The 57,671-nt window shown below is 63.8% G+C and carries 44 protein-coding genes (2 of these 44 cut by a window edge); 23 read left to right on the top strand and 21 right to left on the bottom strand.

Annotated elements, in window-relative coordinates; translation table 11 throughout:
* The 3 genes from E3N86_RS05050 to E3N86_RS05040 form a co-directional block, all read right to left on the bottom strand.
* On the bottom strand, positions 1-280 hold the 5' end (the start) of the coding sequence (locus tag E3N86_RS05050) for a branched-chain amino acid ABC transporter permease (RefSeq protein ID WP_166785018.1). It extends 593 nt beyond the left edge of the window; 280 of the gene's 873 nt are visible here — the first part of the coding sequence; it begins with the start codon at positions 278-280; its stop codon lies off the left edge, out of view.
* 2 nt (positions 281-282) lie between these two features.
* Positions 283-1,467 carry an ABC transporter substrate-binding protein gene (locus E3N86_RS05045; RefSeq protein ID WP_134372792.1) on the bottom strand — a complete coding sequence of 395 codons (1,185 nt, stop codon included), beginning with the start codon at positions 1,465-1,467 and terminating at the stop codon, positions 283-285.
* 175 nt (positions 1,468-1,642) lie between these two features.
* Positions 1,643-2,563, bottom strand: coding sequence for an EamA family transporter (locus E3N86_RS05040; RefSeq protein ID WP_134511483.1), 921 nt, complete (start codon positions 2,561-2,563; stop codon positions 1,643-1,645).
* Between the two features lie 70 nt (positions 2,564-2,633).
* Between E3N86_RS05040 and E3N86_RS05035 the strand changes: the two genes are divergently transcribed.
* The 10 genes from E3N86_RS05035 to E3N86_RS04990 all read left to right on the top strand — a co-directional run bounded on the left by E3N86_RS05035 (position 2,634) and on the right by E3N86_RS04990 (position 15,725).
* Positions 2,634-3,302, top strand: a complete 669-nt coding sequence (locus tag E3N86_RS05035) for a copper resistance CopC family protein (RefSeq protein WP_166785017.1) — start codon at positions 2,634-2,636, stop codon at positions 3,300-3,302.
* 39 nt (positions 3,303-3,341) lie between these two features.
* On the top strand, positions 3,342-5,369 hold the full coding sequence (gene recQ / locus E3N86_RS05030; RefSeq protein ID WP_166785016.1) for a DNA helicase RecQ: 2,028 nt from the start codon (positions 3,342-3,344) through the stop codon (positions 5,367-5,369).
* Positions 5,370-5,426: 57 nt separating this feature from the next.
* Entirely contained in the window at positions 5,427-6,071 is a 645-nt protein-coding gene (locus tag E3N86_RS05025; RefSeq protein ID WP_134372783.1) for a trans-aconitate 2-methyltransferase, read from the top strand.
* A gap of 267 nt (positions 6,072-6,338) precedes the next feature.
* The gene (locus tag E3N86_RS05020) at positions 6,339-8,495 is read left to right on the top strand and encodes an acyl-CoA dehydrogenase (protein ID WP_134511481.1); all 2,157 of its coding nucleotides are present in this window, start codon (positions 6,339-6,341) and stop codon (positions 8,493-8,495) included.
* A gap of 200 nt (positions 8,496-8,695) precedes the next feature.
* Positions 8,696-9,622 (top strand): ATP-binding cassette domain-containing protein, encoded by a 927-nt coding sequence (locus E3N86_RS05015; protein ID WP_134511480.1) that lies wholly within the window; start codon positions 8,696-8,698, stop codon positions 9,620-9,622.
* A 2-nt stretch (positions 9,623-9,624) separates the two neighbouring features.
* Positions 9,625-10,506, top strand: a complete 882-nt coding sequence (locus tag E3N86_RS05010; protein WP_166785015.1) for an ABC transporter permease subunit — start codon at positions 9,625-9,627, stop codon at positions 10,504-10,506.
* A gap of 10 nt (positions 10,507-10,516) precedes the next feature.
* Entirely contained in the window at positions 10,517-11,794 is a 1,278-nt protein-coding gene (locus E3N86_RS05005) for a sensor histidine kinase (RefSeq protein WP_241985953.1), read from the top strand.
* Positions 11,791-12,462: a response regulator transcription factor gene (locus E3N86_RS05000; protein ID WP_134511479.1), complete on the top strand. Its 672-nt coding sequence runs from the start codon at positions 11,791-11,793 to the stop codon at positions 12,460-12,462. Before E3N86_RS05005 ends, E3N86_RS05000 begins: the two co-directional genes overlap by 4 nt.
* Positions 12,463-12,472: 10 nt before the next feature.
* Positions 12,473-13,429: a prolyl aminopeptidase gene (pip, locus tag E3N86_RS04995; protein ID WP_134511478.1), complete on the top strand. Its 957-nt coding sequence runs from the start codon at positions 12,473-12,475 to the stop codon at positions 13,427-13,429.
* A gap of 235 nt (positions 13,430-13,664) precedes the next feature.
* On the top strand, positions 13,665-15,725 hold the full coding sequence (locus E3N86_RS04990; protein WP_134511477.1) for an endo-1,3-alpha-glucanase family glycosylhydrolase: 2,061 nt from the start codon (positions 13,665-13,667) through the stop codon (positions 15,723-15,725).
* 87 nt (positions 15,726-15,812) lie between these two features.
* Here the strand turns inward: E3N86_RS04990 and E3N86_RS04985 are convergent, their stop codons facing one another.
* A complete protein-coding gene (locus E3N86_RS04985) occupies positions 15,813-17,300 on the bottom strand; it encodes a polysaccharide biosynthesis tyrosine autokinase (protein ID WP_166785014.1) in 1,488 nt (495 codons plus the stop codon).
* A 421-nt stretch (positions 17,301-17,721) separates the two neighbouring features.
* On the opposite strand from E3N86_RS04985, the gene E3N86_RS04980 reads away from it, so the two are divergent.
* Positions 17,722-18,084, top strand: coding sequence for a hypothetical protein (locus tag E3N86_RS04980; protein WP_104102512.1), 363 nt, complete (start codon positions 17,722-17,724; stop codon positions 18,082-18,084).
* Between the two features lie 101 nt (positions 18,085-18,185).
* Positions 18,186-19,595: a hypothetical protein gene (locus tag E3N86_RS04975; protein WP_134511476.1), complete on the top strand. Its 1,410-nt coding sequence runs from the start codon at positions 18,186-18,188 to the stop codon at positions 19,593-19,595.
* On the opposite strand, the gene E3N86_RS04970 is transcribed toward E3N86_RS04975, so the two are convergent.
* Both E3N86_RS04970 and E3N86_RS04965 read right to left on the bottom strand, forming a co-directional pair.
* A complete protein-coding gene (locus E3N86_RS04970) occupies positions 19,534-20,640 on the bottom strand; it encodes a glycosyltransferase (RefSeq protein ID WP_134372759.1) in 1,107 nt (368 codons plus the stop codon). The genes E3N86_RS04975 and E3N86_RS04970 overlap by 62 nt on opposite strands.
* Complete coding sequence (locus E3N86_RS04965; RefSeq protein ID WP_241977410.1) at positions 20,641-21,066, bottom strand: DapH/DapD/GlmU-related protein; 426 nt, start codon at positions 21,064-21,066, stop codon at positions 20,641-20,643.
* A gap of 348 nt (positions 21,067-21,414) precedes the next feature.
* Between E3N86_RS04965 and E3N86_RS04960 the strand changes: the two genes are divergently transcribed.
* Both E3N86_RS04960 and E3N86_RS04955 read left to right on the top strand, forming a co-directional pair.
* A complete protein-coding gene (locus E3N86_RS04960; RefSeq protein WP_134420393.1) occupies positions 21,415-22,668 on the top strand; it encodes a hypothetical protein in 1,254 nt (417 codons plus the stop codon).
* Complete coding sequence (locus E3N86_RS04955; protein ID WP_104102499.1) at positions 22,665-23,369, top strand: DapH/DapD/GlmU-related protein; 705 nt, start codon at positions 22,665-22,667, stop codon at positions 23,367-23,369. The genes E3N86_RS04960 and E3N86_RS04955 overlap by 4 nt, the downstream gene beginning before the upstream one ends.
* On the opposite strand, the gene E3N86_RS04950 is transcribed toward E3N86_RS04955, so the two are convergent.
* Complete coding sequence (locus E3N86_RS04950; RefSeq protein WP_241976903.1) at positions 23,366-23,968, bottom strand: CDP-alcohol phosphatidyltransferase family protein; 603 nt, start codon at positions 23,966-23,968, stop codon at positions 23,366-23,368. The two genes, E3N86_RS04955 and E3N86_RS04950, sit on opposite strands and share 4 nt — an antisense overlap.
* A 397-nt stretch (positions 23,969-24,365) precedes the next feature.
* Here E3N86_RS04950 and E3N86_RS04945 point away from each other — a divergent pair, with 397 nt between their 5' ends.
* Both E3N86_RS04945 and E3N86_RS04940 read left to right on the top strand, forming a co-directional pair.
* Positions 24,366-28,439, top strand: coding sequence for a LamG-like jellyroll fold domain-containing protein (locus E3N86_RS04945; RefSeq protein WP_134511475.1), 4,074 nt, complete (start codon positions 24,366-24,368; stop codon positions 28,437-28,439).
* Positions 28,440-29,930, top strand: coding sequence for a glycerophosphodiester phosphodiesterase family protein (locus tag E3N86_RS04940; protein ID WP_134372750.1), 1,491 nt, complete (start codon positions 28,440-28,442; stop codon positions 29,928-29,930). It abuts the gene before it with no gap.
* Between the two features lie 32 nt (positions 29,931-29,962).
* Here E3N86_RS04940 and E3N86_RS04935 read toward each other — a convergent pair whose 3' ends face one another.
* The 5 genes from E3N86_RS04935 to E3N86_RS04915 are packed head-to-tail and all read right to left on the bottom strand — an operon-like array spanning position 29,963 to position 35,428.
* Positions 29,963-31,264: a glycosyltransferase gene (locus E3N86_RS04935; protein ID WP_134343213.1), complete on the bottom strand. Its 1,302-nt coding sequence runs from the start codon at positions 31,262-31,264 to the stop codon at positions 29,963-29,965.
* Between the two features lie 8 nt (positions 31,265-31,272).
* Entirely contained in the window at positions 31,273-32,250 is a 978-nt protein-coding gene (locus tag E3N86_RS04930; RefSeq protein ID WP_104102488.1) for a GDP-L-fucose synthase, read from the bottom strand.
* On the bottom strand, positions 32,247-33,371 hold the full coding sequence (gene gmd / locus E3N86_RS04925; protein ID WP_241976914.1) for a GDP-mannose 4,6-dehydratase: 1,125 nt from the start codon (positions 33,369-33,371) through the stop codon (positions 32,247-32,249). The genes E3N86_RS04930 and gmd overlap by 4 nt, the downstream gene beginning before the upstream one ends.
* A 10-nt stretch (positions 33,372-33,381) precedes the next feature.
* A complete protein-coding gene (locus tag E3N86_RS04920; RefSeq protein WP_104102482.1) occupies positions 33,382-33,852 on the bottom strand; it encodes an adenylyltransferase/cytidyltransferase family protein in 471 nt (156 codons plus the stop codon).
* Between the two features lie 37 nt (positions 33,853-33,889).
* Complete coding sequence (locus tag E3N86_RS04915; RefSeq protein ID WP_233191492.1) at positions 33,890-35,428, bottom strand: sugar transferase; 1,539 nt, start codon at positions 35,426-35,428, stop codon at positions 33,890-33,892.
* Positions 35,429-35,833: 405 nt separating this feature from the next.
* On the opposite strand from E3N86_RS04915, the gene E3N86_RS04910 reads away from it, so the two are divergent.
* A complete protein-coding gene (locus E3N86_RS04910) occupies positions 35,834-36,712 on the top strand; it encodes a neutral zinc metallopeptidase (protein ID WP_134372747.1) in 879 nt (292 codons plus the stop codon).
* Between the two features lie 10 nt (positions 36,713-36,722).
* On the opposite strand, the gene E3N86_RS04905 is transcribed toward E3N86_RS04910, so the two are convergent.
* On the bottom strand, positions 36,723-37,307 hold the full coding sequence (locus tag E3N86_RS04905; RefSeq protein ID WP_104102715.1) for an acyltransferase: 585 nt from the start codon (positions 37,305-37,307) through the stop codon (positions 36,723-36,725).
* A 672-nt stretch (positions 37,308-37,979) separates the two neighbouring features.
* On the opposite strand from E3N86_RS04905, the gene E3N86_RS17785 reads away from it, so the two are divergent.
* The 4 genes from E3N86_RS17785 to E3N86_RS04885 all read left to right on the top strand — a co-directional run bounded on the left by E3N86_RS17785 (position 37,980) and on the right by E3N86_RS04885 (position 42,010).
* Complete coding sequence (locus E3N86_RS17785; RefSeq protein WP_134511474.1) at positions 37,980-38,315, top strand: helix-turn-helix transcriptional regulator; 336 nt, start codon at positions 37,980-37,982, stop codon at positions 38,313-38,315.
* Positions 38,315-39,397 carry a protein kinase gene (locus E3N86_RS04895; protein WP_134511473.1) on the top strand — a complete coding sequence of 361 codons (1,083 nt, stop codon included), beginning with the start codon at positions 38,315-38,317 and terminating at the stop codon, positions 39,395-39,397. The genes E3N86_RS17785 and E3N86_RS04895 overlap by 1 nt, the downstream gene beginning before the upstream one ends.
* Positions 39,394-41,163: a hypothetical protein gene (locus E3N86_RS04890; RefSeq protein WP_134511472.1), complete on the top strand. Its 1,770-nt coding sequence runs from the start codon at positions 39,394-39,396 to the stop codon at positions 41,161-41,163. The genes E3N86_RS04895 and E3N86_RS04890 overlap by 4 nt, the downstream gene beginning before the upstream one ends.
* Before the next feature lie 325 nt (positions 41,164-41,488).
* The gene (locus E3N86_RS04885) at positions 41,489-42,010 is read left to right on the top strand and encodes an SOS response-associated peptidase (RefSeq protein ID WP_134511471.1); all 522 of its coding nucleotides are present in this window, start codon (positions 41,489-41,491) and stop codon (positions 42,008-42,010) included.
* A gap of 161 nt (positions 42,011-42,171) precedes the next feature.
* On the opposite strand, the gene E3N86_RS04880 is transcribed toward E3N86_RS04885, so the two are convergent.
* From E3N86_RS04880 to E3N86_RS04845, 8 genes are all read right to left on the bottom strand, one after another.
* A complete protein-coding gene (locus tag E3N86_RS04880) occupies positions 42,172-43,827 on the bottom strand; it encodes an ABC transporter ATP-binding protein (RefSeq protein ID WP_198412879.1) in 1,656 nt (551 codons plus the stop codon).
* Between the two features lie 141 nt (positions 43,828-43,968).
* Positions 43,969-44,925, bottom strand: a complete 957-nt coding sequence (locus E3N86_RS04875; protein ID WP_134511470.1) for an ROK family protein — start codon at positions 44,923-44,925, stop codon at positions 43,969-43,971.
* A gap of 85 nt (positions 44,926-45,010) precedes the next feature.
* Positions 45,011-47,491 carry a glycoside hydrolase family 2 protein gene (locus E3N86_RS04870; RefSeq protein ID WP_241985952.1) on the bottom strand — a complete coding sequence of 827 codons (2,481 nt, stop codon included), beginning with the start codon at positions 47,489-47,491 and terminating at the stop codon, positions 45,011-45,013.
* On the bottom strand, positions 47,488-48,423 hold the full coding sequence (locus E3N86_RS04865) for a carbohydrate ABC transporter permease (protein ID WP_134511468.1): 936 nt from the start codon (positions 48,421-48,423) through the stop codon (positions 47,488-47,490). Before E3N86_RS04865 ends, E3N86_RS04870 begins: the two co-directional genes overlap by 4 nt.
* Positions 48,420-49,355: a carbohydrate ABC transporter permease gene (locus E3N86_RS04860; protein WP_134511467.1), complete on the bottom strand. Its 936-nt coding sequence runs from the start codon at positions 49,353-49,355 to the stop codon at positions 48,420-48,422. Before E3N86_RS04860 ends, E3N86_RS04865 begins: the two co-directional genes overlap by 4 nt.
* An 88-nt stretch (positions 49,356-49,443) precedes the next feature.
* Entirely contained in the window at positions 49,444-50,763 is a 1,320-nt protein-coding gene (locus tag E3N86_RS04855) for an ABC transporter substrate-binding protein (RefSeq protein ID WP_241985951.1), read from the bottom strand.
* Positions 50,764-50,843: 80 nt separating this feature from the next.
* Positions 50,844-53,828 carry a carbohydrate binding domain-containing protein gene (locus tag E3N86_RS04850; protein ID WP_134511466.1) on the bottom strand — a complete coding sequence of 995 codons (2,985 nt, stop codon included), beginning with the start codon at positions 53,826-53,828 and terminating at the stop codon, positions 50,844-50,846.
* A gap of 174 nt (positions 53,829-54,002) precedes the next feature.
* Positions 54,003-54,866, bottom strand: a complete 864-nt coding sequence (locus E3N86_RS04845) for a LacI family DNA-binding transcriptional regulator (protein ID WP_198412878.1) — start codon at positions 54,864-54,866, stop codon at positions 54,003-54,005.
* A 154-nt stretch (positions 54,867-55,020) separates the two neighbouring features.
* Between E3N86_RS04845 and E3N86_RS04840 the strand changes: the two genes are divergently transcribed.
* Both E3N86_RS04840 and E3N86_RS04835 read left to right on the top strand, forming a co-directional pair.
* On the top strand, positions 55,021-56,259 hold the full coding sequence (locus E3N86_RS04840; RefSeq protein WP_134511465.1) for an ROK family transcriptional regulator: 1,239 nt from the start codon (positions 55,021-55,023) through the stop codon (positions 56,257-56,259).
* Positions 56,252-57,671, top strand: the 5' portion of a protein-coding gene (locus E3N86_RS04835; protein WP_166785012.1) for a carboxylesterase/lipase family protein. 152 nt of this gene lie beyond the right edge of the window; the window shows 1,420 of its 1,572 coding nt (coding positions 1-1,420); its start codon is at positions 56,252-56,254; its stop codon lies beyond the right edge, outside the window. The genes E3N86_RS04840 and E3N86_RS04835 overlap by 8 nt, the downstream gene beginning before the upstream one ends.

Here is a 57,671-nt window from a genome sequence, read left to right as displayed (position 1 = left end):
TGAGCGGGGTCAGCTTCTTCACCCGTGCGATGATCAGCCGTTCCATCGCAATGGCCACCAGGGTCACCGAGAGGATGGCGACCAGGATCGCGAGAAGGAGCGGCATCCCGGCCGCGGCGAGCCAGGCACTCCCCAGTCCGGCCAGCATCGCGAACTCGCCCTGGGCGATGTTGATGACGTGGCGAACCGTGTAGACGGCGATCAGGCCGACGGCGAGCAGGGCGTACACAGAGCCCTGTGAAAGCCCTGCCACCGTCAACTGCAGGAAATCAGTGAGCACGATCAGTCCTTGAGGAGGTTCCAGCGACCATCCTCGGCCTCAGCCAGGATGAGGGCGGTGGCGTCGAGGCCGGAGTGGTTCTTCGCGGTCATCTGGAAGACTCCGGAGATCCCAGTCCACTGGGCGCTCTCGAGTTCGTCGCGCAGGGCATCCGCGTCGGTGCCGGCGGCCTCGATCGCGTTGACGGCGATGTGCCAGGCGTCGAACGCGTGGCCCGCGAAACCGGACGGCTGCTCGCCGTAGGCCGCGTTGTAGTCCGCCTGGAACTGCTCGATGACCTCGCGCTGGGTGTTGTCGGCCGCCAGCTGGTCGGCGACGAGCAGGCGGCCCATCGGGGCGATGACGCCGTTGGCGGCGTCACCGGCGGCGTCGAAGAATGCCTGGTTCGAGATGCCGTGCGAGTGGTAGACCGGCTTGTTCACGCTGAGCTGCACATAGGCCTTCTGGGCCAGGCCGGCCGAGGGGTTGATGCCCCAGATGATGACGGCGTCGGAGTCCGAGCCGCGCACGTTGGTCATCTGCGGGGTGAAGTCGGTCGCGCTCGGCTCGAAGGCCTCCGTCATGACCAGGGTGATGCCGCGCTCGGCGCCGAGGTCTGTGATGTACTCCGCGACCCCTTCGCCGAAACCGCTCGCGTCGCGCACGAGGGCCAGCTTGGTATATCCCTTCGCCTCGGCGTCGTCGAGGATGCGCTCGAGCACGACCACGTCGTTCTGTGCGGTCTTGAAGACCCACTTCGAGCCCTCGACGATGGCCACGTTGGCCGCGACGGAGATCATCGGGATCTTCGCGGCTTCCGCGATGGGGCGCATGGCCAGGCTGGGCCCGGTGCGTGAGGCACCGATGATGATGTCGACCTTGTCGCTCTCGATCAGCTTGCTCGTGGCCTTGGCCGCGCCGTCCTCGGTCGACTGATTGTCGATGATGGTGAGCTCGACGTCGCGGCCGTCGATGCCGCCGTCGTCGTTGAGCTGCTTGGCCAGCATTGTGAGCGTGTTCTGCTCCGGCACGCCGAGGCTGGCGCCGACGCCGGTGACGTCGAGAACCGCGCCGATCTTGATCGGGCCGGCCTCCGCTGCAGGGTCGTCCTTGGCCGTTCCCCCCAGGTTCGAGGTGCTGCATCCGGCCAGCGCAAGGGCTGTGATAACGGCAATCGGCGCGATGAAACGCAGACGAGACTTCTTCATTGGAATCTCCTTCAGAGGAACAGATAATTAGTGACCGACCAGTCGTTCACTAATTCAGGTGTGGGCCTGACAGTACCGTGGCATCGCCGCGCGCGGCAAGGGTCCCGAGGCAGTCGTTCGTAACGAGTGGGTGACGGTGTCGGCGGTGAAAGGATGCCAGTCGGCGCCGGGTCCGTTAGGCCAGCGCGAGCATCCCAGCCGCGCCGAGGGCCAGCGCGAGGCCCAACCACTGCACCGGCGCGATCCGTTCCCGGAGCACCACGGCGGCGAGCAGGATCGTGCCGGCCGGGTACATTGCCGTGAGTACGCTCATCACGCTGAGGTCCCCGGCGCGCATGCCGAGCAGCAGCAACACATTGGCCACGACGTCGATCACGCCGCAGGCCACGGCCAGCCGCAGCCCGATGGTGAGCGTCGAGCGGGGCTGCGGCGCGGCATCCGTCACCGGTCTGAACGAGCCCGTCATCGGCGCGGTCGTCACCAGTGAACGTCGCCGCCGCAACGCGAGCAGGGCGAGCAGCCCGACCACGGAGAACATGATCGCCGCATTCACCGCGCGGTTCATCACCAGCGGTACGAGCCCGCTGTCCGCCGGGGTCAGGTCGATCATCACCATGAAGGCGCCGATCATCGTGCCGGAGCCGAGGGCCATCAGCACGCCGAGCAGGCTCGGCCGCACGGCGCCGCGCTCGGGCACGAAACCCACGAGCACCACCGCCACGAGCGCCAGGCCGAGCGCCCAGTAGCCGATCGGGGCGAGGCGGTCGCCGCCGGCCAGCCCCACCGTCATCGGCACGACCGCCGACACCACGGCCGTGAGCGGCGAGAGGATGCTCATCGGCCCGATCGCGAGGCAGGCGTAGAGCAGCGAGATCGCGATTGCGCCGCTGACTCCGGACAATCCGCCCCACAGCACGGCCGACGGCGACCAGACCCCCACCACAAACGGTAGGGCGAGCAGCAGGGCCACGAGCCCGGATGCCGCGGCGACGGCCGTCACGAGCAGGGAACTCATGCGCTTGGCGGCGAGCCCGCCAAGGAAGTCGGCACTCCCGAAGATGAGTGCGCCGGTGAGGCCGAGGACCGCGATAAGCATAGAAAACGAGCTTAGCGAGTGGCCGGTATCCTAAAACCCACAACTGTGTGAGGCGGGGAGACAGGTCGCTGTGAAACGAGGGAACAGGGCGCGGCAGTGGGCAGCGCTCGCGCTGGGCGCCGCCGTGGTGGTCGCGCCGCCGTGGTGGTCCGCCGCCCCGGCGTCGGCCCACGACTCCGTGGGCGGGTCCTCCCCGGCAGCGGGGGCCGTCGTGACTGAACAGCCTTCGCTGTTCACCGTGACGACGAACGACGCCCTGCTTGACCTCGGCGGCGGGGGAGCGGGCAGCGGGATGCTCATCAGCGGGCCCGCGCGTGTGGCCACGCCTCTCTACTACGGTGACGGCTGTATCAGCCTGCTCGGCCCGACCGTCGAGACCAAGGCCCAGCTGGGCCAGCCGGGCGAGTACACGGTGACCTGGCAGGTGGTCTCGACCGACGGGCATCCGGTGTCCGACGACTTCACCTTCACCTGGCAACCGGCCGCCGACCAGGAATTGGCTGAAGGGTCCCCGGCCAAACCGGTCTGCGCCGAGACCGCGGACGCCGCCGCGGATGCTGCTTCCCCGGATTCCACCGACACAAGCGCCGTCGCCCTCGCCGAAGCCCCCCTCGTCGCCGTCTGGATCGCCGCCGCCCTCGGTGCCGTCCTCCTCGCCGTGGCTGGAACCCTCCTCGCCATCCGCCGACGCGCGCCTCGCCCACCGAATCAGCCCGAGCAGCCCGACCAGCCCGCGTAGCCGACTCGCACCATCGGAGGGCGCAGGTAGAGTTGCCGGGTGAGTTGGAACGCCGAAATACCGTGGAATCCTGACGAGTTCGAACCACCCGACGAATTCGACGCCCCGCCACCGCCCGACGGCTATGCCGGCGGAGCCAGGGAGTGGGAACCGGCCCCGGACCTGGCGGGCCCGGCAGGCCGCGCCGGTGCCGGCGCATCCGCCCTGCGCGTACCCGCAACCCCGCCCCACCGCGCCACCGCGAAGTTCGCGACGGCCGGCGAGGCCCTGCGCACTGTCTTCGGCTACGACTCCTTCCGCGGCGAGCAGGCCGCCATCATCGACCAGGTCATCAACGGCAACGACGCCGTCGTGCTGATGCCCACCGGTGGGGGTAAGAGCCTGTGCTATCAGATCCCCTCGCTCGTGCGGGAGGGCACCGGCATCGTCATCTCGCCGCTGATCGCCCTCATGCAAGACCAGGTCGACGCGCTCACCGCCGTGGGCGTGCGCGCCGCGTTCCTCAACTCCAGCCAGGACTCCGCCGCTCGGGGCGCGGTCGAGCGCGACTACCTCGCCGGCAACCTCGACCTGCTCTACGTCGCCCCCGAGCGACTCTCCTCCGAGGCCACCAAGCGTTTCCTCGACCGCGGCACCATCGCCCTCTTCGCCATCGACGAGGCCCACTGCGTGTCGCAGTGGGGGCACGACTTCCGGCCCGACTACCTGGCCCTGTCCGACCTGGCCGACCGCTGGCCCGATGTTCCCCGCATCGCTCTCACCGCCACGGCCACCGACGCCACCCATAAAGAGATCACCACCCGGCTACAGATGGGCGATGCCCGGCACTTCGTCGCCAGCTTCGACCGGCCCAACATCCAATACCGCATCGTCGGCAAGGCCGAGCCGCGCAAGCAGCTCCTGGCCTTCATCAAGGCCGAGCACCCCTCGGATGCCGGCATCGTCTATGCCCTCAGTCGCAAGACCGTCGAGGCGACCGCCGAATTTCTGCGCCAGAACGGGCTCAACGCGCTGCCCTACCACGCGGGCCTCGACCAGGGGTTGCGCGCCCGCACCCAGTCCCGGTTCCTCCGTGAGGAGGGCGTCATCATCGTCGCCACGATCGCGTTCGGCATGGGCATCGACAAACCGGATGTGCGTTTCGTCGCCCACATCGACCTGCCCAAGTCCGTCGAGGGCTACTACCAGGAGACCGGCCGCGCGGGCCGCGACGGCCTGCCCTCCACCGGCTGGCTCACCTATGGCCTGCAAGACGTCGTGCAGCAGCGCCGCATGATCGACGAGTCGCCCGGCGACCTCGGCCACCGGCGCAAGCTCTCCGCCCACCTCGACGCCATGCTCGCGCTCTGCGAGACCGTCAGCTGCCGCCGGGTCAACCTGCTGCGCTACTTCGGCCAGTCCAGCGAGCCGTGCGGCAACTGCGACACCTGCCTCGAACCCCCCGTCGGCTGGGACGGCACCGTCCCTGCCCAGAAACTGCTCTCCACCGTGGTGCGCCTGCTGCGCGAGCGCAATCAGCGCTTCGGCGCCGGGCAGCTCATCGACATCCTGCGCGGCAAGGTGACCCCGCGCACCACTCAGCACAGCCACGACCAGCTGGCCACCTGGGGCATCGGTGCCGACCTCAGCGACCAGCAGTGGCGCGGCGTCGTGCGGCAGCTCCTCGCCCAGGGTTTCCTGGCCACCTCCGGCGAATACGGCACCCTGGTGCTGACGGATGCCGCCGCAGAGGTCCTCGCTGGCCGCCGCACAGTGGAGCTCCGCACCGAGCCCGAACGGGTCGCCCGCCCCGCGGCCGGGGCCCGCAAGAGCGCCGCGAAGGCGGCCGCGGCCGATCTCAGCCCCGAGCAGGAGACCCTGTTCGCGGCGCTGCGGGTCTGGCGCTCCGCCCAGTCCAAAGAGCAGGGCGTGCCGGCCTACATCATCTTCGGCGACGCAACCCTGCTGGCGATCGCCGCGACGAAGCCGGCCACCCTGGCCGACCTCGACGGCATCTCCGGCGTCGGTGCCAAGAAGCTCGACGCCTACGGCGCCGCCCTCCTCGAGGTCGTGTCCGCCGGAACCTGACGCCTCCCGTCCCGGACCCAACCCGCGGCATCCCGCAGGACCGGGTAGAACTGAGTCATGGACTGGACCGAGTACTTCAACGCTCAGGCCGCTCGCCCACCGCGTGCGGTGCTGCTCCGTGCCCTCGACCTCCGTGCCCTCGACCTCTGCGCCGACGCGCCACCCGCCCCACCCGGCACTGCGATCGACTTGGGCTGCGGTGCGGGCACCGAGACCCGGCACCTGCTCGCCGCCGGCTGGACTGTACACGCGTTCGACGCCGACCCGGGCTCTGAGGCCAGGGTCTGGACGGGCCTTCGCGCCGCGGAGCAGTCCCGCCTGGTCTTTCACCGGTCCCGCTTCGAGGATCTCCCCGAGTTGCCCGCCGCAGACCTCGTCTATGCGGGGTTTTCCCTGCCCTTCTGCGACCCCGCAGTGTTCCCCGACCTGTGGGCGGGCATCCGCGCGGCGCTGAAGCCCGGCGCCTGGTTCGCCGGAGAATTCTTCGGCCCCCACGATGAATGGGCCGGCCGCGCAGACATGAACTTCCATGATCGCGGCCAGGTCGAGGCGCTCCTGGCCGGTCTGCACGTCGTCGGCCTCGTCGAAGACGACCGCCCCGGTCAGTCCGCATTCGGCCCTCGCCACTGGCACCTCTTCCACGTCACCGCCCGCACCCCGACGACCTGTGCCCCAACGAATTCGACGGAGATTTTGAGCTAAAGCCACGTTTTGGGCTTGTTTTAGGGCTTCTAGGGCAAAATCTCCGTCGAATTCGTTAGGAGCGGCCGGGCCGTCGCTCCGGCAGAGGTGGTGCCCCGTTTGTGGGTAACGGTGCCGTCAGACCCTTTACCGCTGTGGAAACCTACAAGACGAATGCCGGGCGGAGCATCCTTCGTTGTAGGCCCGTCACGCACTATTTCCCCGCTTCGTGAGAGCCGCCTAACGTGTAAGAAAATTTCGAGTTCGCGCGAAGACGAAGGACCAATGATGGTTGACACTGCTCAGCGCTCCAACAGCACTACCCCCGCCAAGACGGACAAGAAGACGGACGCGACCCTGGCCACGACCGTCGCCGTCACGCCCCCCGTGGCGCCCGGCGTCGACACCGGCCCGGTCATGATCGCCGGCCAGGCCGGTGCCCCCACGGTCAACATCGAGTCGCTGCACCGGCAGCTGCTCGGCACCTGGGCCGACGTGCGCCTGCGGGCGCGCGAGCTCACGGCCAAGCCCGAACTGCAGCGCATCGAGGGTCAATCCATGGCCGAGCACCGCGAACGCGTGCTGGGCCAGCTCCTGATCCTGGCCGAGAACGGGCACGTGCACCGCGCGTTCCCGACGCACCTGGGCGGCGCCGACGACCACGGCGGAAACATCGCCGGGTTCGAGGAACTCGTCACCGCCGACCCCAGCCTGCAGATCAAGGCGGGCGTGCAGTGGGGTCTGTTCGGCGCGGCCGTGCTGCACCTAGGCACCAAGAAGCACCACGACGCCTACCTGCCGGGCATCATGACCATGCAGGTCCCGGGCGTCTTCGCGATGACCGAGACCGGACACGGCTCGGATGTCGCGGCCATCGGCACGACTTCGACCTACGACCCTGCGACGCAGGAATTCGTTATCGACACCCCGTTCCGCGCGGCGTGGAAGGACTACCTCGGAAACGCCGCGAAAGACGGCATCGCCGCCGTTCTCTTCGCCCAGCTGATCACGGCGGGCGTCAACCATGGGGTGCACGCATTCTGGGTGCCGATCCGCGACGAGTCCGGGGATTTCCTCCCCGGCATCGGTGGCGAGGACGACGGCCTCAAGGGCGGCCTCAACGGCATCGACAACGGGCGGCTCCACTTCGACGGGGTGCGCATTCCCCGCGAAAACCTGCTCAACCGCTACGGCGACGTCGCCGAGGACGGGACCTACACCAGCCCGATCTCCAGCCCCGGCCGCCGCTTTTTCACCATGCTCGGCACCCTCGTGCAGGGCCGCGTCTCGCTCGACGGCGCCGCCACCCAGGCTTCGGCGATGGCCCTCACGATCGCCATCACCTACGGCAGCCAGCGCCGCCAGTTCAACGCCGGTAGCGACACCGACGAGGAGGTCATCCTCGACTACCAGCGCCACCAGCGCCGTCTGCTGCCGCGCCTGGCCACGACCTACGCGCACACGTTCGCCCACGACGAGTTCCTGGTCAAGTTCGATCAGGTCTTCAGCGGCCAGGCCGACACGGATGCCGACCGGCAAGACCTCGAAACCCTCGCCGCCGCCCTCAAGCCGCTCTCGACCTGGCACGCTCTCGACACCCTGCAGGAGGCCCGCGAAGCCTGCGGCGGCGCCGGATTCCTGGCCGAGAACCGGCTGGTCGGCCTGCGCGCCGACCTGGACGTCTTCGCCACCTTCGAGGGCGACAACAACGTGCTCCTGCAGCTCGTCGCGAAGCGTCTGCTCACCGACTACAGCCGCAAGTTCGCCTCAGCCGGCCCGGGCGTGCTCGCCCGCTACGTCGTGCAGCAAGCTGCCGGCCGCGCCTACCACGGTACCGGGCTCCGCACCCTGGGCCAGGCGGTCTCCGACTTCGGCTCCACCGCTCGCTCCGTGGGCCACCTCCGCGACACCACGGTGCAGCGGGAGCTGCTCACCGACCGGGTCGAAACCATGATCGCCGAGATCGCGGGCAAGCTCCGCTCGGCCGGCAAGCTGGCACCGAAGGATGCCGCGGCCCTCTTCAACGCCAACCAGGACCAGCTGATCGAGGCGGCCCGTTCGCACGGCGAGCTGCTGCAGTGGGAGGCGTTCACCCGGGCGGTCGAGACCGCTGAAGACGCCGGCACGAAGCAGGTCCTGACCTGGCTGCGCGACCTGTTCGGCCTCGGACTGGTGGAGAAGCACCTGGCCTGGTACCTGATCCACGGGCGCCTGTCGGCCAAGCGGGCACAGTCGGTCACGGCCTACATCGACCGCATCATCGCCCGGCTCCGCCCCCACTCCGTCGACCTGGTCGACGCCTTCGGTTACAGCCAGGACCACCTCCGGTCGGCAATCGCCAGCGGTGCCGAGCAGGAGCGCCAGAACGAGGCCAGGGACTACTACCAAACCCAGCGTGCCAACGGCACCGCTCCCCGCGCCGAGAAGACTCCCGCCAAGAGGTAGCCCCGATCCGGTGGAGAGTGCCCGTTCCGCCGGCCGCTCTCTACCGGAACGGGCACCCTCGTGTCGTACCCAGGTACGAGGCCGGCGGGCGCACAAGCGTCCGCTGGGCCGATGCGTGCAGCATCCGTCCCCCGTAGCGTCGATGACGGGCCGATTTCACACGGTGAGACCGGCCCCACCGATGTACAACGAGGAGACGGATGATTCAGGCACAGTCCCTGACCAAACGGCACGGCGGCAAGACCGCGGTCGACGCGATCGACTTCACCGTGCAGCCCGGCAAGGTGACCGGCCTGCTGGGTCCGAACGGCGCCGGCAAGAGCACCATCATGCGCATGATCGTCGGACTGGACCGGCCGACCGCCGGATCGGTCACGGTCAACGGCAAGCATTACAGCGAGCACCGGGCGCCGCTGTGCGAGGTGGGCGTGCTGCTCGACGCGAGGGCCGTGCACACCGGCCGCTCGGCCCGCAACCACCTGCTGGCCCTGGCGGCCACCCACGGCATCCCGGCCGCCCGGGTCGACGAGGTGATCGAGCTCACCGGGATTGGAGCCGTCGCCCGCACGCGCGTCGGCGGCTTCTCCCTCGGCATGGGCCAGCGCCTCGGCATCGCGGCGGCGCTGCTCGGCGACCCTGCGGTGCTGATTCTCGACGAGCCCGTCAACGGGCTCGACCCCGAGGGCGTGCAGTGGGTGCGCCAGCTGATGCGGTACCTCGCCGCGGAGGGCCGAACCGTGCTGCTGTCCTCGCACATGATGAGCGAAATGGCTCTCACGGCCGACCACCTGATCATGCTGGGCCGGGGAAAGATGATCGTGAATGCCCCGGTCTCCGAGATTATCGGCATGGCCAGCACGCACCGGGTGCGCGTGCGCACCCCTCAGTCCGCCCAGCTTGCGGCCCTGCTCGCCCAGCCCGACGTCACCGTCACCACCGGAGAGCCGGACCTGCTCGAGGTAGCCGGTATTTCGGCCGGTGACATCGGCGAACAGGCCGCCGCCGCGGGCATCGTGCTGCACGAGCTGACCGGCGTGAGCGCGTCACTGGAAGAGGCTTACCTGGCCCTGACCCAAGACGAGGTGGAGTACCGCGCCAGCGGCTCCGCGCAACTGCAGGAGGCATGACGATGACCGAGACAACCGCGACCAAGACGCCCGCGCCCGCTGCTTCCTCCTCCCCGGCCGCGGACGGCACCGTGCCCGGCGCCGCATCCGCTGTGCACGGCCTGAGCGCGGCGGGCCTGCTGCGGTCGGAGTGGATCAAGCTGCGCAGCGTGCGCTCGACGGCCTGGTCGTACGCCCTGCTCGTACTGGTTTCGCTCGCCCTCGCGGCGGTCATGTCCTCGACGCTCGACCTGCAGGGTGCGGACGCCTCGATGATCCCCGCGGCCGACCAGGCGACTTTCATCGCCCAGACCGCGACATTCGGGGTGTTCTTCGGCCAACTCATCGTGGCCGTCCTCGGCGCACTGACCATCAGCGGCGAATACTCCACCGGCATGATTCGGTCCACGTTGACAGCGGTGCCGCGCCGGCTGCCCGCCCTTGCGGCGAAGGCCGCCGTGCTGTTCGTCACGACCTTCGTGGTTGGGCTGGCCGCCAACCTCGGTTCCTATCTGGTGGCGTCGCTGGTGCTTTCCCGGCAGGGCTTGGGCGTCAGCTTCGCGGATCCAGCCGTGTTCCTGCCGGTACTCGGCGGTGCGCTCTACCTGGCCCTGATCGCGGTCTTCGCCCTCGGCATCGGCACCATCGTGCGCAGCGGGGCCGGCGGCATCGCGGTCGTGCTCGGCATCGTGCTGTTGCTCCCGATGGTGTTCCAGGTGATCGCTGCCCCGTGGGCCGCCGCGGTGCTGCCGTATCTGGTGTCGAACGCGGGCATCAACATGTTCGGGTTGATGTCGTTCAGCCCGGTGCCGATCGAATGGTGGGTCAACCTGCTGGTGCTGCTCGGCTGGCTCGCGGTCAGCTTGGTCGGTGCCGCTGTGGTGTTGAAGCGGAGGGACGCGTAAAGTCCTCTGAATGACCGAATCACTCCTCGCCCTCGGTCGGCCGCTTGTGCCGACCGAGGGCGAACTGCGTCTGCCGACACCGCCGGGGGTGGCCGGGCGGTTCTGGGCGCGGCATCCGTGGCTCAGCGATGCGCTGGTCGCGAGCGCCTATTTCGTGCCGATGGCCGTCGTTTTCCTGATCGACCTGACACGGCAGGCCGGGCCCGGCCTGCCGCCGCAGGCCATCATCACCGCCGCGGTGGTGATGGTCATCACGGCCGCACTGCTGGTCCGGCGGCATGCCCCGCTTCTCGTGCTCGGGGTGACCTGCGCAGGACTGGTCGTCGCGTTCCCCGGCCAGGGCGACACCCTGCCCGTGCTGATCGCGCTCTACACTGCCGCGGTCTACCGTGGCGTGCGAAGCGCCTGGTTCGGCCTCGCCGTGGCGATCGGCATCGGCGCCCTAGGTGCTTTTCTGGGCGCGAGCAGCTACGCATCCTGGCTTGCGGTCGCCTCCCAATCCGCGGTCCTCATGCTCGCGGCCACCCTGATCGGTGTCACGGTCGGCGATCGCAAGCGTTATGTGGCCGCGCTGGTCGAACTGGCCGCACAGCTGGCCCGAGAGCGCGACCAGCAGGCCCAGCTCGCCCGCATCACCGAACGCGGGCGCATCGCCCGGGAAATGCACGACATCATCGCGCACAGCCTCTCGGTCATGGTCGCGCTCGCCGACGGCGCCGACGCGCTGCTCGTCAAAGACCCGGAACGTTCGCGCGCTGCGCTGCGCGAGGTGGCCCGGACCGGCCGCGGCTCGATGTCCGAGATGCGCCGGCTGCTCGGCGTGCTGAGTGAGGGTCCTCAGGAGCAGGGCGACCCCGAGGGGACGGATATCCCCCTCCGGCCCCAACCCGGCGCCGACCAGCTCGTCGACCTGGTCGAATCGTTCCACGCCGCCGGACTGCCCGCCCGGCTGGAACTCACCGGGCGCATTCCCGGGAGCCAGGGTCTGCAGTTGACGGTCTACCGGATCGTGCAGGAATCGCTGACCAACGCGCTGCGGTATTCGGCGCATCCGACCGCGGTGACCGTGCGACTGATCCGGGTACCGGGGCGGCTCGAGGTGGTCATCGCCGACGACGGCCGGAACGCGTCGGCCACATTGCCGTCGTCGGCTGCCGGGCGGGGCATCATCGGGCTGCGCGAGCGCGTCGCGCTCTACGACGGCACCCTCGTGGCCGGGTGCCGTCCCGGCGGCGGCTGGCAGGTGCGCGCGACGATGACGGTCGACGAGACGGGGGAACGGGCATGACGCCGATCCGGATTTTGCTCGTCGACGACCAGGCGCTGCTGCGCACGGGCTTCCGGATGGTGCTCGAGGCCGAGGACGATTTCACCGTGGTGGCCGAGGCCGGCGACGGCGCCGAGGCGATCGCACTCGCCACCGACCTGCATCCCGACGTCATCCTGATGGATGTGCGGATGCCCGGAATCGACGGCATCGACGCCACACGGCGGATCACCGCCGCGTGCCCCGACAGCCGGATCATCATTCTCACCACTTTCGACCTCGACGAGTACGCGTTCGGTGGCCTCCGCGCGGGCGCGCGCGGGTTCCTGCTGAAAGACGCCCAGCCCCCTGAACTCACCGCGGCAATCCGGGCCGTGGCCTCGGGCGACGCCTCCGTTTCGGCGCGGGTGACCCGGCGCATGCTGGACCTGTTCGGAGCGAAGCTTCCGGGAGCAGATCGGGAGGCCGACGGTACCGAAGCGGATGCCGACGCCGGCCGACTCGGCCTGCTCACCGAGCGGGAGCGAGAGGTCTTCTTCGCGGTCGCGGAGGGTCTGTCGAACCCGGAGCTCGCCGAACGTTTCTTCCTGTCCGAGTCCACCGTCAAGAGCCACGTCGGACGCATCCTGGCCAAGCTTGAGCTGCGTGACCGAGTGCAGGTCGTCATTCTGGCCCACCGGCTCGAATAGGCTCGGGGGTATGCGCACCTTCTACCCCGAGATCGAACCCTACGAAACCGGACTCCTCGAGGTCGGTGACGGGCAGACCATCTACTGGGAGGCATCCGGCAACCCCGACGGCAAGCCGGCCGTCTACCTGCACGGAGGGCCGGGCGGCGGATCGAGCCCGAAGCAACGCCGCGTCTTCGACCCGAAGAAGTACCGCATCATCCTTTTCGACCAGCGTGGCTGCGGTCAGAGCACGCCGCACGCGAGCGCGGCGGACGCCGACCTCACCACCAACACCACCTGGCACCTCGTGTCCGACCTCGAGAAACTGCGCGAGCACCTCGGGATCGAGCGTTGGCTGGTCTGCGGCGGGTCCTGGGGCAGCACCCTCAGCCTCGCGTACGCCGAGACACACCCGGACCGGGTCACCGAACTCGTGTTGCGGGGCATTTTCACGCTGCGCCCGATGGAACTCGACTGGTTCTACGAGGGCGGCGCGTCGGCGATCTACCCGGACCTCTGGGAGAGCTTCATCGCCCCGGTTCCGGTGGAGGAGCGCGGCCACCTGATCGAGGCCTATAAGCGCCTGCTGCACGACCCCGACCAGTACGTGCGCGAGCGGGCCGGCGTGGCCTGGTCCACCTGGGAGTCCTCGACCATCACGCTGCTGCAGCAACCCGACACGATCGCGCGTTTCACCGAGCCGGCGTTCGCGGTGGCCTTCGCCCGGATCGAGAACCATTACTTCACCAACTCGGGCTGGTTCGAGCCGAACCAGCTGATCCGCGACGCGGACCGGCTGAAAGACATTCCCGGCGTCATCGTGCAGGGCCGCTATGACATGTGCACCCCCGCGTTCACCGCCTGGGAGCTGCACCAGAACTGGCCGGAGGCCGATTTCAGGCTGATCCCGGATGCCGGTCACTCCTTCGACGAGCCGGGCAACCTGGACGCGATCATCGAGGCGACGGACCGCTTCGCGGCCTGAGGCCGGCCGGGAGAATCCCGGCGACAGCAGGCCCAGACCGGTCGGACGGCGGTCCTGAATATGTGCTCGCTCCCGTCGAAATAATCCCTGCCGGTGGTCTGTCCAGGCCCTTGACACTCTCGTCTTATTTGGTAATCGCACTACCCTTCGATAGCATTCGAATATTGCTCAGGTGGCCCCTCTTCGGGGGTCACATTCCTCGCGCTCTCGATCGCGCACAATCTTGAGATGTTGTATGTCTGCTCTTTATGCTGCCCAAAAATCCCCGATCAAATTCCTGAACCGGCACCCCAATGGCAAGCCACGTCTCGCCAAGCTATGGCAACTCACGGCCGTCCTTGCGGCGACAGTGCTGGCCCTATCGGCTTTCGTTCCGTTGCCCGCGTCGGCGGTGACCTCTCCCCAGGCTGTCGCCGCTGCCCCGATCGCAGTGAAAGCGGGGGAGGCCACCTGGACCACTATCCGCGAACCCAGCACACCCCAGAACGCCACGCCGTACGTCAGCGCCACGTCGCTGGCTGACAAGACCTTCCTCAAATTCGACACGGCACAGTACACGGGCATGAGCGTCGTGTCGGCGACATTGGACTTGAAAGTCGCCAGCACCACCTCTACCGCACCTGGCGTGCAGGTCTATCCGGTCTCCTCGGACTGGAGCGCGTCGTCTCTGACTGAGTCGAACCGCCCGGCCCACATCGACACGGAACTGAGTGGGGCATCGGTTCGGGCTCTGACCGGACAGACAATTTCTGTGCCGCTCTCGGGTCTGAACGGTACAGCGTTGTCCGGGTCGACTGCGTTCGAGGTGCGCTTCGCCCAGAAGTTTGTGAGCACCTCGTTCGTAGGCAAAGGGGAGGCGCGCCCCACGCTGAAGCTCGTCCTCGCGGCAACCGGCTCGGCGACCGGCGCGGCGACCGGCTCGGCCACCGGCTCGGCGACCGGATCCGACAACCTGTCATTCGCGGTTCCCGGGTCGAACACCACCGGCAAAAAGGTCTTTGCACACTACTTTCCGCCGTACCCCATCTCCATCGAGAACAAGGCACCCGCATCGGATTACTATGCGATCAACTACCTCACCTCGCAGGGCGAGGGAGGCATCCACGCCAACTACGGCGGATTGCTGCGCGACCGCCCTGAGGCTCGCGCTCCGCGTTCGGGGGATTGGAAACTCACTGATATGAAAGAGGAAGTCACCGACGCGGCAGATGCCGGTATCGATGGCTTCACCGTCGACATCATGAGTCTGTCCGGCCTCAACTGGGAGCGAACACTCGATTTGGTGCAGGGCGCGGAGCAGTCCGGCAGAAACTTCACCATTGTCCCGAACCTAGATATGACGGCCAGCGCCGGAAAGGCCAGCATCGCGACAATCGCGGCGAAACTTGCCGAATTATACAAGTCCCCGGCCACCTATCGTCTGAGTACAGGCGAATTCGTTCTCTCCTCCTTCGCCGCCGAGCGTCAGAACGCGGTCTGGTGGGGGCAGTTGAAGTCGACGTTGGCTTCGCAGTATGGAATCAAGACGGCGTTCATCGCCGTATTCCTTCATGCCAGTGACGAGAACCTGAAGAGTTTTGCACCGATCAGTTATGCGTTGAGCAACTGGGGAACCCGGACGCCGGTGACCATCGAGAACGGTCCCGACTACGCGGCGAAGGCACGAGCACTCGGCGTGAAGTGGATGTCTCCCGTTGCCGTCCAGGACGTCCGGCCCCGAAGCTACCTCTATGACGAAGCCGGCAATACGGAAACCCTGAAGGCGTCCTGGAAACGGGCGCTGTCGAACGGTTCTGAATTGGTGCAACTGGTCACGTGGAACGACTACTCCGAGGGGACGTCGTTTGCTCCTTCGGCAGCGCACGGCGAGGCCTTCCTGGATATCAACGCGTACTACCTGAGCCAGTTCAAGAAGGGCTCGGCGCCGGCTATCGTCAACGACTCGATCTACTTGACGCACCGGATTCAGCCCTATGCAGCGACGCCGACCACGCCGCAGCAGCTCATGTCGCCCACGTTGAGCGGAACAGCCATGAAGCCTCGGGATACCGTCGGAGTGCTCACATTCCTCACGGCACCGGCGACGGTCACGGTCTCAATCGGAGGAAAAAAGACATCGTTCGAGGCGCCGGCAGGAGAATCAAGCAGGACGTTCCCGCTGGCGCTGGGCACGGTCGGTGCGAGTGCAGACCGGAACGGGGCGCAGATCGCCGCGGTCACCTCTCCGTACACAGTCGTTGCGCGCCCTGTCGTGCAGGATCTGCAGTATTACGCCGCAAGCAGCAGGACCCAGTAACCAGGATCATCGGAACATAGCCGGGTGCTGCCGAACTGCCTGCGGGTCGGCAGCACCCTTTTGTGTCGAGTAGATCGTGTGACATCGCTACCGTTTGCGGAGTGCGACTTCTTCCTCGTGGCTGCGGACGGGTTGTTCCTGACGTGACGGCTCCTGCTCCGCCGCCGTGTGCGGCATGTAATACCTGCCTCGATTTCGACCGAGAAGCCGAGCGGGTGCCAGGTTCAGGATCGCGCCGAGCAGCGGAGTCCCTGCCGTTTTGAGGCTCTCGACGGCTTTCCGGAGTTCCCGCGTTTCGACCTTTCCCGACCCGACGACGAGAACTGCCCCGCCGAAATACCTTCCGAGGATAGCTGCGTCAGTCACGGGCAGGAGAGGCGGGCAGTCGATGACGACGACGTTGAACCGGTCGCGCAGCGAGGCGAAAACCTGTTGGGCGTGTGTGGAGGAAAGCAGTTCGCTCGGGTTCGGGGGAACCTGCCCTGACAACAGGATCTGGAGGCCGTCCGGCCCCCAGGATTGGAGGACATCATCCACGTCGGCGTCGTGGGCCAGAATAGTCGAAAGACCGACCGATCCCTCGAGGTCGAAATAGTCGGCCAGGGACGGTCTCCGCAGGTCCGCTTCGACCAGACACACCAGGCTGCCGGAGGCCGCGAGTGTGATGGCGAGGTTCGCCGCCGTGACGGATTTTCCTTCGCCGGGAATGGACGAGGTGACGACGAACACCTTGTGGCGCTCATTCGCCTGGAGGAAATGCAGGTTCGTTCTGACCTGCTTGAATTCCTCGGCCCGAATGGGGCTGAAGCCTCGTTGCGGGACCAGCGGGTTGTTGACACTCCCGCGGTCGTACACAATCGTCCCGAGAAGTGTCAGACCGAACTGCCTGAGCTGTTCCGCGGTTCTCACTTTTGCGCTCGTCAGCTCCCGCAGGAGAATGAAGCCGAGCCCGGCAACGAAGCCGCCCAGCAATCCGGATGCCAGTGCGATCGACGGGCTGGGGGCGGAAGGCGCGGTGGGTGTCGTCGCACTCTGCACGGACTCGAGGCGTAGTGGTGTAGTGCCGTCGCTCCTTTTCGGGACCAGACGGATCACCGTATTGACCAGACTCGTCGCCACCGCGTCGGCAGTGGCGGCGGCGCGGTCCGGCGAGGTATCCGTGACAGCGATCGAAATGAGAGACGTGTTCAGTGGCACCGAGGCAGATACCCGATCACCAAGTTCACCGACAGTGGTTTTCAATCCAAGCGCGGTTATCACAGGGTCCAAGACGATCTGGCGGGTCGCCATGATGCTGTAATTGCGGGCCTGCTGTTGTGAATAATTGCTGCCCTGCGCGAGGTCACTGGTGCTATCGCTACCGATTGCCGAAACGAATAACTCCGCTTCCGCGGAGTACTCAGGCTCGGTGGTCAGCACGTAGACCGAAGCGGCGATGACGCCAAGAATGGTGAATGTGACGAGCGCAACCCATCGAGATCGCAAGAGGTTCCAGAATCCACGTTGATCCACGCGTTCGCCCTTCACCGTGTCGAGCGGCACCGGATTGACCAGCCAATACTGAGACTCTATCAAGAACCTCATTATCACAGCGACCCACGTAGGGGGGGCATATGCGTGCCACTATGAGCACATGATAGCCCGACGTCTCATGCGGCCTCGGTGGTGGAAATTTCTCGTCGTCGCCGTGCTTTTCGTGGGTGCCATCGGGCTTGCACTCCTCGCGCTGCAACCGGTCGGCACGGAAGACGCAGGAGCGCCGAAAGACCCATACCCCACCATCACCGCCGTTCCACGTGCTCCTACGGCCGTGTTCCTCGGTGGGGCATCAACCTCGGGAGCCGGAGTCAGCGGCCAGGCCACCCGTTGGTCGACTGGGCTCGCTGCAGACAAGGGCTGGCAAGAGGTCAATCTCGCGACAAAAGAAGGTGACATCGCGTTTGGAGTCACACCCGGAACCTGTGGGCCCTCGCCGTGTCCGAGCTACCAGGACTTGGTGGCCAAGACCGTCGGCCTGAATCCCTCCGTCGTCGTGGTGGCGGCGGAGCGGGCCGGCACGAATGTGGATCTGCCTGAAGCAGTGGCAACCATCAATGCCGCACTTGCCGCCCTGCGCGTCGGAGTGCCCGATGCTACTCTGGTCGTAGTCGGCCCGGCGGCGCTCAACGGTATGGACGATAGTCGGGCAGCCGAATTGGACAGTGAGGTTCGCGCCGCCGCGGCGCGCGTCGGCGCCACGTACGTTAGTCTGCTCGAACCGAATGTTCTCGATCCATCGATGGTCGCAAGTGACGGTGTCAGTGTGAACGAAGCAGGTCATGCCGCAATTGCAGTTCGTGTGAAAACTGCGCTTTCGTGACGGAACCTGGACCCGGCGCAACCGTCGGGACGTCGGGGTCGGCAACGACTTTTCGCACCGTCCTCGGGGTCACCGTTCTCGGTGCAATCCTTGCCGCTGTCGTGCCGCTGGCTCTCCTGGTACAGGTGCCAGACGTCGGCAGAGGACAGGCGTGGATTCTGACTCTGATCCTCGTCGTGTGGGCGGGTCTGCGACTCGCCCTCATCATCGTTGTCGGCCGTCCGATGCTGTTCGACTTCTTCTTCTGGATGTTCGTCTACGTCTTCATGGGGATTGCTCCAACCGTCCAGATCCGAAGTGGTCTCATCTCGCGGACGACGCAAGGTATCGACGAGTCGCTCGAGCTCCCCACGGCCGCCTTGGTCTGTCTCGGCGTCGCCTGCTATGAAATCGGGCGATTGGGTGCCTACGGGCATGAGCGCAGCAAGCTGACGACCGGGATTCGAGAACGGGGGAGTGCCCCCGTTCGGGTGGTGACCCAGGTGCGAACCTGGCCGACCCTGGTGCTCGTCGGCGCGGGCATCGTACTCAGCTTGTATTTCATCTCCAGGGTCGGTGCGGGATCGCTTTTCGGTAGCAGGGATCAAGCCTTTGCCGCGCGTTCAGCGGCGTGGACGGATCCCGCGGTGCGCTCGATCATGTACGCCGGTGCTATCTATCCGTTGTTGGTGGGCATCGGTGCGCTCGTGCAGCTGAGGCGGAGGACGACGGGGCCGCTGTCGATGGCCTATCGCGGCCTGATCGTTGTCGGGATTGCACTCCTTCTCACCGTCGTGAATCCGGTCAGCAGTGCACGCTACAGCCTGGGCACTGTCCTCTTCGCCCTCGCCGTTTTCGCGGGAGCCCTGCTCACCGTCGCGCGTGTTCGAGCGACCCTGACTGCAGCACTCGTCGGATTGATTTTTCTGTTCCCTCTGGCGGATGCCTTCCGGCGCCCGGAAGTCAACTTGGTGCGCAACGGTTTCTTCGGGGAGTACGAGGGGAACCCTGACTATGACGCATTCTGGCAAGTCGCCAACGCATTTTCGTACGGTCTTGACGGGCTGATTGAGCCGGGGCGCCAGGCGCTCGGCAGTGTTCTCTTCTGGGTGCCCCGAGGCGTCTGGCCGGACAAGCCTGTGGACACGGGAATTCTGCTCGCCCAATATCGCGGCTACAGTTTTCAGAACCTCTCTGCCCCGCTCTGGGCGGAATTCCTGGTCAATGGAGGTATCAGCGTCCTTATCGTGGGTTTTCTCCTGCTGGGCTACTCCCTGCGTGTCATGGACAGTCGACTTCTCCCCGCGTTCAATGCCGCGGGCTATTGGGCCATTGTCGGCGCGATCTTTCCGGTCTATATGACAATTCTCTTGCGCGGTTCACTGCTCCAGGCGACGGGAGTGGTGGCGGTCGCGTTGGCGTGTCTGCTTTTCGTCCGACAGTCGGGCAGGCCCCCCAGAAGTGACTCGCTCAGCGGTACGAAGTGGCCAGAGCTTCAGCGATCGCCTGCATCCCGAACCGGTTCCGGCTAGCCAGCGCGCCGGCGCGGCCCATGCTGTGAGTCAGAACGTCGTCGCGTAGAACCGTTGCAACGGCGCCGACGAGAGCCTCGAGAGTGTCATCCACCACAATTCCGCATCCGATCTCAGTGACCGCCGGAGCGAGTCCGCAGCTATCCGTGATGACCACCGGCACGCCGAGTGACATGGCTTCGAGAACTGACATCGGATACGGTTCATCGATGGAAGGCAGAACGTATACGGCGGCCCGCGACAACCGTTCGTTGGTTGCACCCGGGGCCAGGGGTCCCTCCCAGGACAGTATGCCTTTACTATCGGCCGCGTCGATGAGGCGCTGTACCGCTGGCCCCTCTCCCTCATCGGGACCGACCAGGGTGAACGACACCGTCGGGAATTCATCAGCGAGTGCGAGCGCCATTTTCACGAAGAGCTGCGGGCGTTTCCGGCGGGCGAGTCGGGCTAGATAGAGAACTTCCGTGCCCGCAGCGGGACCGTTCGCGCTCCCCGGCGCCGGTACGCCATTGGCGAGATGCTTCAGATTGAGCGCCGTGCCCGCAACGGCACTGAGATCATTCCGTTCCTGGTCGGTGAGGTAGAACACCACCTTCGCCCCCCTCAGAGCCGGTCGGGTGACGAACGCGTCCAGAGGAATCGCCAATGGACTGTCTGAAGGGTCGATCATTCCGTGAGTCTGCACCACGTACGGTATCCCGGCCTTGCGCAACCAGCGCGCCGCAGGGAGCGTGACGAGGTCACGGGCGGCATGAATGTGCACAACGTCGAACGAGCGCGCGGCCTGCTTGAGCCAGTGCTGCAGGGCGGGTGCGCACAGGCCGGCGAAACCGATACCTGGGATGATCGTTCGGGCGGGGAACAGACGGAGCGGCACCCCGTCGAATTCATGGGGGGCCGCTTCGCCGAATCCGCGGGCGCCGCCGGCTACCACTACGTCGTGGCCTGCTTCACGGAGGGCTTTGGCCTGGTTCAACGCGACGCGAACGGGACCTCCATACTCACCGTTGGGACTGACGAGCGTCACGATGGAGAGCACACGCATTCAGGTCTGGTCCCGGTTCTGTGTGTGTTCCGGTCGTTCCGCGCGCGGCGCGCGCAGGAACGCGCCGGCGGGCACCTTCCCAGAGACCAGAGCCGTCGCGCCGATAACGCTGTCATGGCCGATCCGGCTTCCTCGGAGAACTGTTGCCCTGGCCGCGATCCAGGCGCCGTCTTCCACGATAATCGGCGCATTGTCGAATTCGAATGTCTGCGAGGTGCGGTCATGGCTGCCCGTGCACAGCATGACACCCTGGGAAATGCACACGTCACTGCCAATGATCACCGGCTCGAGATTCAGAATCCAGACCTCTTCACCGATCCACGAGTTGTCACCGACGACCAGTTTCCATGGCCAGTGGATGCGCACGCGATGGCGGATCAAAACATTGTCACCGATCGTGGCGCCGAAAAGCCGAAGGAGCGCCACGCGGAGACGGGGCGGGCACCACCACCGGACAACAACGAGTCCGGAGAGGAGAAGCCAGGCGATCTGCCAGAGCGAATTCCGCCCCCGTTCGTAGCCTGCGCCGGAGAATCCGGCCAGGTTCCGGCGAGGGAGACCTGACGGTTGGGCCATCGGTGGTCTCGCGTCGCTGACTGACATGACGGTCAGTGTACGCAGACAACCGATCAGCGGCTAGATATCCCGTTGAACCATGTTGCTGCTAGCTTGTTCGCATGCAACCCCGTCGAACTGAGCGTGGGCAGGCGAGATGAGGGTCCGATGAAGGCAGGTGCGCCGAGGGGTAGACGGCTGAGGCGCGTTCGCGCCAGCATGAACACCATCGTCGGATACTCGATTTCGATGGTGCTCCTGGCTGTCGTCTCGCTTGCGGTCATCCCCTCAATGGTCATGGCAAGCGGCGCGGCAGCGTGGGGAATGATTGCGGCAGGCCAGTCCATCGGCGGCGTGGGTGCGGTTATCGTGGCTTACGGCTGGGGTCTCTCCGGGCCGGCCTCCGTGGCGAGGGCAGACGCGAACATGCGACTCACCGCATATGCGGAGTCGGTTATCTGCAAGCTGCTGATCATTGTGCCCGTCGGCCTTCTTGTATTTTCGGTGGCCTGGGGTGTCGGTCGCGACTACGCCATCTTCGCCGGAGTCGGTGCCCTGTCCACGGCGACCGTGGGACTGACCGCGAACTGGTGGTTCGTCGGTCTCATGCAACCGTACCGACTCTTGGTTTTCGAAACCGTCCCGCGGGTTCTCGGGACCGGCATCGGCATTTTCTACATGACTCACGGGTCGAGTGCTCTCGTGGGTGTGCTCTGGCAGCTGATCGGTATGGTGACGGCATTCGTGGCCTCCACCATATGGATCCTGCAACCGTGGAGACTCCGTCGACTCCGGTCGCTTCCGCGCAGGCGGATAGGGATGGTGCTTTCTTCGCAGCGGCTGGGTGTCACCTCGACCGTGCTTTCCTCGCTGTATACCTCGACCCCGATTGTCATTGTGTCGTTGATCGCCCCGGGCGCGCAGCCGGTTTACGCCGTTGTCGAGAAGGTGCAGCGCCAGGTGATCGTGGGACTCGGCCCATTCGTCACGATCCTCCAGGGCTGGGTGCCCAAAGCTCGAAGGCAGGACCTCGTCCGCCGAGTCAGGACGGGGCTGGTCGCCGCCGTGGTGTTCGCGGTTGCGCTCGCCGGTCTCATGCTGGCCGTAGCCCCGGAACTGGTGCGTTGGCTCGGCGGCGGCCAGATCAAACCGTCCTTTGTCACCTTGATACTGATGGCGCTGATCACCGGAGTGAGCCTGATCGAGGCGGTCGTCAGCAAGGCCTGCCTGGCGGCATTGCGCAGACTCGATGTGGTGACCGGGGCGACGGCCATCGGAACTCTGGTCGGTCTACCCTGCGTCGCGATCGGAGCCGTGTCCTGGGGGGCAGAGGGGGCGCTCTGTGGTATCTTCGCTGGGCTTTCGCTCAGGCTTCTGCTTGAACTCATGGGCATGCGCCGCGCAATCGCCCAGCGCAGCGAGGATGCGCTCGACGTGACAATGGTTCCGGAAATCGGGGTGAGCGGCTCTTGAGTCAGATCAAAGACGCGATGAGGGCGCTGGCTTGGGCGCTGCCGGCGAGCACGGCTAAGAACCGGCTCCTTCGCTCGATCGGCCACGACATTCATCCGACCGCAATGGCGCGATCCTGTCTCGTCCTTCGGGTCACACAGGTCTCGATGGGAGCGAACAGCCGGATAGGCCGATGGAACCTGCTCAAGAACATGCGCCGGGTGTCAATCGGTGATCACGCAACCATCGGCCGCTTGAACGTTTTTTCATCCCACCCCGTGTACAAGCGGCTCTACCCGGACGGCGCGGCACTGGAAATGGGGCCTCATTCAAAAATTACGAGCCGGCATCAGTTCGATTGCTCCGGCTCCATAGTGATCGGCGAGTACTCCAGTGTCGCCGGGCACGAAACCAAGATTGTGACGCACAGCATCGACGTTCGACGAAATGCTCAGGCGGCATATCCGGTGCGAATTGGAGCCCGGAGTTTCGTCGGAGCGCGCTGTCTGCTCTTCGGCGGCGCTATCTTGCCGGATCGGTCGGTCCTGGCGGGAGGATCGGTGCTCGCCCGTGCGAGATCGGGCGGGTTGCCCGGACTATGGGCGGGTGTTCCGGCCGCGCTCCGCGGGCCGATCGACGGTGAGTGGTTCGAGCGTTCGACCACGGGAACCAGTCGGGTCTTCATCCCGGCTACGGGAGAAACGGTGGAAGACGCGCTTTAGCCGCGGGCAGACAGTGCCCGGAACCATTTGCCGAGCAGTAACGCCATGATCAGCGCGTTGGCGGCCAAGAGAAGGCTGTAGACCACCACGAAAGCACCGGGCCAGCCAGTGAGGATGAAGCTGAGCGAGAGGATCCCGTAGTCGGCCGGCAGCAGAGCAATGGCCCTGGCTCTCGAGGGGCGACGAGCCCCGCCCTCGCCGATGGCCGAGGTCGTGGAGGTTGCGTTGGCTGAACGGCGCAGGAGCAGCTCAGTCAGCAGGCCACCCACGAAGGTGACAACGGACACGACCTGGAATGCGAGGGGCACGAGATACCAGATCGGCTCCGTGGACCAGAAGCGGTACGCCGTGATGAGGATCGCTGCGTGGACGGCGACGATCTTGCCGGCGTCCACGACGTGGTCGAGCCACTCGCCTGCGGGGGAACCTCGGCCGGTCAGGCGCGCGACCTGACCGTCTGCCGAATCCAGCGCAAAGCCGAGAACGAGGAGGACCGCAACGCCGACGGCTCGGATCGGGCTTGGTTCTCCGCTGATTAGGAGAACAAGACCCGCCCCGGTCGCAAGGGCCGACAGCCCGGTCACCTGATTGGGCGTCATCCTGAGCCCAAAACACACCGAGGCCAGCACGCGCCCCAACGGTCGATTGACGTATCGCGTGTACAGCGACACCCCGGTCTGTGCCTTCTGCGCACTCGCAAGCTGTGCGTGAGCTTCACGAAACTGTGTCATCACGGGCCATCCTCGGATTGATTGAGCGTGGGCAGCGTGCCCCGTCCTCGGCACATGTTAGCCCCTCGTCGGACGTCACTCCTCCGGGGCATTGCGGGTGTGGCGCACAGGGCGTACGTTTCCGCCGATCCCACTTTTCGCTAAACGTGAGCAATGCTTTCTTACCCAAAGCGCTCCAAGGCCGCGTGAGGCTGGATTCCATAGTTCATTCGCGGTCATCAGAGCTTTTCGGCGATGAGGCTGTTCACCCGAGGGATAGGTAGCTATGCGTAAGCTTGCCGCAATTTTAACGACCGTGGCTGTCGTGGCCGGACTCGTCATAGCGAGTCCCGTGCCACAACCGGCGTCGGCGCTCTCCGGCGGCGTCGCCTTCAGTGCGGACAACCTGTCGACCTGGCAGACGAACGGCGTTGTCTACGGAGTCGGAACGGTGCACGGAAAAGTCGTGGCGGGCGGAACATTTTCTGAGATCAGGCCGCCCAGCGGCGGTGCGGGAGTGCCGAGGAACCAGGGAACGCTTGCGATTTTCAACGCGGAGACAGGAGCCCCTGACAGCTGTCAGTTCGCCATGACCCTTAATGGGGCCACGCCGACCGTGCGGTCGGTGGTTGCCTCACCCGACGGCAACACCATCTACATCGGGGGCAATTTCTCCTCCGTCGGCGGGGTGAACGCCGCGCGGGTAGCCGCGATCGACCCGGTCGCCTGCACCGTCAAGCCGTTCCGGGTGGCGGGGGTGTCTTCCCTCGTCCGCGGCATGGCTGCCACCTCGTCCACCCTGTACCTGGCTGGGGAGTTCCAGACCGTCGGCGGCCAGGCGCGCAAGCGCTTTGCAGCGGTGGACGCGACGTCGGGCGCGCTTCTGCCCTGGGCCCCGGCGGCTGACACTGTCGGGCGGGCCGTGGCCGTCTCTCCCGACCGCAGCAGGGTAGCCATCGGTGGGGACTTTTTCACGGTCAATGACCAGGATTCCCACTCCATCGCGGTCGTCGATGCGACCACCGGCGCAAACGTGCGTAATTACCCTCTCGGCTTCATCCCGCGTACCTCGGTGACCAAGACCTTGTGGTCGGACGGCACGGCGTTCTACGGGGGCAACGAAGGAACGGGGGGCGGAGTCTTCGACGGTCGCTTCGCCGTCAATTGGAGCACACTCGACCAGACTTGGCGGGACAACTGCCTGGGCGCAACGCAGGCGGTGCTCGAATACCAGGGCACCCTGTATTCCGCGAGTCACGCGCACGACTGCTCATCGAACAACGCCTTTCCTGACGGGAGACGGATGTTTTTGATGGCACAGAACACCTCGGACGCGGCTTTGCTGGGCTGGTTCCCGACTTCCAATGACGGTACGGGCGAAGGAATCGGCCCGCGTGCTCTCACCATTGCCACCGGCGCCACAACGGGAAAGAAGTACCTCTGGTACGGCGGTGAGTTCACTGTCATCAACGGCGTAGTCCAACAGGGACTCACACGCTTCGGTCCGGATGACGTCGGTGCGCCGCCCACCCCGGTCGTTGCAGCCGAGGCGCTCACTTCGGGCGCCAATCAGATTCGCTTCCGCACCGTGGTCGACCCTGACGACAGTGCCTTGACGTACAACGTCTACCGGAACGGCGGAGCGACCCCAATCTGGACCGGCTCTGCCAGTTCCCTGTGGTGGACCCGTCCCCAGGTGACCGTCGTTGACACGAATGTCGCCGCGGGCACGAATTACACCTACCGGGTGACGGCGAATGACGGGGTCAACACCAGTCCGCTGTCGGCGTCAGTAGCAGCCCGCGCCGTCACCAAGGGGGTTGACTATCCCACTCAGGTGATCCAGGACGGAGCCAGGCTGTATTGGCGTCTGGATGAGGTTTCCGGTCCCTGGGCACAGGACAAGTCCGGTGCGACGGTCACCGGCCTGAACGGCCTATACAAGAACGGCGTCACCTACCGGGCGCCTGGCGCGATCGTCGGTGACACCAACACCTCCGCTACGTTCAATGGGACTGATGGCTACATCTGGAGCGACCAGCAGAAACCGGCACCCACCACTTACTCGATCGAAACCTGGATCAAGACGACATCCACCCAAGGGGGGAAGATCATCGGATTCGGGGATGGTCGGCCGAGCACCGGGACTGGCAACACGAACCTGAGCGGGAATTACGATAAACACATCTACATGGATAACCAGGGTCGCCTGACCTTCGGTGTCTACATCGGTCGCACCGAAACGATCAAGACGGCCTCGTCGTACAATGATGATAAGTGGCACCACATCGTGGCAACCCAGAGCGGGTCCGGGATGAAGTTGTTCGTGGACGGCGTCCGGGTGGGCCAGAACGCCACCAGCACCAGCCAGCAATACAGCGGTAACTGGCATGTCGGTGGCGACAACCTGAATGGCTGGCCCAGCCAGCCGTCTAGCGCTTTCTTCGGCGGCCAGATAGACGACACCGCGGTCTATGCATCCGCCCTGAGCGCCGCGCAGATCGCCCAGCACTACACTCTCGCTGGGGGAACCCTCGCCGTTCCGCCGACCCCGACAGACGCGTATGGAGCCAGGATCTACACGGACGAGCCTGATGTGTACTGGCGCCTCGACGAAACCTCTGGAAGCACGGCGAAAGACTCATCGTCTGACGCCCAGAGCGAAGGAGATTACGGCGCTGCAGTCCAGCTGCAGCAGCCGAAGGCGATCAAGGTCGGGACTGCCGTGCAGACCAGCGGAACTCAGGACGGCGGCATTGCGACCAAGACCGCACGCTCATCGGTTGCCCAGTTCTCCACGGAAGCTTGGTTCAAGACGGACACGGCATCCGGCGGGAAGATCGTCGGCTTTGAGAACGTCGCAACCGGGCAGGGTTCGAATTACGACAAGCAGATCTACATGACCAATTCCGGGAGCATCATCTTCGGCGTGTACGTCGGGGGCTTCCAACTCATCGAATCGCCGGCGGGATTCAACAACAACGCCTGGCATCACGTAGTGGGCACGCAGGGACCCGATGGGATGAAGCTCTACCTGGATGGCACAGAGGTCGGCTCGAACCCTACCAACTTCAACCAGGCGTTTGACGGCTACTGGCGTGCCGGTGGTGGCAACCTCAACAGCTGGCCCTCGCAGCCCGCGAGTCCCTACTTTGCGGGCACGCTCGACGAGATGGCGGTCTATCCGTCGGCCCTGAGCGCGGCGGCCGTCGCGGCTCACTATGAGCTGGGCTCCAACACCGCTCCCGACGTCATGGCGCCGAGCGCTCCCTCCGGCCTGACGTCAACCGTCTCAAACGGCTCCGTCGCGTTGGCCTGGATTCCGTCAACAGACAATGTCGGCGTCACCGGCTACGCGGTGCACCGCGGGTCTGCATCCGGCTTCGTCGCTGACGCCACCAACAAGATCGCCGACGTGACAGCTTCGTCCTATACGGATCCTGGGCTCGCCGACGGTACGTATCATTACGTCGTGATCGCCTACGACGCCAGAGGCAACGCCAGTCCGGCTTCCGCGTCGGTTCCCGCGACGGTGGCGACCCCCGACACTGTCGCACCAAGCGTTCCGACTGGTCTGACGGCGTCGGTGTCGGGGAGTGCGGTTTCGGTGGCCTGGACGGCGTCGACAGACAATGTCACGGTGACGGGTTACTCGGTGTACCGAGGGACTACGGCCGAGCTCGTCGCTGATGCGTCAAGCAAGATCGCGGATGTCTCGGGTGCGTCGTATTCGGATCCCGGTCTGGCTGCGGGGGTTTACTTCTACAAGGTGGTGGCGCGTGATGCCGCCGGCAATGTGAGTGCCGCCTCTGGTGCCGCGGAGGCGACGGTTCAGGCTGCCCCTGTGGGACCGGTGGTCCTTACGACCGGTGCCAGCGAAGACTCGACGACGTACCAGGTGCTTCCCACGACCAACTTCGGGTCCAGTAACCAGTTGTCGTCCCGGGGGGCGGGCACGTCGCTGATCGAGTCGTACCTAAAGTTTGCAGTCCCGGCTGCGCCGGTGGGCACTGTGCTCAGCGGGGCGACCCTGCGGATTCGAACCTCGACCGACTCGACCGCCGCCTCGGTGGATGCCCAGACATTTAAGCTGCTGAGTGGGAATTGGACAGAGGGCACGGTGAACTGGAACAACCGACCCACCGGTCTGGGAGCGGATCTGGGGAGTCTCACCGGCGCATCGGCGACGAACACGGCTTACTCGGTCCCGCTCGATGCGGGGCAGCTGAGCGCTCTCTCTGGTTCTACGGTGTCCGTCGCGCTGGTCAGTGCCGGCCCGGACAACCTCCGGCTGTGGTCGACCAACAGCACCAACGTCACCTATCGCCCGCTGCTCACCCTGACCTACACAGCGAGCTGAATGTCCAGCGGTACCGACGTGCAGAGCACGGCTGACATCAGCCGCGCTCCGTTCCTGCCGCCAATAAACCGAAGACAGTTCCTCCTGGCCGGCGCCTCAACACTGCTGCTGTCGGCTTGCCAAGCCACGCCCGCTCCCCCGGTCTCCGTACTCCCGACTGCTGCGGCACGATATGCAATCGGAGATCTCCTCGGAACGACACCGTTCTACATAGCTCACCGTGGCTCCGGAGACAACTGGGTCGAGCACAGCTTCGATTCGTACAGCCGCGTGATCGACAGCGGGGCCAAAGCGATCGAAGTCTCGGTCAGCGCCACCTCAGACGGCGTGTTGGTGTGCCATCACGATCTGACGACCAAGCGGATGACGGGTGTCGACCTCCCGATCGCGGAAGTCACCTGGGAGGAACTGTCGCAACTTCGCAGCGACGCGAGAGCCTGGCTCGGCCCTGCGGCAGAACGGGAGCCGCTGCCGTTGCTCGCCGACGTACTGGATGCCTTCGCCACAACGCACGTGATCTTTCTCGAAGACAAGCAAGGCACGAATACGGAAGCCCTGCTCAAGGTCATGGACAGCTACTCGCACTCCACGGAGCATTTCGTCTGGAAACAATGGGCAGGTGCAACGCAATACACACTGGTCGACGGGCACGGTTACACAACCTGGGGATACTTCACTCCGGAACTTTTCGAGCGTGCAAATGAACTCGCGCCTCGTTTCGATTTGCTCGGGGTGTCACACAGGGCGACGGATGTGCAGGTGGCCGTGTTGGTGGGCTTCGGCAAACCGGTTATCGCGTGGGAGGTGCACTATCGCTCGATGCGTGACCGGATGAGCGACCTCGGCGTGGCCGGGATGATGTGCTCTAATCTGCCCTACGTGACCGGGACGACCGCTGGGAGTCAGGGTGACGCCTTCGGAACCGGGCTGCGGGCCGCCGGCGACCTGCCCTGGACCATTGACGAGGGCACTCTGGTGCAGCCCCTGATCGACGCGGGCGCCGCATCCGTGGCACTGGACCACCGGGACGTGCAGAGCTACTTGATGGGCTCAATGTGCCCGGTGGGTCCCGGATCATACCGGATCACGTGCGAGCTCCGTTGGCCGGAATCGCTTCCAAGGGAGGAGCAGCACGCCGGGCTCGCCTTCGGTGCCGCCGACGACCGCCCTTACCGAGTCAGGGTGGCCAGCGATGTGTCCGGGTACCACATGATTCTCCGGGCGAACGGCTCCCTTGAATTATTCAGCCGGGTCGCGGGGACGACCGAGGGCACGCGATTGAGAGCGGTGCTGACCGCCCCACCACGGGCTTCGGAGTGGGTGCGTCTCCAGATCGAAGTCCTCGCAAACAGTATTCGGATCCTGCGACTTGACGGTGACGGCTGGTCGATGGACATCGATGATGCGAGCTACCGGGGAGGCTATTTCTGGCTATGCAAGAACTACCAGGATGGACCGCCGGTCGAATTCAGGTCAATCCTCGTCAGTTGATGTCCATTCGTTCCGGGCTGTCCATTTCCGCTTCACTTCGGTTCGATTGCATCCGTCGCCCCGGTCAGAATCGGCCTCGCCAACCGATTTCTCTCGACACCGCCGTCAACGGCTCCCTTCTCCAGAATTCGCCGAATCCGGCCGATTGCAGCGTCTGAGGACAGGAAGTCGGCCGAGAACTTCCGCCCGGCCGCCCCGTACGCGGCCGAAGACTCCGCATCGCCACCGAGCATCTCGGCCGCGTCCACAAGGTCGCCGGGGACCGCGGCGTTGATTCTGATTCCGCCGCCGGCCAACGCCAGCTCATCGGCGGTGACACTGGATTCATCAGTTGCCGCGATGACGGGTAACCCCGTGTTGAAGTACGTCGTGAGTTTGCTCGGTACGCACATTTCCGTCAAGCCAGGCCGCTCATTGACGAGCAGGATGTCTGCGGCTGAGAGGGTCGCCTGGAACGCTTCTTCGGGTAGGGGATCGATGAATTCGAGACGGCGGTTTCCGCCCATGGCTTCGAGTTGATGCCGCTTGTTTCCGTCGCCGAGGAGAACGAATCTCACTCTCGATCCCCGCTTCTCTGCGATCTCTGAAGCGTGGACAACGTTCTCGAGAGCCTGTTTGGCACCCATGTTCCCCGCGTGGAGAACGACGATATCATCCGATTTCCAGCCTCGAGTGGTGCGCACATCTTCCCGACGGTGGCCGTTCGGGTAGTCGGTGTGACACCAATTGCGAATGACCTCTACGGAGTCGGCGTCGATGGCCAGCTCCTCAACCAGATAGCGCTTGAACCGCTCGTGGATCACGACGACTGTGTTCGCACTGCGGAGGATGGACCGCTCGATCCCGCGGAGCAACCAGGTGGCCAGGCGGCCCCCTGTTCCACTCTCGGACACTCCGAGGCTATAAATGTCCTGCACCCAAATACAGGTGTTGGTATGGACCAGGCGCGCGCGCAGCATTGCCGCGCCCACGGAGAATAAGGCTGGTGTAACCAGCACGGCGACGTCGGGCTTGTCCCACTTGCTGAACACTGCCCGAATCCCGAAGCTGAGTTCCATACCCAGGCGGTTCCACAGGCGCGGTTTCGACGGCACACCGTGAGGGGCCCTGGTGACATTGACACCTCTGATTCTTTCGTGCGCATGCTCGCGCCCGTGTACGCGGTTGTGGCCGTCGTAGCCGTCGTAGATCCGCCATTGCGGGTAATGCGGATTGCCGGTGATCACAGTGACCGGGTGACCGGTCGCGGCCAGTGCTTCCGAGAGCCCAGCGGTGTAGACGGCGATGCCGGTCGGCTCGGGGGAATAGTTGAGTCCAATGATGGTGACCCTCATCTGCCCGCTCACCGCCCGCGAAAATCTGCTTGATGGGAAACAAACCAGGCGTAAGCGTCTTCGAGGCCGTCCTCGAGATCGATCGTCGGCTTCCAGCCCAGCGCCTGGATGCGGGTAACGTCCATCAACTTGCGAGGAGCACCATCGGGCTTGCTGTTGTCGAAGGTCAGACGGCCGGTGAAGCGGGTGACTTTGGCGACCGCCGATGCCAGGTCGTTGATGCTGCAGTCAGAGCCGGTCCCGACGTTGACGTGCGACAGCATCGGCGTAGTGCTGGCCTGGTACACCTCCCGGTCCAGTTCCATGATGTGCACGCTGGCCGCCGCCATATCGTCTACATGAAGGAATTCCCGTCGCGGGCTGCCGCTGCCCCAGATGACGACCTTATCCTCCCCGCCTTCTCGTGCGTCGTGGAAACGCCTGAGTAAACCGGGGATGACATGGCTGAAGGATGCGTGATAGTTGTCTCCGGGACCATAGAGATTCGTGGGCATCACGCTTCGGTAGTCCCGCCCGTACTGGCGATTGAAGCTCTCGCACAGTTTGATTCCGGCGATCTTGGCGATGGCGTACGGTTCGTTGGTGGCTTCGAGCGTGCCGGTCAGGAGCGCGTCTTCGGCCATCGGTTGGTGGGCAAACTTGGGATAGATGCAGGACGAGCCGAGGAATAGGAGCCTCGGAACGCCGAAGTCGTGCGCGGACTTGATGATGTTGGCCTCGATCAGGAGGTTGTCGTAGATGAAATCCGCCGGCGAGGAGTCGTTGGCTTCAATCCCGCCGACTTTCGCGGCAGCGAGATAGGCCTGATCGATGTGATTGCCCTCGAAGAAGGCCCGAACGGCTCGCTGGTCGACGAGGTCGAGTTCCGAATGACTGGCGGTCACGATGTTGACGTAACCCAACGACGTGAGTCTGCGCACGATCGCCGAGCCCACCATCCCGTTGTGTCCCGCGACGTAGACAGCAGCGCCGGTGTTGCGGTTCACCAGCTTTCCAGGGACACGAGGGAGGGAAAACCGTGACTTTTCAGGAGGGCGGTTTTCTGCGCGATCATCAGGTCGGAGGCGACCATCTCCGCGCACATCTCCCGCACGCTGATCTCCGGCAGCCAGCCAAGCTTCAGGCGCGCGCGTGTCGAGTCGCCGAGCAGAGTGTCGACTTCGGCTGGCCTGAAGTACCGGGGATCGACTCGCACGATGACGTCTCCCGGGCGAACGGCAGGGGAGAGTTCTCCGACGACGCTGTCGACGATGCCGATCTCATTCAGGCCCTCACCCTCGAATCTCAAGGTGATGCCGAGCTCGCTCGCCGACCATTCGACGAATTCGCGCACAGAATATTGGACTCCCGTGGCGATCACGAAGTCTTCCGGTGCGTCCTGCTGGAGCATCATCCATTGGAGCCGAACGTAGTCGCGTGCATGGCCCCAGTCGCGGAGAGAGTTTAGGTTTCCGAGGAACAGGCCGGACTCGAGACCCTGGGCGATGTTAGCGAGGGCCCGAGTGATTTTCCTAGTCACGAACGTCTCACCGCGACGCGGGGATTCGTGATTGAAAAGAATCCCGTTGCAGGCGTACATCCCGTAAGACTCTCGGTAATTCACGGTCATCCAGTAGGCGTACAGCTTGGCGACCGCATACGGAGAACGGGGATGGAAGGGCGTGATCTCACTCTGGGGTGTCTCCCTGACCAGTCCGTACAGTTCAGATGTCGAGGCCTGGTAGAACCTCACCCGGTCCGTCATTCCCAGCAATCGCACCGCCTCAAGCAGGCGCAGGGTGCCTAGGGCATCGATGTCAGCGGTGTATTCGGGCATTTCGAAGCTCACGGCCACATGGGATTGTGCACCCAGGTTGTAGATCTCGTCCGGCTGCACCTCCTGAATGATGCGGGTGAGGTTCGATGAGTCGGAGAGATCCCCGAAATGGAGGAAGAAGCGCGCGTTGCGCTCGTGCGGATCCTGATAAATGTGATCGATTCGCTGTGTGTTGAGCTGCGATGAGCGGCGTTTGAGTCCGTGCACCTCGTAGCCCATCGACAGGAGGAACTCGGCCAGGTAGGAGCCGTCCTGGCCGGTTACACCGGTGATGAGTGCCCGTTTCGGAATCATGGTTGTCCTATCGCTCGCTGTTGCTGAAGTCATGAACCGGTTGGTTGTCGGGCGCGTTGGTGGACATGGCCGTCAGCGCAAGGCGAAGGGCCGTGCTCGAGGTCGAGATGGTGTACGGGAAAAAGATGACTTCTACGCCCACCTCGGCGAATTGGCGCTCAAGACGGCGACCTTTCTCGGTGCCCTTCCAGTCGTCGCCTTTGAAATAGACGTCAAAGCGAAGAGAGCGCCAGGTATCCATCTTGTTGTCGGCGATTTCAGCTACCGCTTCATTGACAAAGGCGATGTGGCGAACGATCTCAAGCCTCTCGGCCAACGGCACGACGGGTAGTGAACCCTTGGTCACCAGGAGCATCTCGTCAGACATCACGCCGGCGATCAAATAGTCGCATTGGCTCTTCGCGTTTCTAAGGATGTTGAGGTGACCGATGTGGAAGAGGTCGAAAGCCCCGCCAGCGTAGCCGACTGTCCTTGTCACGGTGATTCCTCCGTTGATCGGTTTTTCGCATTCTTCATCAGTACGCACCCACCGGGCGCATGACGGTTTTGAAGGTGCGCCAGATGATGATCAGGTCACCGGCCAGCGACCAGTTCTCGACGTAGTAGAGGTCGAGCCGCACGCTGTCCTCCCAGCTCAGATTCGACCGGCCGTTGATCTGCCACATCCCCGTCAGACCCGGCTTGATATATAGACGCCGGTGCACGTGGATCTCGTAGGCTTCGACCTCCACCGGAAGCGGCGGTCGCGGACCCACGAGGCTCATGTTCCCGACCAGGATGTTCCAGAGCTGGGGAAGCTCGTCGAGCGAGTACTTGCGGAGCACACGTCCCACCCGGGTGATGCGCGGATCATTGCGAATCTTGAAGAGCGCTCCGGATGCCTCGTTCTGATCGAGCAGGCCTGCCAGGTCGTCCTCGGCCGTCTGCACCATGGAGCGGAATTTGACCATTTGAAAGGTGCGCTCATTGCGCCCGCACCGCTCCTGGTGGAAGAGGACGGGACCCGGGGAGTCGAGCTTCACCGCAATCGCGATGGCCACCAGGAGCGGCCAGAAGACAAGGAGTGCGATCCCGGACACGCCGATGTCCAGGAAGCGTTTGAGGACGTGCTTTGTCCCCTCGAATTGTGGGATCTCAACGTGGATCAGGGGCAAGCCTTCGACCGGCCGGAAATGGATGCGCGGACCGGCGACATCCGTGAGTTGGTTGGACAGCACCAGGTCTGCGGATGTCCCCTCCAACTGCCAGCCGAGGGTGCGGATGTACTCGCTCCCCCAGCTGGGCTGGCCGGCGACGATCACGGTATCGACGGCAAGATCGGCGGCCGCGATGGCGACGTGTGCCGGGTCGGAAACCACCGGAATCGTTCGGCTTTCGGTTTTCACCGGGGACTTCGAGTCGCTCGCGAGTGCCACCCCCACCACGTAGTAGGTGGCGCCGGCATTCTCAATCTGGCCGACCACGTATTCGACGTCGGCTCGATTTCCGACCACGATGACTCGCGCGAGGTAGTGGCCGAAAAGCCTCTGGCGCAGCAACCACCGGCGCCAGAGCCAGCGTTCCAGCACAAGGCCGCACATGCCGAGGGGGAGTGCGAGCACGAAGAAGCCGCGTGCGACGTCGACCTGGAATGCCAGGAAACCGATTGCGAGGAGGCCAAACGTGATCGCGCTCGCGTTGATCACCTGTTTGTACTCGGTGGCCCCGATCCCGATGACGCGGGAGTCCCGAGTGTGGAAGACCCCCAGGGTCGCGATCCAGCTGAGCATGATGAGCAGGGCGACCAACCAGTAGTCGGCCCGATATCCGCCGACGGATGCTTGGGCACCCTCACCGCCGAACCTGACGATCAGGGCCGTCGCGACCGCGGTCGTGACGATGCCCACGTCGCTCATCAGGAGTTTCATCCGAAACTGTTTGGCCCAGACCAGGCCGGACGACTTCGCGTCGACGCTGACTGGGTTCTTCAGCGCCGGTGCCGGCACCAGGGCGAGCTTCGGCTGGGCGGTGGGAAGGCGCCCCGCGAAGGGCAGGCGCGGTTGAGGGTCCGTCACCGTCTGCTCACCCCGCCAGCAAGGGGCGGTGGAGCGCTCGGCGCTCGGCCTGGGTGGGGCCGGTGAATATTGGTCGACGAATAGGTCGACACGTCGCGGACGTCTTCACGTGAATCCTCTGCATTTCGGGTGTACAGAGCGGGATGGGATTCGCCCGGGAAAGCCTGTCTAGGGAACGAGACAACCCGACCAAACAAACAAGTGATGAATCTTCAACTGCTTGCGAGCTGACCATACCCCCGAACGCCCAAGTCGGCTCGGACCCCGAATGGGGGACGGGCGGAGCTCACTCATCTCGGTGGGCGGGCACATCGTGCGCAGGGCACCTAATGTTCCATTAGCGAGCTCGACAACCCGGACGCCATCATCGCGGCAGCGGACCACTTCGACGGGTAGCTTTTTCTCATGACATTCAACGACAACGCGAACATCGGCGGCGGCCGGGTCAGCAAAAGGGGCCGCACCGCGGGAATCGCAGTGGGCGGCGGCGTGGGTGCGATCGCCCTCTTTCTGCTCTCACAGCTCCTGGGTGTCGACCTGAGCAGCCTGGCCGGCGGCGGCACGCAGCCCGTCGACAGCGGCAGCGTGTCGAATCTGTCCGAGTGCACGACCGGCGCCCAGGCGAACGAAGACGTCGAGTGCCGGATCAAGGGCGCGGCGGCGTCTCTCGACGTATTCTGGGCTGAGGAGCTGCCCGCCCGCGGAGCCGAATACCAGCGGCCGCCGGTTGCGCTGTTCACCGACAGCGTCGGAACCGGGTGCGGCGGGGCCACCAGCGCCACCGGGCCATTCTACTGCCCGCCGGATGCGACCATCTACATCGACACCGCGTTCTTCGGCGACCTGCGCACCCGCTTTGGCTCGTCGGGCGGCCCGCTCGCCGAAATGTACGTCGTGGCGCACGAATGGGGCCACCACATCCAGAATCTCGATGGAACCCTCGCGGCCTCCCAGGATGGACAGACCGGGGCCGGCTCCAACGCGGTGCGCGTCGAACTTCAGGCCGATTGTTTCGCCGGCGCCTGGGCCGGGGCCGCCTCCGACACCCGCGACACCGGCGGAGTGCCCTTCCTGAAGCCCATCACCCCGGCACAGATTCAAGATGCGCTCAGTGCGGCATCCGCAATCGGCGACGACCGCATCCAGGAGTCCATGCAGGGCCAGGTCAACCCGGAGGCCTGGACCCACGGCTCCAGCGAACAGCGCCAGCGGTGGTTCCAGACCGGCTTCGACGACGGCGCCGGTAGCTGCGACACGTTCGCGCCGGCCGACGCGGTGCTGTAGAGCGGGCGGGTCAGTTGCGCGTGAGTATGCCGTCGTGTTCGGTGTAATCTTCGCCGGTGACCGGACACACAAAGCGGTTGTCTCCCTCGGCCCGCAGGGGCAGGCCGCTGCGTCCGACCCAGCCGGTGCGCCGAGCCGGCACGCCGACCACCAGGGCGTAGTCGGGGACATTCTCGGTGACGACCGCACCGGCTGCCACCATGGCCCACCGTCCGATCGTGAGCGGGGCGATGCAGACCGCGTGGGCGCCGATCGACGCGCCGGTACGCACGGTCACCCCCACGAGGTCGCGGTCGTCGGTGGCCCTGAGCGTTCCGTCGGGATTCACGGCCCGAGGATGCGTGTCATTGGTGAAGACCGCCGCGGCGCCCACGAAAACCCCGTCCTCCAATAGGGAAGGCTCGTAGATGACCGCGTAGTCCTGGATCGTACAGTGCCGCCCAACCACGACGCCGGGTCCGATATAGGCGCCGCGGGCGAGAACGCACTCGGGGCCGAGCCGCGCGTATTCGCGCACCTGCACGAGCGGGCGGATCGTGCAACCGGGGCCGATGACGGCGCTTGGATCGATCTCGGCCGACGCCGCGACTCCCATCACGGCCCCTCGGGTGGCAGGAAAAGGGTCGGGTGCTCCGCGAGGGGGCGGAGGAATCGACGATAAAGAAGCGTATTCACGGTGATTCCCTGCAGTTCGGGTTACAGGTCGGAGAAGTCCTGCCGCGGTGGTTGCCGCGTGCGCCGCTGCCGGGAATCCTCGCACGACATCTGCGAACAATCTGACGTTTTCTCAGCGTGTCACAGCACGGAATGTACCCCCGTTCGGACGCGAGCTACTAGGACCTCTTCGGGGGGGGGGGGCTTGGTTCGGGAGGTGAACGCGCTGCGAGCCGGAGTCTTCCCCGGGCGGCCTACGGATACCGGGCTGCGAGGCAAAAAAAAAAAGAAGGCCACCCCAGTAGAAGCCTGGGAATGACCTTCAGTGGCCCCGACCGGCGTCGATCCGGTGACCTTTCGAGTAAGAGTACGGCTCTTTCAGGGGTTACTGCGGAGTGCCAGCATCTTCGGTCTTCCCCGGTCAGTGCCGTTTTCCGCTGCTAACCGCTTTCGCTGGATGTCACTGAATTTGCGGGATAGATGCGGGGTTCGACGGCAGTCTCAGTCGCGCGCACTCGGCCTTGCGGATTGGCCGCACGGGTTCCGACGAGGCAAGCTGGTCGGTCTTCAGGCGACCTGGTAGGCCTTCAAAGGCACGTGGGTCTTCAAAGGAATGCTCACTGTTGCCAATCATGGCAACAGGTCGTATCGTGTTCATATGGCAAAGGGCGAGAGCGCTGCTTCCCTGCTTAGGGAATTGAGGCGCAAACAGGGACACACCCTGCGCTCTGCAGCGTCTGAGCTCGGCGTGGCACCGTCCCAGCTTTCTCGAATGGAACGGGGCGAAAGGCCTGTAGGTGAGGCAGCAACGCAGCGATTGTCCGACTATTATCACGTTCCAGCTGAGGTGATCAACCTCGCAACAGGACGGGTGCCAGCTGACGTTGTCGCGATCTTGTTGGCCCATCCAGAGGAACTAGCAAATCTGCGTGAGAAGTTCGGCAGCTAGTGGCTAACGAAGCGGAACGCGAAGCCTGGAAGTCAATCCTCACTGGGCAACGATTGGGCGGTTATGAACTCGAGGTTTGCTTGGGAGCTGGATTTTTCGGACTTGTTTTTGAGGCCCAGAACTTGGCGACGAGCGCCCGATTCGCAGTAAAGGTATTGCTTCCATCTTCGGATCCTGGCGCGATCGTGGACTTCGAAAACGAGGCGATTCTGCTTCAGAAGCTCAACGGCTGTGACGGCGTAATCACCTATGTGGATGGCGGCCAGGAGAGCATCGATATGGTCGCGCACGGTGTGACCGTGCCCATGCCTATCCGCTTTCATGTGCTCGCCGTGGCATCCGGGTCCGTTGACGAATTGATCCTCGACCCAGTTGCGCGATCCGAACTCGACTGGACCGAGCGCATTCGGATTTTTCGCGGAGCGGTTAAGGGTGTCCACCAGATGCATCTGGCCGGCGTCGCTCACCGTGACCTCAAGAGCAGCAACTGCCTACTTATGGTGAGCGGCGGCACGACCAGACTCCGGCTGGGCGATTTGGGGCGCGCTAAGGACTTGCGAAGCCCCCCAACTATGCTGACGGACGATTACCTTCGAGGCCGGGGCGACCTGCGTTTCGCTGCGCCCGAGTTCCTTTGGCTCCAAGGTGGAGATAGTGCCAGCGACTTCATGGCCGCTGACTACTACGGCCTCGGTTCTCTTCTCGTCGAATTGGCAACAGGACAACCTCTCACGAGTCTCGCGCTCGGAAACGTCTTCGCCGTACTGCGCCAAGCGAAGCTTGACTTCCAGCGTGGGCAGACGGGCGACCTAACCACCCTGAATCTGCAGTACCGCCGAGTGATCGCTGAAGTCCTGGATGTAATGCCGAAATCAATCCAGAATGATGCTCGAGTTCTGCTCGCCAGCCTTTGTGATCCTCTTCCGACAGAGAGACTCGTTCACTCGCCTTACAACCGGGATCGACACCTTGAGCCGCTCGAATGGGTATTAAGGCGTGCAGACATCATGATCAGACGACTAGAGATCGACGCTCGAGAAGAACGCCGAATCGCACGAAAACTCGAAAGGGCAGCCTCATGAGCAGCCTCGGCCAGCTCGAAGTAATTCGAGCGGACAAATCTTTTGACTCCGAAACCGCTGAACCCACCCTCCCCGGCTCCGACCGCGGACGGTCGGGGTCTAAGGCGCGGAGTTCTCACCCAGCAAAGGCTGGACAGCGTCTTGATGACCGAATCAACGACAGCCTCGCGGAGACGCTGGACGCTGCCACTCGCAATGCCGCTTTGGTGCGTTCATCGACCACTCTGGCTGCCTTGGCGGCCGCATACGAGACACTTGGCGAAACCGCAGAATCTGTCAGGACAGCCACCGAGGCCATCGAATTGTCGCTCACTTCCGCTCGCGAGCAGGGGCTCGTCATCGACCCCGTTTCCGCGCGTCTTGCAATAGAGATTCTCCTTCGCGCAGGGCGAATCGATGAAGGAGTTCTTTTCGCCAGATCTTTGCCGTTTGTAGGACAGGTAGGACTTAGCGTCGGGGCGATGCTCGCGAGTGTCGGACGGTTAGATGAGGCGCACCGTTTCATCGACGGCTCTGACGCTCAAGGTCGCGACGCTGTTCGCGGGTTCCTTCAAGTCGTAGAAGGCAACAACTACGACGCGATCTCGTCGCTTCGGCTTGCACTGAGATCGGCTCCGGACGACGCAGACTCAGCGCTCAATTTGTCTATCGCCTTCTGGAGAATAGGCGCTAAGAGAAAAGCCATCTTTGCTGCTCTGCAGGCAACACGCTCAGCACCGGGTCGCCAGGACGTAGGCCTTCACTATCTCGAACTGCTTATTGCAGAGGCGGATTTCGACCGTTTTGATCGGGAGATCGCGTTGCTGGACCGCTTCGGCGTGGTGCCTTCCGCCCGCCTTTACATTCTTAAGGCACGAGCAACACTCGCCCGCGGTGATACTGATGCCGGGATCAGGGTGCTTGAGCATGCGAGCGAGGCCGCGAAGGCAGAAGAGGATCACCTGGCTTTTGCGGAGGTCCAGAGCAATCTCATCCGCATTCGCGCATGGAACGGCAAGCTCGACCGCGAGCTTGCGGTTTCTCGACTGCTCCACCTCAACGCGCAGTTCCCCACCAGCGCAGTGGTTGTTGTGAGCCTCGCCCAAGTCGCCAACCGGAGACGTCACGCTGCAGCGATACGTAAGGCACTTGAAACAGTCCGAGACACGATGCTTGATGCGCGCTTGGCTTTTGTCGAGCATCAAATTGCATCGCTTGAAGGCGACAACGAACTCGCTGCAGAGAAGGCGGTCGAGTGGTACACCCTTGAGCCAGAAGATCAGAATGCTTCGATCGCCGCCATTGTCGCGCTAGGCATTGGTCAGGAGCGCTGGGAAGAGGCTGCAGAATTCGCGCGAGCGGCACTTCTGAAGTATCCGAACGACCCTAGCCAAATCAACAACGCCGCTTACGTGCTCGCGATGGTGGGTGAGGCAGATGAAGCTATCGAACTGCTCACCCCTCACGCGGAGGGACAGTTCGTCCTCACCGCAACTCTGGGGCTTGCATACCTCGCGTCCAATCAAATCCACACCGGAATGAAGCTGTACCGTGAGGCAGCGAACATCGCAGAGAAGCAGAAGGACGACTCACGCAGCTTGATGACCGCATATCAGGCAATGGTTGTCCGTCAACTCGGCCTGCTCGATACAAGCGATCCCGCCGCCTTGACTGCGATGTCCTTGCCCCCAGTTGCGCTTCCCGATGATTGGCGTGAGCGATCCGAGTTTCTCCGGCTCCGGACACTTGCAGCCAGCAAGGGTTACGAATGGCCTCTCACGCTGTAGCGGAAATGATCGGCCGATGAACGCTCGTTTTCACGTTTCGTCATCGCGACTTTTCTCGGGAGCACCGCGTTCTGCGGGGGAATCACCGAAGGCCAAGCACAAGTACCCGCGTAGTGTGTCCGTCATGGACTACGACCTTGGCGTGCCGAATTGCGAACGATGCTTGGTCCGTATGGTGATCGAGGGCACCGATGAAGGCCCGTACTGGTGCTGCCCCGAGTGCCGTATCGTTCGGCTCGCTTGAGGTCCCCTGCAGTGATGCTGCTCACAAGGTGACGGACGATCCCATTGCTGACGAGGCTGGGGGAGAGCTAGCTTCAACAGCATGTGCGGCAGATACGTAGTCCCCAACACGTCAGACGAATTGCTGAGCCTCTTCGACGCTTTCAACTCCAACGCGGCGGATTGGGAGCCCTCGTACAGCGTCGCCCCCACGGACTCGGCACCCATCGTGCGCGAATGGATCCACGAAGAAACAGTGCAGCGAGACGTGGACCTAGCGTCGTGGGGATTGAAACCAAGTTGGGCGAAGCCGGGCGGACCGGCGCCCATTAACGCGCGCCTGGAATCGGTGGCCAGCAACGGCATGTTCCGCAGCGCGTTTGCCAGCCAACGGTGCCTGGTGCCCATGGCCGGCTACTACGAGTGGCAGCAGATGGATGACGGGAAGCAGCCCTACTTCATCCACGGCGACGGCGCTGTGCTCGCCGCGGCCGGCCTCTACGCGGCGATTGCGGAAATGGGGAAGGTTCCGGATGGTGCCCTGCTTCAGAGCCAGACACGCTGGTCTTACTTCATGATCTGGTCTGAGCAGCTATGCGGGAACAACGCGAATGCGGCGATATAGATTTCCTACTTTCATCCGCGTGTTCTGAACCAGGGTGAAGTGACTCTGCCCTGACAGGCCCACCGGTTGACGTCTCAGGCTTTGGCCGGTGGTAGCCGCGAGCGGGGGGTGCACCAGGCTGGGGCCTCCCTGTTTGTGCAATCCGGTTCGAGGAAAATTAGTTAGGCCGCGGCCGACATCTCTGCGTAAGCTCCACCCGCGGAAAGGAGCTGTTGGTGGGTACCCACTTCGACGATGCGGCCGGCGTCGAGAACTACGATGCGGTCCGCGTCACGGATGGTGCTGAGCCGGTGCGCGACGATAAGGGTGGTCCGCCCGTGACGAAGGCGTTCGAGGGCATCACGGACTTCGGCTTCCGTTTTTGGGTCGAGTGAGGCGGTCGCCTCGTCTAGGATCAGTAGTCGCGGATTACGGATCAGCGCGCGCGCAATTGCTAACCGCTGGCGCTGACCGCCGGAAAGCTGTGCGCCGCGCTCTCCAACGGGCGTGTGCCATCCCTCTGGTAAGTCGAGGACGAATTGTCCGTTGGCGGCGAGAAGCGCATCCTCGAGGCGTGTGTCGCTCGTCTCGGGCAGTCCGTAGAGAACGTTGTCTCTGATGGTGCCTCTGAACAGGACGGGCTCCTGAGGGACAACGGAGATGAAACGGCGGGCGGTGCGCATGTCGAGCGTGCTGATGTCGAGCCCATCGAGAAGTACGCGGCCGTCGGTTGGCCGCAGAAACCCGAGTGCGATGCGTGTGAGGGTGGATTTTCCCGACCCGGAAGGACCGACGAACGCTACCGTCTCCCCCGGCCTGATCTGAAGGCTCACATTGGTGAGGACATTGTGTTCGCCATAGCGGAAGGTGACCGATTCGAAGTCGATCCGACCGGAAGTAGCGTGGACAACCATCTTTCCCTCGTTGTCCTCGATGTCCGGTTCGGTCAGGACCTCAGCTATGGATCGCCGGGATTCTAGCCCTCGGGTGATAATAGGCGCGGTTTGGAACGCGCCGGAGATGGATCCGGTGAGTAGAGCGAAGTAGGAGCTGAGGAGGACAACTTCGCCTACGGTGATCGGAAGGAGACCGGTCATGGCGACGATGGCTGCTCCGAATAGGCTCCCCAGGGTGATGAGCTGGTAGCTACTCCATGACAATGCGCCGAAACGGCCGTTGAGCCGATCCAGGGCGACTCCCGCAGCCTCGACACGGCGTGCGGCATCTACGACTCGCCCTACGGACACGCCTTCCAGACCGTGGGCTCGAGTGATTTCCAACAGGGAGGACATCTCTCCCACGGTCGAGGACATGGTCTCGACGTCGCGTCGGAACGAAGCGTTGCTCTCGGCTGTTCGGCGTCGCAACCAGATGATGAGAGCGGCTGCAAGGGGGATGGTTAGTGCGAACACCCCCAGAAATTGAGGCACTCGAACTGCGGTTACGACACCCGCGCCGATGAGGATGGTTATGGCATTCAGAAGTGGGCCGGATGCCTGTTGAAGCATCAGCTCCAAGTTTTCAACGTCGCGTACTACCTTCGTTTGCACGATCGACGCGCTGCCGCGGGCGTGGTATTCGAAAGACATGAGTTGAAGGCGCACCGCCAGCGCTTCCCGGAGCCGAGAGCCCATCGAACGCACCGCGGACGAATACAGTCGGACGTAGATGTTGTTGGCGGCGATGTTCGCAATGATAGTGGCCGCCCCGACGGCGGCCGGCAGGATCAGCGCGTCTGGTGCCTTCTGGTCAACTAGGGCGTCGACGACTTCCGCCGTTACAAGAGGAAGGAGCCACAGAGGGCTTTCTTTCACAACAAAGGCTAACGCTGCGACCATTATCCGTCCGGCCGCCGGACGCAGGGCCGAGCGAAGGAGCTGGTCGGGTCGGATCTCACATAAGGGTGCCATGGTGCTCCGCATGTTGTTGGTGACCGGTCGTGGGATGTCAGAATCTACCCAGGGATGGATGGCGGAGAGTCAGAGGGTTGAGGCTAGCGTGACCTCGCCAGGGTGACCGATCAAATGTGGTCGGTGGATGAGGGCCGCAGCGCCGATCAGGGGGCCGTCGCTGCCTAAGCCTGACGAGAGGATCGCGACGTCGCGGGAGTAGTCGAACACCGCATGGTCGCGCGCCGATCCGCGGACTATGTCCAGGTAGAAGGGGGACACATGGGAGAACCCTCCGCCAATTGCCACTGCCTCAAGGTCAAGGAGTGTGGCGACGTTCGCAATAGCGCGTCCCACGGCTGCTGCCGAACGCTGAACCGCGGCGATAGCAATGGCGTCGCCGACGCCTGCTGAACGTCCAAGGTCCTCACCGGTCTGCCCTGACCACCCGTGCCTCCTAGCCCAGTCAACGCTTCTGAGTCCGGAGGCGATCCCTTCGAGTGTTCCGCCGTCCGAGGTCCCGTCGTCCGAGCGGTCAAGGTGAATCTGCCCGATGTGGCCAGCGTTGCCGGAGCGGCCGAAGACTATCCGGCCGTCCAACATGATGCCGCCGCCGACACCGGTCGACACAACAATGCTCATGGACGATGAGGTCCCGCGGGTCGCACCAATCCAGTGTTCGGCGAGGGCGAGGCACGTGCCGTCGAGGCGCAACTCGACAGGACGGTCGGGGACGAGGTCTTCGACGAACGAGCGGACTGGGAAGCCGTGGAGAAGAGGCAGGTTTTTGGGAAGGATCATTCCTGCGGCGAGATCGACGGGGCCTGCGGATCCGATCCCGACACCGACGATCACCGTGCCGCCCGACTTCGCAGTGGAGGCCATCACGCAGCCCTCTAGTGCAAGGCCGAGGCCGTGTGAATCCATATCCCGGCCAGTCGGGACGCGGTGCCTACTCTGGGCGACGATGTGTCCGTCATCGTCGACGAGAGCAGTCTCGATCTTTGTCCCGCCGATATCGATTGCAAGCGCGAGTGAGTTGGGCATTTGATGTTCCTTAGGTGGTAGCGAATCGGGCACACGAGGCCTGCCGGATGGGGAGCATCCGGCAGGCCTCGTGTGTGGCGGTGAACTATGCCCAGTCGGCCACGAGCTGGTTGGCGGTGCGGAGTACCCGGTCTGACACCAGTTGGTGAGTATCGATTGGGCGGTCACTAGTGACATGGAAGGTGGCGGACTCGCCTGGGAGCAGGGTGACGAGCTGATCGTTGACGACTGCCTGGGGGTCGACCTTGTCGATCAGCAGGGTGATGTCGCGGACGAGGTTGTCCGCTGTCACCGTGACGTCCACACCGCCGTTGACCGTCTTGACTGTGGTCGACAGGCGGGCGGCTTCGAGGGCGGAATCGCGATACTCGGCGAAGAACCAGAATGCACGCGTGTCACCGAAGTCGACGACCAACAGCTCACCGTTAGCGTCTTCAGGTGTGCTGGTCTCTTCATCGATCGCGATCGTCGCTGCGGAACGTGCGTCGACGTGCACATCCTGCCGGTTCTCGGCGAGGACGGTCCCGTCGAACCGTAGGCGACGGATCACGTATTCACCATCCCAGTTCTCGGCGCTGTCGTTGACGGCGACGGTTGCGAGAGAGTCTGCGCGTGGCTGGACGGTCAGAAGGCGGTCCTGGTAGACGTGCTTGAGCGCGTAGAGCAGCGGTTTGGCGACACCGTAACCGTCGATGGCGGCCCAGGACGTGACCGGCCAGCAGTCGTTGAGCTGCCACACGATAGAGCCCATGCACCGAGGACTCTCTGATCGCATGTGCTCGATTGCGAGGGTGACTGCGAGCGCCTGGTTGAGGGACATGGCCCAGTGCCAGTCCTCGGTGTTGTCCGGAAGGGGTAGGTGCGCGACGAGGCCGTCGGTGAGCTTGTCGTTGCCGTCCGTCGCCTTTTGGTGATGGATCATGCCGGGCGACTCCGGGGTGAGGGGGTTGTCAGAAATTGACCGTTGGATACTCGACCAGGACGCCGGGCCTTGCCAGCCGAACTCAGCGACGAATCGGGAGTGGATGTCGCGGTAGGCCGGGTAGTCAACTCTGTTCCACAGCTCCCACAGGTGCACTGATCCGTGATCGTAGTCGTTGGCAAAAATTTCCGGGTCACCCGACCAGGGGCTTCCGGGCGTGTACGCGCGGCCGGGGTCGAGTTCGGAGACGAGGCGGGGGAGGAGGTCGAGGTAGTACCCTAGCCCCCAGGTGCGTCCCTGCAGGCGCTTGGCCCATCCCCATTCCTCGTAGCCCCAGATGTTCTCGTTGTTGCCGTTCCAGAGAGCCAGGCTCGCGTGCGGCATGATCCGAGTCACGTTGTCGCGGACTTCAGCTTCGACCTCGCTCCACAGCGGCTCCTCCTCGGCGTAAGAGGCGCAGGCAAACAGGAAGTCCTGCCAGACCAGGATGCCGCGCTCGTCGCAAAGTTCGTAGAAGTCGTCGGACTCGAAGTAGCCGCCACCCCAGATGCGCAGCAGGTTCATGTTGGCGAATTCCGCCTGGTCCATTCGCCGTGCCAGGCGGGCGCGGTCGACGCGGGTGATGAAGGCGTCGTCCGGTATCCAGTTCGCGCCTCGGATCCATACCGGTTCGCCGTTCACGACAAATCGGAAGGATGTACCTTCAGCGTCTGGCTCAAGTTGCACTTCGATGGTGCGGAAGCCGATCCGGGTGGTCCAGGTGTCGACGGAGGCGCCTTTTACGCTCGCGTCCACGGCGAGGTCATACAGGGGCTGGTCTCCGAATCCGCGTGGCCACCACAGATCAACGTTGGCGACGGCAATCTCGACTGTTGCTGTCGTGCTGCCAGCGGGGATGGTGGCTGAGGACCTCTCCCCGGCGATGCTTGCCGTGAGGACGACTGGTTCGTCGGAGGTGCGGTCGATGGCCACGTTCACGCTGACTCGCCCGGTCGACTCGTCGACGACCACCACGGGGCGCACCGTCGCCAACCGTGCGGTGCTCCAGGCGTGCAGAGATACGGGCTTCCAGATGCCGACGGATGCCGCATCCAATCCCCAGTCCCAGCCGAAGTTACAGGCGGCCTTGCGGATGGCGTTAAAGGGGTGGGTGTAGGTGTGCGGTCGGTAGCCGATTTCGAGGCTGGCCCGGTCGGCTTCAGCAACGGGGGAGGCGAAGAACACGGAAAGCTCGTTCGGTCCATCGATGAGAAGCTCATCAATCGCGAGGCGGTAGGTGCGGTGCTGGTTGCGGGTGGTAGCGATCTGATGACCGTTGAGGGTTACCGTGGCGATAGTGTCCAGTCCCTCGAAGACCAACTCGTGGCGGTCGTGCCCGTCGGCAGTCCACTCGAATGATGTGGTGTATTCCCAGTCGCTTTCGCCGATCCAGGTCACCTTCTTCTCGTTCTGATCGAGGTAGGGGTCGGGGATCAGGTTCGCGGCAAGCAGATCGGTGTGTACCAGTCCTGGGACAGTTGCGGGGAATGACTTTCTGGCTACCGAGGAAGGGATGGGGCCGCGCTGCGCGCGGACGCTCCAGCCGTCGTGCAGGGGGCGCACGGCCGCGCTTGTGAGAGTCGGATCGGTGATGGTGTCGGTCACTTTGTTGCTCCTGAGGTGAGTCCGTTGTAGATGAAACGCTGGAGGAAGAGAAAGGCGATGAGGGTGGGGACGATGACGAGGATGGTTCCGGCGGCGATGACTTCCCATTGCGCCCCGAATGGGCCCATGAATCGGAAGAGGGAGGTGGAAATCACGCCGAGATCCCGTGAGGGCATGTAGAGGAAGGGGATGTAGAACTCGTTGTAGACGGCAATGCCCTTGATAATCACGACCGTCGCAATGGCGGGTCTTAGCAGCGGCAGGATGATTTTCCAGTACACCGTGAATCGACTGGCACCGTCGAGCATGGCTGCCTCGTCGAGGGAGATCGGGATCGACTGCATGAACTGCAGGAAAATGTAGATCGCGACGATATCAGTGCCGGTGAACAGAAGGATGGCCGACCATCGGGTGTTGAAAAGATCGAGGGCGTTGATGACCTGGAAGGTCGCCACCTGGGTGGTAACGGCGGGGACGAGGGTTGCGAGCAGAAACAGTGCGGTGACCAGGGACCGGCCGTGGAATCGGAACCGGTCGATAGCGTACGCAGCCATGGTGCCGATGAGTACGGTACCGGTGATCGAGATCACGAGGATGATTGCCGTGTTCACGAATCCGGTGATCATGTCGCCCTGGGTGAAGGCGATGACGAAGTTGTCGAAGTTGAACCAGTTGCTCGGGGGAACGAGGGGACCCGTACTCCGATACTCCGCCGAGGTCTTGAAGGCGAGCATGAATATCGTCACGATCGGGATGAGGGCGAACAGGCAGGCGATGACTAGGGACGCGTACTTGCCGAGCGGGCCGAAAATTTCACCGGCACGGCGTCGCCGCCGGGGGCTCTTCGTACCCGGGCTCCCAGACGCTGCGATTGCGTGGTCCGTCACGGGCAGTCCCGTGGCGTCCACGGGGCTGGGCTGGGTGCTGGTCATTCCTGGCCCGCTTTCTCGTCGGGGAAGACGCGTCGTTGCACTGCGGTAATGATGAGGACGATGGCGAGGAGGACAACAGCCATCGCCGAGGCGAGACCTACCTTGGAATAGCGGAATGCTGTGTCGACGGTTTGGATTACGAACGTCTCAGAGCCGTTTGCGCCTCCGGTCATGATGTAGGGCATTTCAAACGCCGAGAGGGCACCCGCGATGGCGAGAATGAACGACAGGCCCAGGATGCGCCGGATGCTCGGCACGATGATGTATCGGAACTTGTCCCACGAGTTCGCCCCGTCCAGGTCAGCCGCTTCGTACTGTTCCGCAGGAACGGATTGGATGGCGCCGAGGAAAAGTACGAAGTTCAACCCCATGTATCGCCACACTGAGGTTGCAGCCAGCGACGTGTTGACAACCGACGGATCGCCGAGCCACTGCGGGGTGTTCTGTACGCCTAAAGCGCCGAGGACGGCGTCAAGCGTCCCGTCCGGACGGAAGAAGTAGAGAAACATCAGCCCGATCGCGACACCGTTGATCAGGTACGGGAAGAAGATAACGCCCTTGAAGAAGTTTCGGAACCGTGTTTGAAAGCTCAGCAGGGCCGCGAAGAACAGCGCTAAGCCGAGCTGGGCGATGGCGCCGGCAAGGTAGAAGAGGCTGACGAAAAAGACGCGAAAGATCTCCGGTTCAGTGAAGATTTTGATGTAGTTGTCGAGCCCGACCAAGCTTTTTTCTGGATCAAGGCCGTCCCAGTCAGTGACGCTGTACCAGAACATATTCGCGACGGGGATGTAGGTGAGAACGATGAGGAACGCAAGCGGGACTGCCAGGAACAGCCACGGCGTGATCCGTCGGCCGGCCAGCCGCTGTTTGCGTTCCGGCCGGATCCGTTTGCTGGCTCCCACCTCGAGGGGAGGAGTGTCGGTGATCGACATGTCGATCCTTTCGGCATCTACGGGGGACGCGGTTGAAGGTGGGAGGAGACGGGCGGCCCGCTGCTAGGCGGACCGCCCGTCGAGTCGTTTATTCGACGACGGCGGCGCGGGCGGTAGCCCAACGCTCGTTCAGGTCATCGAATAGTGACTTCTTGTCGCCGTCTCCCGCGCCGCGGGCGGCGTCAATGAGCCCCTGACGGTAGGAGTTGCCGAAGAGGTCGATCTCGGCCTCGTTGGCGATATCGGTGATGACGGCCTCCTTGCCGACCGGGTCCGGAGCGAGCTCGAGGTACTCCACGCCGATTTCGGTGAAGTCGGAGAGGGTATCGGGAGCCGCGGCGTCGATGACGGGACTGATCGCGCCCTGGCTTGCGGCGAATCCGGACTCGTCTGTGAACCAGTCGATCCAGGCACGGGCAGTGGCCTTGTTCTCGGAGTTCTTGTTGATCGCGAGGAATTTGTCGGACGCGGTCACCGAGGTGAACGTGCCGTCCTGCGCCCAGGGCATCGGCCAGAAGCCAATGAGGTCGCGCGATTCGCCAGCCTTTTCTGCCGCATCCTGCATCTGCGCGACGGCCCAGGAACCAAGAACCATCGAACCGATCTTGCCGGTGGCGAGGAGGTCTTTGGATTCCTCCCAGTTGGTAGTGGTGGGGTCATCCTCGCTGAGGCCAGCCGCGACCGTGTCAAAGAGCAGACCGTCGATGTTGTACTGGTCGTTACCTTCCGTCCAGGGGGCATCGTCAGCGATCATCTGGCTGCGCACGTCGGCGCCCTGGACGGTTCCGAGATTGCCCTCGATCGTGGCCAGTGGCCAACCGTCCTTGTAGTTGGTGTAGTAAGGAGTGACGCTGTTGTCCTTGATTTTCTTCAGGGCCGCCAGGTATTCGGCCTCCGTCGTTGGGGGACTTGTGATGCCAGCATCGGCCCAGACGTCGCGGTTGAAGACGTAGCCCATTGCTGAGCCGAAGGTGGAAATGCCGTAGGCGGTGCCGTCGAAGGAGCCTTCGTTGGTGAATCGGTACTTCTTTGCCAGGTCTTCAGTCGAGCCGAGAGGCTCAAAGTAGTTCGCGAACTTGTCTTTGGTGACGTTCGAGCTGGGGATGAGTAGGACGTCGCCGTAATCTTTGGAGTTGAGGCGGATCTTCGTGTCGCCCTCGTAATCGGTGAGTGCCTCGAACTTCACTGTGGTGCCCGGATACTTCTTCTCGAAGGTCGCGGCATAGTCGGCGAAGGTGGTGTCAACGAGGTCGGTGCGGTTGGTGAGCACGGTGATCTCGCCGGCCGGTTCTCCAGAGTCGTTGGCTGCGGAGTTGCCGGTGCATCCGGTAAGGGCAAGTGCGGCTGTCACAGCGATGGCCGTAGCGCCCATCAGTGCGTTTCGTCGGGTGTGTGGCGTGTGTTGCACGATGATTCTCCTTGGTTGGCCGTCGCCGTCATCGGCGCCGGGGTGTTCGGATTGGTGTACAGAGGGGTAGCAGGTTGGTGTTAGTGGGCGACCACGACGGTGGTGACGTCGTCGATAGTCATGGTTCCCGTGCCAGTCCCGTTGATGTACAGCGCGTACTGGGTGACGGAGGTGAGGTCAAGATCGGCCTGTGGTGCCCACGACGGTGGCGCGAAGTCAGTGAAAGGGATATTGACTGTCTGTGGTCCGTTAGTCAGTGGCGTCACAGACGCTTCCCAGTAGGCGCCGTTCGCGACGAACTGCACTGAGATGGAGTTGCTGACGTCGGCATCGATGTTCAGGGTTAGACCGGAGTATCCCCACCAGTTTTGTGCGCCGCTAAAGGTCTTTACGGTGCCGGCGTAGCCCGCGGTACCCAGATCGTAATCGAACTGAGCAGCCTTGGTGCCGTTGGCGTCGTTCGCGGTCAGCGAGGGGTTGATTGCGCCGCCACCAGCATTTCGGACGTAAGCGGCTTGCAGGTCCGAATCAACTGCGTAGCCGTCGAAGTCGTCGACAACTGTGGGTTTAGTGGGCAGGGCTGCGGTAGAGAAGTCGCGCCGTTCTGACGCTGTCGATCCGGCGCCATTCACCGCGGTCACCTGCCATGAGTAGGTGGTCTCCGGGTCCAGCTCGAGAGCCGGCCGATATCCCGTTGCGGTTAAGCCGGTTGCGGACGTAACGGGCGTACCGGGGGCGTTTGTCTTCCAGAGCTCGAAACGGTAATAGGCGGCGGAGACGGCGGATCCCCAAGAGAATGCTGGTGTGGCGGTAACCGATGACGCGGCCGCTGCGGGAGTTCCGAGCTCCACCGCTCCGGGCGCAGTCAGTAGTGCTGCGTTGGGGGAGTAGAGAGTTACCGCACCAATCTGGGGGGTCCAGATTTCGCCCGCGGACTGGGGCCAGGAAACTCGGAGATGGTTGATACCCGTCAAGTTCTCGACACTGTAGGTGTAGGGCTTCCAGTTCCCGACACCGGCGCGCGTCTGCGTTTGCAGAGTTGTCCAGGTTGACCCATCGGCGGAGCCCTCGACCGTGAGCGCAGCCACGGCCTGGTCGGGCCAATACCACGCGTCGATGTCGGCACCGCTAATGTCATCAAACACCCAAGAGAGGCTTGCCAGGTCGGTGCTGTCGCGTTTCACCCTTGAGGTATCGCCGCCGAACGATGTCGGGTTGCTGCTGTCGAACGAGAGGCTCCCGTTGTGTTGCACAGTTTTCGAGAAGTCGTCCAGGGGGTCGAACAATGCGATAGTCTCTGCTGCGCTGGTGATGGTGGCGCGTTCGACCTTGCCGTTGCCTTTCCAGCTCAGGCGGAGGGCGTCCCCCGAGAGACCGTCCGCAATTACGAAGCGGTGCCCTGCTCGCACGACGATCTTGGTAGGAACGACAGTCCAGTTGATTCCATCGACGCTCGTGGACACGACGACAGATTTAGAATCGGTGACCCTAAACATCGCGCTGAGGAGGCCATCGCTCTGCCAGGTGATGTTGGCGGTGCCGCCCTTTGTGCCCGCGGCAACGCCGCCGGCAGGTGTGGCGAGGATGGCGGTCCCTTCATGTGTGGAAGTAAGTGACCAGTTTTCAAGCGGGTCGACGAGGACAGATCCTTCATTGGGTGCCGCGACCGCGTCGGAGGCAGTCCGGCGGCGGTCATTGGCGTCGACCGGGATCACCCGGTAGGCGGCGCCGTCCGGAGATTCGTAATCGGTGACGGGTGACGCTGAGGCGGACACCGGCCCGGCAGTTACGTCGGCCCACTTTTGCCCGTCGGTTGAACGTTGCACGATGTATCCGGCAGCACCCGCTGTCCCGCGCCAGGCGACAGCGTTGATGCCGTAGTTCTGATCGATTGCGGTTAGGAGAGGAATGCCGAGGTTTAGGCGGCCCGGCGTACGCCCTGTCGCAGTGCTGTACTGCTGGATGGCGGCGACGTTTTCCCTCGCGCGCTCCGAATCTCCCGGGTAGTGAAGGGTGAATCCGTCGTCGTGTTGGACCTGGCCGCCGCGGTCGTTGTTGCCGAAGAGCGACCAAAAGAACATGCCCGAGACGTTTGGATCGGTGGCCGCGGCGTCCATTAGTTCTCCGGTCGCTGCTGTGGAAGCGTACTCGCCCGCGATGTATACCTTGTCGGCGGCAGCTACAACTGCGGCGTCGGCGGAGACACGTTCGGCCGTTGGAGGATAGTAGTGCACATCGACGATGTCCAGGTCGGGGGCCGCGAGGGTGTCCGGGTCAATGTCGAAGCGGCGGCCCGCTGCGACGAGCTGTTGCGGCGCCTGATCCTTAATGTGGGCGACCTGGGTATTGATCCAATCGAGGGTCATTCCCTCGAGTTCGTTGCCGAGCTCCCAGGCCATGATCGTCGGGTCGTTCACGAAGCGTGTACCGGTGATCGAGTTGGTGTGCGCCAGGATGTGGTCTACGTAATTCTGGTACGCGGCGATCGCTGATGGGTCAGTGTAGAACTGGTCGGCGTCAAGCCCGAGCGGGGTCGTGAAGTCGCGGTGGCCACCGTGGTAGTACTCCCACTCGTCGGTCAGAGGTAGCACCAGGCGGATGCCCAGTGTTCCGGCGTAGGCGACGGCAAAGTCAATGGTTTGGAAGGCCTCATCGTTGTACTGACCGAGTTTTGGCATGAGCGCCAGTGGATCTGCATTGTCCTGACTGGTGGACGTGGTCATGTGGGAACGCACCACGGTGATGCCCATTTCAGCGGCGGTATCCAATGCGTCCTTGATCCGGAAGAACGTCGGGTAGTTGACTCCGCCGACGTTTTCATCGAGACCGAGCCAGTAGATGTTGGTTCCGCTAGCGCGGAATTGCTCGCCATCAAGGGTCAGAGAGCTGCCATCGCGTTGCACGAAGGCCTTGTTTTCATTCTTCCAGTCGGACCCCTTCTCGGTGGCGCCGGCGGGAGCGGCTACGACGAGGGATGCGGCGGCAATGGCAACGAGAGCTAGTCCCGCAATAGATGAGCGAGGTTGCTGCCGCTGTGGCGCGGACTGGTGGGGGGCACATTTCATGTTTTGCCAGGGCTCCTTCGACCGGGATGTGGTTATTGCCGAGCGATCCGAGCAAGTGCACGGTGCTGTGGCGTACCCTCATGGTCGCTGATTGGTTAGGCGCTGTCAAGAACATATATAAATTATTTATGTAATACTCATCGAGTGAGGAACCTCCGGCGAGAGATTCGACGACTAGCTCGAGACGATCACTATCGGCGCGCCGGTCGATTCGCGGGCGACGACTACCACTGGGGGACTTGCGATGGATTGCCCCGAGGCCGAGACAATCTCTTCGAGCAGTCCCTGACCGGCGAGCATTCCGATGACCTGGACATCATGCGATACGGCCGACAGCGGGGGCTCGCTCAGTTGACATTGCGCGGAGTCGTCCCAGGCAAGCAGCGAAAGCGCACCTGGAACCGATACCCCCAGCTGTTGCGCCGAGTCCAGCGCGCCGAGCGCCATCAGATCATTGTCAAGGATGGCGGCAGTCGGTGGCTTCTTGTGCCTGATCAGGGCGCTGATGCAGCGTCCGCCGGATTCGCGGGAGTAGTCACCGTTCTGCTCGACCGGCTCAATACCGAGGCGTGCGCATTCGTTGAGGAAGACGTCGCGCCGGATTTGGCTATGCAGCAGATTGGCGGGGCCGCCGACGTGAGCAATCCGGGTATGGCCGAGTCCGGCGAGATATTCGACTGCATCGTGCATGGCCACATCGTCATTGGTCCACACTGCTCGAATGCCCGGCGCTGCCGTGGGCGGGCCAACGACAATTGCTGGCAAGCCGAGCGAGCGGACCAGTTGAGGGCGAGGGTCGTCAATAGTGAGGTCGACAAGAATGACGCCACTTACTTCGCCGTCGGCGCTCCATCGGCGGTACGCCTCCGCCTCCGCTTCCGTATCTGCAAGCACATTCAAGAGAACCGAATACCCTGCAGGCCGCACGGCCCGCTCCACGCCCGCAATGAACTCATGGAAATACGGCTCTGCGCTCATGATCTCCGTCGCCCGAACGAGGGCGAGGCCGATCGGGCGCAGCAAGGGGATGTCGCTCACGGGATCCTGCTTTCAGTTAGACAGCTCCAGCGTAGGTGCCTCAGGCACCCACGCTGCTGCAGTCGGCAGAATGGTGGGACACCGGTCGCCCGGGAGCGGGCCGGTGCGCCTGCTGCTTTACCGTACGCTAGCGAGCAGATCGAGAGGGGAAACGATGGCTCGTCCTGAGGCCACACCGGCGGCGCCGGGCAGCCGCGCCCTAGTCGTCGACCTCATTCGCTCTTCCGGTCCGATTAGTCGTGTCGAATTGACTGCGGCGACCGGGTTGACGCAACCGGCGATCTCTCTGATCGTGCGCAAATTACTGACCGACGGAATAGTCCGCTTGACTGGATCCACCGCAACCGGCGGTAAGCCGCGCCAGATGCTCGAGATCAACGCCCGTGCTCGCATCGCGGTCGGCATTCAACTTGCTTTCGAGGCGATTACCCTCGTGGCCACCGACACCGCGGGTGGCGTCATCGCACGCCAACAGATCGACGGTGCGGCACTGGCCCCGCCAGAGGAGGTCACTCGCCGCATCGTTCGCGGGTACGAAAACTTCGTGCGCGGGAGCGGGCTGGATCGAACCGCGATCGCCGGTGTTGCTGTCGTCGCTCCAGGGCCGATCGACCAGAAAGCAGGACGAGTGCTTGGCCCTCCGACGCTCCAACATTGGCGAGACTTCCCGCTGCGCGAGGAAATCGGCTCCGGGATCGGTGTCCCGTTACTCGTCGAGAACGACGCTGCCGCGGCGGGGATAGGCGAGTTTTGGAGCCGCGGCGTCTCGCGGCACGAGACTTTCGGCAGCATATACATCGGTTCGGGAATTGGTGCCGGGGTCGTGCTCGACGGGGCGTTGTACCGGGGTGCAAGCTCCAACGCGGTTGAGATCGGTCACGTAACGGTCGTTCCCGGCGGTCGCGAGTGCTTCTGTGGCAACATTGGCTGCCTGGAACGCTACGCCGCCCCATCGGCCGTGGTCAAGGAAGCGGCGAAGAATAAGAACGCATTCGACGACCTGGACCTCACCTTCGAAATCGAACGGAATGCCCGCGAGTTCGACGTCATAGGACTCGCCGCCATCAACGGACACGCGGCAGCCAGCAAGCTCCTACAACAATCCGCGGAGTACCTGGCCGAGGGCGCCGTGACTCTGGCGAATCTATTCGATCTCGACGCCTTAATCTTAACTGGCCCTGGCGTTGCCATTGCCGGGTCTATTTACACGCGCGCCATCAGGGCCCGGCTCGAGTCGCAGAGATTCGCCCGCCGCGCACATCCCATCAGCGTCGAACTCTCCGCAAATCCGCGCGACGCGGCCGCCATCGGTGCGTCTTCATTGGTCTTGCAAAGCACGCTGTCTCCCGGACACGGACCAGTCCTCCATCAATCAGCCATCGACCGTGGCTGACTCCACAGCTTCGCTAGTCCACACACCAGACGGTATTCTCCGCGGCCGCGTCGTCACCACGTCCGACGGTGTAGCGGCTGCGTTTCGCGGTATCCCGTACCGCGTGGCAACCCAACGGTTCCGACCCGGGCGTCTCGTCGAACCGTGGAAAGGCACTCGAGACGCCGTACAAGCCGGACCAGCTTCGCCCCAGCACGTCGACGACCCTGGCGGGCTACTCATCAATGAGCGCGACTGCCTCAACCTGAACGTCTGGACGCCTGATCCGTCGGCGCACAAACTGCCTGTGTTCGTCTGGATACACGGTGGCCTGCACATCTCCGGGTCCAACGCCGACCCACTTCGCGACGGTGTACGCCTTGCTGCGTCTGGCGGAATCGTCGTCGTCTCAATCAACTATCGCCTCGGCGCCCTGGGATACCTCACCCTCGACCACCTGCTCGGTCCGGACTACAGCCAATCCGGCAACCTCGCGCTGGTCGACATCATCTCCGCGCTCGAATGGGTGCGCGACAGCATCGCCCAATTCGGCGGTGATCCCCTTAACGTCACCGTCGCCGGCCAGTCCGCGGGGGCAACCATGGTCGCCACCCTTCTCGCATCACCACGCGCGGAAGGGCTGATGCGCCGCGCTATCGTCCAGAGCGGAGATCCCGAACGGGTGGGCTCACGTGCCTACGGAGAGGCCGTGACCGGCGAACTGCTCGAGCTGCTCCACCTCGGCGGCGATCCCGCCGGCCTTATCGACCTGCCGTGGTCCACTATTATCCGCGCGCAACAACACCTGCTTGCAAAGCACTCCGCCGGGCGCCCCCAACCTGTTCCGGTCTTTCGCCCATCGATCGATGGGCGTCTGCTGCTGAGCGACCCTGTGGCCGCTGTCGCTAGGGGAGCGTCGTCGGCCATGGACCTGATCGTGGGAACGAACCTGAACGAGGCCAGCGGGCACGTAGATCTGCGTGAAGGCGGCACGCACGTGTCACAAGCAGCCCTAGATGGCTCCCTCAGCACACTGCTGTCCAAGGAACCACTCGGGGAAAGATCCCTCAGCCGATTCGAGGCTTACAGGGAGGCTTTTCAACGCGACACCGGCCGCGGCGCAACACACGCTGAACTCCTCGAAGCCTGCCTTACGGACTCCACATACCGCCAACCTAGCCAGCGCCTTCTTGACGCGCGTACGCAGGCGACTGGCTCGACGAGGTCATATCTCTTCGTTTGGGAACAACAGGACGCAACGTGGGCTAGAGGGGCCGGGCATTCCCTCGAATTGCCCTTTCTTTTCCGCCACGTCGATGACTCGCGACAGGCCCGCGCTGAAGCGGGGCTCAACGCCCCATACTCCCTGCGCGACGTCATTAGCCAATATTGGGTCGCCTTTGCAGCGACAGGTGCTCTCGACCACTGGCCAG

The organism is Cryobacterium sp. Hz7 (assembly GCF_004402815.1).
Lineage (GTDB): Bacteria > Actinomycetota > Actinomycetes > Actinomycetales > Microbacteriaceae > Cryobacterium > Cryobacterium sandaracinum.
Note: the sequence above shows the minus strand (reverse complement) of the source record. Positions and strands in the feature narration are given on the sequence as shown.

What these genes read in the sequence shown, in the direction of transcription:
- E3N86_RS04990 (WP_134511477.1), top strand. Translation starts at nt 13,665, where the DNA reads ATGTCTGCTCTTTATGCTGCCCAAAAATCCCCGATCAAATTCCTGAAC.
- E3N86_RS04940 (WP_134372750.1), top strand. Translation starts at nt 28,440, where the DNA reads ATGTCCAGCGGTACCGACGTGCAGAGCACGGCTGACATCAGCCGCGCT.
- E3N86_RS05005 (WP_241985953.1), top strand. Translation starts at nt 10,517, where the DNA reads ATGACCGAATCACTCCTCGCCCTCGGTCGGCCGCTTGTGCCGACCGAG.
- E3N86_RS04960 (WP_134420393.1), top strand. Translation starts at nt 21,415, where the DNA reads ATGAACACCATCGTCGGATACTCGATTTCGATGGTGCTCCTGGCTGTC.
- E3N86_RS04885 (WP_134511471.1), top strand. Translation starts at nt 41,489, where the DNA reads ATGTGCGGCAGATACGTAGTCCCCAACACGTCAGACGAATTGCTGAGC.
- E3N86_RS04910 (WP_134372747.1), top strand. Translation starts at nt 35,834, where the DNA reads ATGACATTCAACGACAACGCGAACATCGGCGGCGGCCGGGTCAGCAAA.
- E3N86_RS04860 (WP_134511467.1), bottom strand. Translation starts at nt 49,355, where the DNA reads ATGTCGATCACCGACACTCCTCCCCTCGAGGTGGGAGCCAGCAAACGG.
- E3N86_RS05000 (WP_134511479.1), top strand. Translation starts at nt 11,791, where the DNA reads ATGACGCCGATCCGGATTTTGCTCGTCGACGACCAGGCGCTGCTGCGC.
- E3N86_RS05020 (WP_134511481.1), top strand. Translation starts at nt 6,339, where the DNA reads ATGGTTGACACTGCTCAGCGCTCCAACAGCACTACCCCCGCCAAGACG.
- E3N86_RS04970 (WP_134372759.1), bottom strand. Translation starts at nt 20,640, where the DNA reads ATGCGTGTGCTCTCCATCGTGACGCTCGTCAGTCCCAACGGTGAGTAT.
- E3N86_RS04945 (WP_134511475.1), top strand. Translation starts at nt 24,366, where the DNA reads ATGCGTAAGCTTGCCGCAATTTTAACGACCGTGGCTGTCGTGGCCGGA.
- E3N86_RS04890 (WP_134511472.1), top strand. Translation starts at nt 39,394, where the DNA reads ATGAGCAGCCTCGGCCAGCTCGAAGTAATTCGAGCGGACAAATCTTTT.
- E3N86_RS04875 (WP_134511470.1), bottom strand. Translation starts at nt 44,925, where the DNA reads ATGCCCAACTCACTCGCGCTTGCAATCGATATCGGCGGGACAAAGATC.
- E3N86_RS05045 (WP_134372792.1), bottom strand. Translation starts at nt 1,467, where the DNA reads ATGAAGAAGTCTCGTCTGCGTTTCATCGCGCCGATTGCCGTTATCACA.
- E3N86_RS04840 (WP_134511465.1), top strand. Translation starts at nt 55,021, where the DNA reads ATGGCTCGTCCTGAGGCCACACCGGCGGCGCCGGGCAGCCGCGCCCTA.
- E3N86_RS17785 (WP_134511474.1), top strand. Translation starts at nt 37,980, where the DNA reads ATGCTCACTGTTGCCAATCATGGCAACAGGTCGTATCGTGTTCATATG.
- E3N86_RS05040 (WP_134511483.1), bottom strand. Translation starts at nt 2,563, where the DNA reads ATGCTTATCGCGGTCCTCGGCCTCACCGGCGCACTCATCTTCGGGAGT.
- E3N86_RS04865 (WP_134511468.1), bottom strand. Translation starts at nt 48,423, where the DNA reads ATGACCAGCACCCAGCCCAGCCCCGTGGACGCCACGGGACTGCCCGTG.
- E3N86_RS04950 (WP_241976903.1), bottom strand. Translation starts at nt 23,968, where the DNA reads ATGACGCCCAATCAGGTGACCGGGCTGTCGGCCCTTGCGACCGGGGCG.
- E3N86_RS05025 (WP_134372783.1), top strand. Translation starts at nt 5,427, where the DNA reads ATGGACTGGACCGAGTACTTCAACGCTCAGGCCGCTCGCCCACCGCGT.
- E3N86_RS05015 (WP_134511480.1), top strand. Translation starts at nt 8,696, where the DNA reads ATGATTCAGGCACAGTCCCTGACCAAACGGCACGGCGGCAAGACCGCG.
- E3N86_RS04850 (WP_134511466.1), bottom strand. Translation starts at nt 53,828, where the DNA reads ATGAAATGTGCCCCCCACCAGTCCGCGCCACAGCGGCAGCAACCTCGC.
- E3N86_RS04905 (WP_104102715.1), bottom strand. Translation starts at nt 37,307, where the DNA reads ATGGGAGTCGCGGCGTCGGCCGAGATCGATCCAAGCGCCGTCATCGGC.
- E3N86_RS04935 (WP_134343213.1), bottom strand. Translation starts at nt 31,264, where the DNA reads ATGAGGGTCACCATCATTGGACTCAACTATTCCCCCGAGCCGACCGGC.
- pip (WP_134511478.1), top strand. Translation starts at nt 12,473, where the DNA reads ATGCGCACCTTCTACCCCGAGATCGAACCCTACGAAACCGGACTCCTC.
- E3N86_RS04880 (WP_198412879.1), bottom strand. Translation starts at nt 43,827, where the DNA reads ATGGTCGCAGCGTTAGCCTTTGTTGTGAAAGAAAGCCCTCTGTGGCTC.
- E3N86_RS05010 (WP_166785015.1), top strand. Translation starts at nt 9,625, where the DNA reads ATGACCGAGACAACCGCGACCAAGACGCCCGCGCCCGCTGCTTCCTCC.